This is a genomic window from Rhizobium sp. GR12 (assembly GCF_036596185.1).
Classification (GTDB): domain Bacteria; phylum Pseudomonadota; class Alphaproteobacteria; order Rhizobiales; family Rhizobiaceae; genus Agrobacterium; species Agrobacterium nepotum.
This window is the reverse complement of sequence record NZ_JASXTH010000007.1, coordinates 229402-286338: the sequence shown is the minus strand read 5'-3', so window position 1 is coordinate 286338 and position 56937 is coordinate 229402. Positions and strand designations below refer to the sequence as shown.

The 56937-nt window shown below is 59.5% G+C and carries 54 protein-coding genes and 1 tRNA gene (2 of these 55 cut by a window edge); 34 read left to right on the top strand and 21 right to left on the bottom strand.

Annotated elements, in window-relative coordinates:
• Nucleotides 1-1396, top strand: partial view of a hypothetical protein gene (locus tag QSK43_RS14645; protein ID WP_332304031.1) — the 3' portion only. The gene continues 155 nt to the left of window position 1, outside the view; the window shows 1396 of its 1551 coding nt (coding positions 156-1551); the start codon falls outside the window, past its left edge; its stop codon occupies nt 1394-1396.
• Nucleotides 1397-1492: 96 nt separating this feature from the next.
• On the opposite strand, the gene rpsA is transcribed toward QSK43_RS14645, so the two are convergent.
• Nucleotides 1493-3193 (bottom strand): 30S ribosomal protein S1, encoded by a 1701-nt coding sequence (gene rpsA, locus QSK43_RS14640; protein WP_045016567.1) that lies wholly within the window; start codon nt 3191-3193, stop codon nt 1493-1495.
• A 172-nt stretch (nt 3194-3365) separates the two neighbouring features.
• Nucleotides 3366-4025 carry a (d)CMP kinase gene (cmk, locus tag QSK43_RS14635; protein WP_332304030.1) on the bottom strand — a complete coding sequence of 220 codons (660 nt, stop codon included), beginning with the start codon at nt 4023-4025 and terminating at the stop codon, nt 3366-3368.
• Between the two features lie 197 nt (nt 4026-4222).
• Between cmk and QSK43_RS14630 the strand changes: the two genes are divergently transcribed.
• Both QSK43_RS14630 and QSK43_RS14625 read left to right on the top strand, forming a co-directional pair.
• Nucleotides 4223-4612 (top strand): TIGR02300 family protein, encoded by a 390-nt coding sequence (locus QSK43_RS14630; protein ID WP_045016565.1) that lies wholly within the window; start codon nt 4223-4225, stop codon nt 4610-4612.
• Between the two features lie 152 nt (nt 4613-4764).
• A tRNA-Ala gene (locus QSK43_RS14625) sits at nt 4765-4840 on the top strand.
• 63 nt (nt 4841-4903) lie between these two features.
• Here QSK43_RS14625 and QSK43_RS14620 read toward each other — a convergent pair.
• The 3 genes from QSK43_RS14620 to QSK43_RS14610 all read right to left on the bottom strand — a co-directional run bounded on the left by QSK43_RS14620 (nt 4904) and on the right by QSK43_RS14610 (nt 6081).
• Nucleotides 4904-5404: a thermonuclease family protein gene (locus QSK43_RS14620; protein WP_332304029.1), complete on the bottom strand. Its 501-nt coding sequence runs from the start codon at nt 5402-5404 to the stop codon at nt 4904-4906.
• Nucleotides 5405-5476: 72 nt separating this feature from the next.
• Entirely contained in the window at nt 5477-5851 is a 375-nt protein-coding gene (locus tag QSK43_RS14615) for a PAS domain-containing protein (protein ID WP_045016563.1), read from the bottom strand.
• A 65-nt stretch (nt 5852-5916) separates the two neighbouring features.
• Nucleotides 5917-6081 (bottom strand): hypothetical protein, encoded by a 165-nt coding sequence (locus QSK43_RS14610; RefSeq protein ID WP_332304028.1) that lies wholly within the window; start codon nt 6079-6081, stop codon nt 5917-5919.
• On the opposite strand from QSK43_RS14610, the gene QSK43_RS14605 reads away from it, so the two are divergent.
• The 7 genes from QSK43_RS14605 (at nt 6061) to QSK43_RS14575 (ending at nt 11416) form a co-directional block, all read left to right on the top strand.
• Nucleotides 6061-6963 carry an NUDIX hydrolase gene (locus QSK43_RS14605; protein ID WP_332304027.1) on the top strand — a complete coding sequence of 301 codons (903 nt, stop codon included), beginning with the start codon at nt 6061-6063 and terminating at the stop codon, nt 6961-6963. The two genes, QSK43_RS14610 and QSK43_RS14605, sit on opposite strands and share 21 nt — an antisense overlap.
• Nucleotides 6964-7031: 68 nt before the next feature.
• Entirely contained in the window at nt 7032-8003 is a 972-nt protein-coding gene (gene nadA, locus QSK43_RS14600) for a quinolinate synthase NadA (RefSeq protein ID WP_332304026.1), read from the top strand.
• Nucleotides 8000-9550, top strand: coding sequence for an L-aspartate oxidase (locus QSK43_RS14595; RefSeq protein WP_332304025.1), 1551 nt, complete (start codon nt 8000-8002; stop codon nt 9548-9550). The genes nadA and QSK43_RS14595 overlap by 4 nt, the downstream gene beginning before the upstream one ends.
• Before the next feature lies 1 nt (nt 9551).
• A complete protein-coding gene (nadC, locus tag QSK43_RS14590) occupies nt 9552-10409 on the top strand; it encodes a carboxylating nicotinate-nucleotide diphosphorylase (RefSeq protein WP_332304024.1) in 858 nt (285 codons plus the stop codon).
• A 136-nt stretch (nt 10410-10545) separates the two neighbouring features.
• Nucleotides 10546-10797, top strand: a complete 252-nt coding sequence (locus tag QSK43_RS14585; protein ID WP_045016691.1) for a GlsB/YeaQ/YmgE family stress response membrane protein — start codon at nt 10546-10548, stop codon at nt 10795-10797.
• Between the two features lie 12 nt (nt 10798-10809).
• Nucleotides 10810-11205, top strand: a complete 396-nt coding sequence (locus QSK43_RS14580; RefSeq protein ID WP_332304023.1) for a DUF3597 domain-containing protein — start codon at nt 10810-10812, stop codon at nt 11203-11205.
• A gap of 22 nt (nt 11206-11227) precedes the next feature.
• Nucleotides 11228-11416, top strand: a complete 189-nt coding sequence (locus QSK43_RS14575) for a hypothetical protein (protein ID WP_332304022.1) — start codon at nt 11228-11230, stop codon at nt 11414-11416.
• A gap of 85 nt (nt 11417-11501) precedes the next feature.
• Here the strand turns inward: QSK43_RS14575 and cydX are convergent, their stop codons facing one another.
• From cydX to QSK43_RS14540, 7 genes are all read right to left on the bottom strand, one after another.
• Nucleotides 11502-11624 carry a cytochrome bd-I oxidase subunit CydX gene (cydX, locus tag QSK43_RS14570; RefSeq protein ID WP_045016556.1) on the bottom strand — a complete coding sequence of 41 codons (123 nt, stop codon included), beginning with the start codon at nt 11622-11624 and terminating at the stop codon, nt 11502-11504.
• A 27-nt stretch (nt 11625-11651) separates the two neighbouring features.
• Nucleotides 11652-12809, bottom strand: a complete 1158-nt coding sequence (gene cydB / locus QSK43_RS14565; protein ID WP_332304021.1) for a cytochrome d ubiquinol oxidase subunit II — start codon at nt 12807-12809, stop codon at nt 11652-11654.
• Nucleotides 12810-12815: 6 nt separating this feature from the next.
• The gene (locus QSK43_RS14560) at nt 12816-14393 is read right to left on the bottom strand and encodes a cytochrome ubiquinol oxidase subunit I (protein ID WP_332304020.1); all 1578 of its coding nucleotides are present in this window, start codon (nt 14391-14393) and stop codon (nt 12816-12818) included.
• Nucleotides 14394-14462: 69 nt separating this feature from the next.
• Nucleotides 14463-16154, bottom strand: a complete 1692-nt coding sequence (locus QSK43_RS14555) for an amino acid ABC transporter ATP-binding/permease protein (protein ID WP_332304019.1) — start codon at nt 16152-16154, stop codon at nt 14463-14465.
• On the bottom strand, nt 16151-17932 hold the full coding sequence (gene cydD, locus QSK43_RS14550) for a thiol reductant ABC exporter subunit CydD (protein ID WP_332304018.1): 1782 nt from the start codon (nt 17930-17932) through the stop codon (nt 16151-16153). The genes QSK43_RS14555 and cydD overlap by 4 nt, the downstream gene beginning before the upstream one ends.
• Nucleotides 17933-17949: 17 nt before the next feature.
• A complete protein-coding gene (locus tag QSK43_RS14545; protein WP_332304017.1) occupies nt 17950-18525 on the bottom strand; it encodes a GbsR/MarR family transcriptional regulator in 576 nt (191 codons plus the stop codon).
• Nucleotides 18526-18804: 279 nt separating this feature from the next.
• A complete protein-coding gene (locus QSK43_RS14540; protein WP_332304016.1) occupies nt 18805-19836 on the bottom strand; it encodes an L-idonate 5-dehydrogenase in 1032 nt (343 codons plus the stop codon).
• 221 nt (nt 19837-20057) lie between these two features.
• Between QSK43_RS14540 and QSK43_RS14535 the strand changes: the two genes are divergently transcribed.
• The 3 genes from QSK43_RS14535 to QSK43_RS14525 all read left to right on the top strand — a co-directional run bounded on the left by QSK43_RS14535 (nt 20058) and on the right by QSK43_RS14525 (nt 22849).
• A complete protein-coding gene (locus QSK43_RS14535; RefSeq protein WP_332304015.1) occupies nt 20058-20813 on the top strand; it encodes an SDR family oxidoreductase in 756 nt (251 codons plus the stop codon).
• A gap of 43 nt (nt 20814-20856) precedes the next feature.
• Entirely contained in the window at nt 20857-21750 is an 894-nt protein-coding gene (locus QSK43_RS14530) for an NAD(P)-dependent oxidoreductase (RefSeq protein ID WP_332304014.1), read from the top strand.
• A gap of 112 nt (nt 21751-21862) precedes the next feature.
• A complete protein-coding gene (locus QSK43_RS14525) occupies nt 21863-22849 on the top strand; it encodes an aldose 1-epimerase (RefSeq protein ID WP_332304013.1) in 987 nt (328 codons plus the stop codon).
• A gap of 18 nt (nt 22850-22867) precedes the next feature.
• On the opposite strand, the gene QSK43_RS14520 is transcribed toward QSK43_RS14525, so the two are convergent.
• Nucleotides 22868-23329 carry an Lrp/AsnC family transcriptional regulator gene (locus tag QSK43_RS14520; RefSeq protein ID WP_332304012.1) on the bottom strand — a complete coding sequence of 154 codons (462 nt, stop codon included), beginning with the start codon at nt 23327-23329 and terminating at the stop codon, nt 22868-22870.
• A 168-nt stretch (nt 23330-23497) separates the two neighbouring features.
• Here QSK43_RS14520 and QSK43_RS14515 point away from each other — a divergent pair, with 168 nt between their 5' ends.
• From QSK43_RS14515 to QSK43_RS14470, 10 genes are all read left to right on the top strand, one after another.
• Nucleotides 23498-24211, top strand: a complete 714-nt coding sequence (locus tag QSK43_RS14515; protein ID WP_332304011.1) for an aspartate/glutamate racemase family protein — start codon at nt 23498-23500, stop codon at nt 24209-24211.
• Entirely contained in the window at nt 24212-24982 is a 771-nt protein-coding gene (locus QSK43_RS14510) for a class II glutamine amidotransferase (protein WP_332304010.1), read from the top strand.
• Between the two features lie 440 nt (nt 24983-25422).
• On the top strand, nt 25423-27885 hold the full coding sequence (locus QSK43_RS14505) for a glycogen/starch/alpha-glucan phosphorylase (RefSeq protein WP_332304009.1): 2463 nt from the start codon (nt 25423-25425) through the stop codon (nt 27883-27885).
• On the top strand, nt 27885-30092 hold the full coding sequence (glgB, locus tag QSK43_RS14500) for a 1,4-alpha-glucan branching protein GlgB (RefSeq protein ID WP_332304008.1): 2208 nt from the start codon (nt 27885-27887) through the stop codon (nt 30090-30092). The genes QSK43_RS14505 and glgB overlap by 1 nt, the downstream gene beginning before the upstream one ends.
• Before the next feature lie 21 nt (nt 30093-30113).
• Nucleotides 30114-31376, top strand: coding sequence for a glucose-1-phosphate adenylyltransferase (gene glgC, locus QSK43_RS14495; RefSeq protein ID WP_045016537.1), 1263 nt, complete (start codon nt 30114-30116; stop codon nt 31374-31376).
• Between the two features lie 5 nt (nt 31377-31381).
• Nucleotides 31382-32824 carry a glycogen synthase GlgA gene (gene glgA, locus QSK43_RS14490; RefSeq protein ID WP_332304007.1) on the top strand — a complete coding sequence of 481 codons (1443 nt, stop codon included), beginning with the start codon at nt 31382-31384 and terminating at the stop codon, nt 32822-32824.
• Between the two features lie 4 nt (nt 32825-32828).
• Complete coding sequence (locus QSK43_RS14485) at nt 32829-34457, top strand: alpha-D-glucose phosphate-specific phosphoglucomutase (RefSeq protein ID WP_332304006.1); 1629 nt, start codon at nt 32829-32831, stop codon at nt 34455-34457.
• A gap of 132 nt (nt 34458-34589) precedes the next feature.
• The gene (glgX, locus tag QSK43_RS14480; RefSeq protein ID WP_332304005.1) at nt 34590-36545 is read left to right on the top strand and encodes a glycogen debranching protein GlgX; all 1956 of its coding nucleotides are present in this window, start codon (nt 34590-34592) and stop codon (nt 36543-36545) included.
• 54 nt (nt 36546-36599) lie between these two features.
• Nucleotides 36600-37088, top strand: coding sequence for a MaoC family dehydratase (locus tag QSK43_RS14475; protein ID WP_332304004.1), 489 nt, complete (start codon nt 36600-36602; stop codon nt 37086-37088).
• Between the two features lie 22 nt (nt 37089-37110).
• Nucleotides 37111-38151 carry a DUF2332 domain-containing protein gene (locus QSK43_RS14470; RefSeq protein ID WP_332304003.1) on the top strand — a complete coding sequence of 347 codons (1041 nt, stop codon included), beginning with the start codon at nt 37111-37113 and terminating at the stop codon, nt 38149-38151.
• 27 nt (nt 38152-38178) lie between these two features.
• Here QSK43_RS14470 and QSK43_RS14465 read toward each other — a convergent pair whose 3' ends face one another.
• The 5 genes from QSK43_RS14465 to QSK43_RS14445 are packed head-to-tail and all read right to left on the bottom strand — an operon-like array spanning nt 38179 to nt 43674.
• Complete coding sequence (locus tag QSK43_RS14465; RefSeq protein ID WP_332304002.1) at nt 38179-38733, bottom strand: sarcosine oxidase subunit gamma; 555 nt, start codon at nt 38731-38733, stop codon at nt 38179-38181.
• Nucleotides 38726-41686, bottom strand: a complete 2961-nt coding sequence (locus QSK43_RS14460) for a sarcosine oxidase subunit alpha (RefSeq protein ID WP_332304001.1) — start codon at nt 41684-41686, stop codon at nt 38726-38728. The genes QSK43_RS14465 and QSK43_RS14460 overlap by 8 nt, the downstream gene beginning before the upstream one ends.
• Nucleotides 41683-41997 carry a sarcosine oxidase subunit delta gene (locus QSK43_RS14455; protein WP_045016522.1) on the bottom strand — a complete coding sequence of 105 codons (315 nt, stop codon included), beginning with the start codon at nt 41995-41997 and terminating at the stop codon, nt 41683-41685. The genes QSK43_RS14460 and QSK43_RS14455 overlap by 4 nt, the downstream gene beginning before the upstream one ends.
• A 13-nt stretch (nt 41998-42010) precedes the next feature.
• Nucleotides 42011-42421, bottom strand: coding sequence for a hypothetical protein (locus QSK43_RS14450; protein ID WP_045016520.1), 411 nt, complete (start codon nt 42419-42421; stop codon nt 42011-42013).
• Nucleotides 42421-43674 (bottom strand): sarcosine oxidase subunit beta family protein, encoded by a 1254-nt coding sequence (locus QSK43_RS14445; RefSeq protein ID WP_332304000.1) that lies wholly within the window; start codon nt 43672-43674, stop codon nt 42421-42423. Before QSK43_RS14445 ends, QSK43_RS14450 begins: the two co-directional genes overlap by 1 nt.
• A 318-nt stretch (nt 43675-43992) precedes the next feature.
• Here QSK43_RS14445 and rpsU point away from each other — a divergent pair, with 318 nt between their 5' ends.
• Nucleotides 43993-44220 carry a 30S ribosomal protein S21 gene (rpsU, locus tag QSK43_RS14440; RefSeq protein ID WP_003498359.1) on the top strand — a complete coding sequence of 76 codons (228 nt, stop codon included), beginning with the start codon at nt 43993-43995 and terminating at the stop codon, nt 44218-44220.
• A 133-nt stretch (nt 44221-44353) separates the two neighbouring features.
• Nucleotides 44354-45250 carry a tetratricopeptide repeat protein gene (locus QSK43_RS14435; RefSeq protein ID WP_045016513.1) on the top strand — a complete coding sequence of 299 codons (897 nt, stop codon included), beginning with the start codon at nt 44354-44356 and terminating at the stop codon, nt 45248-45250.
• Between the two features lie 70 nt (nt 45251-45320).
• Here QSK43_RS14435 and QSK43_RS14430 read toward each other — a convergent pair whose 3' ends face one another.
• Complete coding sequence (locus QSK43_RS14430) at nt 45321-45587, bottom strand: DUF6074 family protein (RefSeq protein WP_045015683.1); 267 nt, start codon at nt 45585-45587, stop codon at nt 45321-45323.
• A gap of 339 nt (nt 45588-45926) precedes the next feature.
• Here QSK43_RS14430 and QSK43_RS14425 point away from each other — a divergent pair, with 339 nt between their 5' ends.
• Together QSK43_RS14425 and QSK43_RS14420 are read left to right on the top strand one after the other, a co-directional pair.
• Nucleotides 45927-46205, top strand: coding sequence for an exopolysaccharide production repressor protein (locus tag QSK43_RS14425; RefSeq protein ID WP_045016510.1), 279 nt, complete (start codon nt 45927-45929; stop codon nt 46203-46205).
• 109 nt (nt 46206-46314) lie between these two features.
• Nucleotides 46315-47307, top strand: coding sequence for a glycosyltransferase family 2 protein (locus tag QSK43_RS14420; protein WP_332303999.1), 993 nt, complete (start codon nt 46315-46317; stop codon nt 47305-47307).
• A 208-nt stretch (nt 47308-47515) separates the two neighbouring features.
• On the opposite strand, the gene QSK43_RS14415 is transcribed toward QSK43_RS14420, so the two are convergent.
• Nucleotides 47516-48469, bottom strand: coding sequence for a polysaccharide pyruvyl transferase family protein (locus tag QSK43_RS14415; RefSeq protein WP_332303998.1), 954 nt, complete (start codon nt 48467-48469; stop codon nt 47516-47518).
• Nucleotides 48470-48520: 51 nt separating this feature from the next.
• Nucleotides 48521-49486, bottom strand: coding sequence for a glycosyltransferase family 2 protein (locus QSK43_RS14410; protein ID WP_332303997.1), 966 nt, complete (start codon nt 49484-49486; stop codon nt 48521-48523).
• 119 nt (nt 49487-49605) lie between these two features.
• Between QSK43_RS14410 and QSK43_RS14405 the strand changes: the two genes are divergently transcribed.
• The 7 genes from QSK43_RS14405 to QSK43_RS14375 form a co-directional block, all read left to right on the top strand.
• Nucleotides 49606-51078 (top strand): lipopolysaccharide biosynthesis protein, encoded by a 1473-nt coding sequence (locus tag QSK43_RS14405; RefSeq protein WP_332303996.1) that lies wholly within the window; start codon nt 49606-49608, stop codon nt 51076-51078.
• Nucleotides 51079-51495: 417 nt separating this feature from the next.
• The gene (locus QSK43_RS14400; RefSeq protein ID WP_332304091.1) at nt 51496-52605 is read left to right on the top strand and encodes an acyltransferase family protein; all 1110 of its coding nucleotides are present in this window, start codon (nt 51496-51498) and stop codon (nt 52603-52605) included.
• Nucleotides 52606-52609: 4 nt separating this feature from the next.
• Entirely contained in the window at nt 52610-53401 is a 792-nt protein-coding gene (locus tag QSK43_RS14395; RefSeq protein ID WP_332303995.1) for a glycoside hydrolase family 16 protein, read from the top strand.
• Between the two features lie 66 nt (nt 53402-53467).
• Nucleotides 53468-54649: a glycosyl transferase family 1 gene (locus tag QSK43_RS14390; protein ID WP_332303994.1), complete on the top strand. Its 1182-nt coding sequence runs from the start codon at nt 53468-53470 to the stop codon at nt 54647-54649.
• 17 nt (nt 54650-54666) lie between these two features.
• Nucleotides 54667-55665, top strand: a complete 999-nt coding sequence (locus tag QSK43_RS14385) for a glycosyltransferase family 2 protein (RefSeq protein WP_332303993.1) — start codon at nt 54667-54669, stop codon at nt 55663-55665.
• Nucleotides 55662-56606 carry a glycosyltransferase gene (locus tag QSK43_RS14380; RefSeq protein WP_332303992.1) on the top strand — a complete coding sequence of 315 codons (945 nt, stop codon included), beginning with the start codon at nt 55662-55664 and terminating at the stop codon, nt 56604-56606. Before QSK43_RS14385 ends, QSK43_RS14380 begins: the two co-directional genes overlap by 4 nt.
• Nucleotides 56606-56937 carry the beginning of a glycosyltransferase family 2 protein gene (locus QSK43_RS14375; RefSeq protein WP_332303991.1) on the top strand. 688 nt of this gene lie beyond the right edge of the window, so the window shows 332 of its 1020 coding nt (coding positions 1-332); the start codon lies at nt 56606-56608; the stop codon falls past the right edge of the window. The genes QSK43_RS14380 and QSK43_RS14375 overlap by 1 nt, the downstream gene beginning before the upstream one ends.

Sequence of the window (56937 nt, the reverse complement as noted above, 5' to 3'; positions counted from 1 at the left end):
CGCTTCCCTGACCAGCGAATTTCAACTCTCCCGCAGTACTGCCGTTCTGGCCGAGGCGCTCGGCAAGCTGATGAACCTGCCCCGACGCGAGGGTGAGGCCATCCCAAACTATGTGGTGCGCCTGACGGATGCGCTGCGTACCCTGCCCGCCCCGCAACGTCTTGCGCTGGAGCAACAGATCAGCAAAGCCCTGCAAGGGTTGAGCCTATCGATGCTCGCCGAAATCCTGAAACAGCCTACCGGCCCCGATGCCGCCCGTCTGGCGCTGTTGATCGAGCTTTCCCGCTACAAGGGAACGGATCTTGCGGCAAAGGCGGTGGTGTCTTCCTACCAGCAGAACAATTCCGCCAACCCGCCCCCGGTACAGCCACCACGACAAGGACAGCGGAACGCCCCGAGCCAGAGCGCCGAGAGCCGCCAGAACTCCGCAACGAGCGCAACGGCACAACCGGCAAACATCGCCGCGCCCGGCCGGCTCTTGCCTCTGCTCATCGGCCCGCTTGCCCAGAGCGCCGCCGCAATAAAAGCCATGGTGGCGGTGCAGGTAGCGCCGCAAGACCCGAGGGTCAATCTTGCCAACCCGCCTGCCGACACACCTGATTCTCCGCCCGATGCGGCAAAACCGGATGGAAAAGCCGAAAGCACGGCACGGCCGCCTCAGTCGCAAACGGGCGGCACGATAAAAGAAGCGCCTGTGGAGACCCAACCGGCAATTGCGCCACGGGTCGAGAAAGGTGAAATGCGCCCCGCCCTCGCGGTTCGGGAGATGGTGAAGTCCGAGCAGAAGGAAGCCCGTATGCTCCTGACCCCGCTATCCAGCCAGCCCGCAGGCGACATCAAGGAGATGGAAAACCTGCTGCTTGCCGCCGTGGCGGGCAAACTTCCCGCCACAGTCATGACCGCTGCGCAGACTGCCGCCACATCAACGGGTGCCGCACCGCAACAGCTGGAAGAACAGCCTGCCGAACAAACCGCTTCGACAATGCCCACCGCCCGACCGTCCGGCGAGGAAACCGAAACGATTGCCAACCGACCCGAACCCCAGCCCATCCCCGGCGCCACTCTCGACCCGGAAGCCAGATTGGCAATGCTGGAACAAGCGGCTTCGCAATCGCTGATCGCAGCAGCCCTGGCAAAAGACGGCACGCCGCTGCCGCTTGTCGCCTATCCGCCGGCGGAAGAGGACCACGAATCGGAAAGCCCGCATCGCGGAAGCGGCCCGTTTTCCGAAGAGGAGGCAGAAGGCCAGCCGGAGGATGAAAATCCCGGCGATCAGGATGAGGCCGAAGAACGGGTGGCTGCCAATGACGAGACCCGCGAGCAGGAAAATCCACAGGAAGCTGCTTCCGACGACAGCGCTGAAAACTATTATCTCAGAATGAGCGGCATGCCCTGAATTTGCACCGCGCATTCCCCGCGATACGACACCGCGCCCAATAAAAAACCCGCCGGAAATTCCGGCGGGTTCTTCATTTCGAAAGATCGTTAGCGATTATTCAGTGCGGTTCTTCAGAGCAGCACCGAGGATGTCGCCGAGCGAAGCGCCCGAGTCGGACGAACCGAACTGTGCGACGGCTTCCTTCTCTTCAGCGATTTCCAGAGCCTTGATCGAAAGCATGACCTTGCGGTCCTTCTTCGAGAAGTTGACGACGCGGGCGTCGAAAACCTGGCCAACCGCGAAACGCTCCGGACGCTGATCGTCACGATCGCGTGCGAGGTCGTTGCGACGGATGAAGGAGGTGATGTCCTCGTGGTTGACGAGCTTCACTTCCACGCCACCGTCGTTAACGGCGATGACTTCGCACGAAACGACAGCGTTCTTGCGCAGGTCGCCGGACGTTGCGGCTTCACCGACAGCATCCTTGCCGAGCTGCTTGATGCCGAGCGAAATGCGTTCCTTCTCGACGTCAACATCGAGAACGACGGCCTTGACCACGTCACCCTTGTTGAACTCTTCGATGACCTGTTCGCCCGGACGGTTCCAGTCGAGATCCGACAGGTGAACCATGCCGTCGACATCGCCTTCCAGGCCGATGAACAGGCCGAATTCGGTCTTGTTCTTGACTTCGCCTTCGACTTCAGTGCCGGCCGGATGGCTGTAGGCAAATGCCTGCCACGGGTTTTCCAGCGTCTGCTTGAGGCCGAGCGAGATACGGCGCTTGGACGGATCGACTTCGAGAACGACAACGTCAACTTCCTGGCTCGTGGACAGGATCTTGCCGGGATGTACGTTCTTCTTGGTCCAGGACATTTCGGAAATGTGGATCAGGCCTTCGATGCCCGGCTCCAGCTCAACGAATGCACCATAGTCGGTGATGTTCGTGACCGTACCGGAGATCTTCTTGCCAACCGGGTACTTGGCGGAGATGCCATCCCACGGATCGGACTCGAGCTGCTTCATGCCGAGCGAGATACGATGGGTTTCCTGGTTGATGCGGATGATCTGAACCTTAACCTGCTGGCCAATGTTGAGGATTTCCGAAGGATGGTTGACGCGGCGCCATGCCATGTCGGTAACGTGCAGCAGGCCGTCGATACCGCCGAGATCAACGAACGCACCGTAATCGGTGATGTTCTTGACGACGCCGTCAACAACCTGGCCTTCTTCGAGGTTCTGAACGATTTCAGAACGCTGCTCGGCGCGGGACTCTTCGAGAACCGTGCGGCGCGAAACAACGATGTTGCCGCGACGCTTGTCCATCTTGAGGATTTCGAAGGGCTGCGGGTTGTGCATCAGCGGGGTAACGTCGCGGATCGGACGGATGTCGACCTGCGAACGCGGAAGGAAGGCAACAGCGCCGTCCAGATCGACGGTGAAACCACCCTTGACCTGGTTGAAGATAACGCCTTCGACGCGCTCGCCGGCTTCGAACTTGGCTTCGAGCTTGACCCAGCTTTCTTCGCGGCGAGCCTTCTCGCGCGACAGAACGGCTTCGCCGAGGGCGTTTTCGATGCGCTCGACGTAAACTTCGACTTCGTCGCCGACCTTCAGCGTGCCGTCCTTGGACTTCGCGCCGAATTCCTTCAACGGTACGCGGCCTTCAACCTTGAGGCCGACGTCGACGATGGCAACGTCCTTCTCGATTGCCGTCACGATACCCTTGGCAACATAGCCTTCGGCAAGATCGTTCGAGGCAAAGGATTCTTCGAGAAGCGCTGCGAAATCTTCGCGCGTGGGTGTAGATACTGACATGAAATCTCCTGATTGTATCCGCAAGAGAGCGAATACAAGAGCGCCGGTGGGCTAGCGTTGTTGATACCCGAACCCATGCCCGCCTTTTTAAAAAGGCTTTCCGGCGCAAGGACATGTCTTCAGGCAATTCCTGACTAAACGCGGACCAAATTCAAGCGGTTCCGCGAAAAACCTATTTCTTCAGAGCGGCGTCGATGATCGTCCGCGCGGCCTGAAACGCCGCCTCTATACTCATTTCCGACGTATCTAGCAAGTGCGCGTCTTCAGCTGGTTTCAACGGGCTGTCGGCGCGGCCCATATCGCGCTCGTCGCGTTTCCTCACTTCAGTGAAAATGGCGTCGTAATCGGCATTGCCGCCATTGGCGAGGATTTCATCATAACGACGTCGCGCCCGCACCTCCGGCGAAGCGGTGACGTAAAGTTTCACCGGCGCATCCGGGCAAACCACCGTTCCGATGTCACGGCCGTCCAGAACCGTGCCAGGCTCCTTTGTGGCAAAACGCTGCTGCGCTGTGACCAGCGCGCGTCTCACCGGTGTCATCACCGCTATCCTGGACGCGGCCTCGCCGATATCGTGCCTTGAAAGGACCGCGCGGTCGAGACCGGCAAGGTCGAGTTCCAGCGCCACCTTTTCCGCAATGGTTTCGTCATCGAGCCGCAGGCCCGCGTCTAGAAGGGCCTTGGCTGTGGCTCTATAGGTCAGCCCGGTATCGAGATGATGGAAACCATAGGTCTCCGCAATCCTGCGTGACAGGGTCCCTTTGCCCGCTGCGGCCGGCCCATCTATGGCAATCGTGAAGGTCATGAAGCTTTCTGCCTGTGCGCGCGTCATTAATACAGTAGAGTGCCGTGACCTCCAATCTTTATGAGCGACTTGGTATACAAGGCGCATCACAGAGGGCGACATCCGAAGTTTGTCTTTGACACGAAAGACCGCAACGATTAAGGGGACCGGCTAGAAATTTTACCGTCTATGCCGGTTTTACGGCGTACACACCGAAACTCATCCGACAATTTGAGGCTTAGACAGTGGCAAAAGCGGACCTTGGTACCAAGCGCACAGACCCCGATACCGGCAAGAAGTTCTACGATCTGAACCGCGATCCGGTCGTTTCTCCCTATAGCGGCAAATCCTGGCCGCTGTCCTTCTTCGAGGAAAGCACGGCTCAGGCAAAGCTCGAGCAGGCTGAAGAAGAGGAAGTGGCAGAAGTCGACGCCGAAAACACGGAAGTCGAACTCGTATCGCTGGAAGATGCCGACGGCGACACCAGCGGCGACGAGATCCCTGATCTTGGCGACGACGAAGATGACGTGGAAATCGGTGACGATGACGACACCTTCCTCGAAACCGACGACGAAGATGACGACGACGACATGTCCGGCATCATCGGCGTACCGGGCGACGACGAAGAAGCTTGATCTTATTGGATAAACCGGCCCGGCGACAAAAAAATGAAGCCGGGCTGTTTTTTGTGCTTGCACTCTTCGGTTAGCCGAAGTAGTAAGCCGCCACCGAACGGAACAACAGCCGCTTCGGTTCCCGGAACCGGACGAAATGCCGGAACCCTTATGGGGCTATAGCTCAGCTGGGAGAGCGCTTGCATGGCATGCAAGAGGTCAGCGGTTCGATCCCGCTTAGCTCCACCAAATCTCTATGAACTGAAAACACCTGTTATTAGAACGGCCTTATCGGCTGCTCACGGCGATTGCCTATTGCAATAGCGCCCGCAGATCCTGTCCGTTGATCCGGCATTCCACGGAAAGGACGCCGCCGCCCTCTTCCACCACATGGCATTCGAGATATTTGCCGCGCAACCGGTTTTCCAGCGCCTTGAAGGCATTCAGGCCGCAGGCATAACGGCGGCCGTCAGGGCCGGCACAGACCCGGTTGCGATCGATATCCTCCACGCCGGCAAGGCGGAATTCCTGCCCTTTGAAGGTGAAGCGGTTGTTGGAGACAACGCGCAGACGCTGATCCGCGTATATTTTCAGGGGGTATGGATCGGGCGGGGTCGGAATACGCTCGAAATTCTGGTGGCGGAGGTCAACCCGAACCGGCGAGGTCGTCCACAGCGTCTCCGTGTTTGCGGCAAGTCCAGCTGTCGCACCTGTCGCATCGCCGTTGACGAGCGAAGCAATACGGATGGCGGCTATGCCGAGCCCAATGACCAGCACGATCTGCAACAGCAAAATTAAAACCTGCCGAACCATGTCACCGCAACATCAAAAAATAATCGACAAAAATAGATCGGCGTTTTTAAAAGAGGCCGAACGGAAAAAATATTACATCAATAAGACCTTGCGGGCAGTGATATCACGCACCGTGCCCATTGCCATGATCGGAATCCGGTCAGAGTCCAGAATCACTCTACCCGTTGTCCGCAGCCAGCGGAAATCGCCGGATTTGAGCCGAATGCGGTATTCCTGATCATAAAACACGCCATTCGTCAGCGAGTTGTAAACCGCCTTGGCCACGCCCGCCCGGGAACCGCTTTCGATCTGCGCGATGAAATTCTCCACCGGAATGCCGCAGGCGGCCTCCTCGATGGAAACGTCACGCAATTGCGAAGCCACGGCATCCAGATAAATCAGGTTTTGCCCGATGTTCCAGGTGTAGTAACCAACAAGCGACTCTTCGAGAGATATGTCCTCTAGCATTGGCCTTCTGCGTTATGAAAGATGCTTATGGCGGGTCTGTAACATAACGGATGACGGACGCCTAACTACAAGAATTCATCCTTTTGTCTGATGAAACCCTGTTTTCCGGCGCGCGCATCAGCGACCCTTTCCAGCCCGTCCTTGTTGGCGAACCGGCCTTCCTGTGCCAAAGAAGGTTGGTCTTGCAGCCAAGAACCAGAGGAGTCGCCGTGACCATCGGGCTTGCCCATGCCGAACTCATCGCCGTCGTCACCGCCATCACCAGGGACGAACCACGGGTCATGACCGTTCGAGCGGGCGCCGCACTTCCTTCGGGGCCGTTCGAATTCGGTCACAGAACGCTTCAGAGCGGGTTGCGGGAGTGGATCCACGAGCAGACGCATCACCCCGTCGGTTACCTCGAACAGCTTTACACCTTCGCCGATCGCGACCGCAACAATGACATTCTTGGCGGCAGAACCATCTCAATCGGCTATCTCGGGCTGGTTCGCGAGCAGGAGCCGCCCGGCAACGGCCGCCCGCTCTGGCACGGTTGGTACGAATATTTCCCCTGGGAGGACCATCGGCAGGGCCGCCCAGTGGTTCTCACCACCATTATCGACAGGCTGCGTGCGTGGGCCGATTCCGATCCGGCCTGCAAAAGCCAGCGCCACTTGCGAGCCGATTTCACCTTCGGTCTCGATGGCGGCGGCTGGAACGAGGAACTGACCCTGCAACGCTATGAATTACTGTATGAGGCAGGGCTGGTGGAGGAAGCCCAGAGCGAGCCCCGGATCAATTTCGGCAGGCCGATGTTTGCCGATCACCGCCGCATTCTCGCCACCGGCATCGCCCGCCTGAGGGCCAAGATCAAGTACCGCCCGGTGGTTTTCGAACTGATGGCCGACGCCTTCACCCTGCTGCAATTGCAGCGCGCGGTCGAAGCGCTCGCCGGGCTGACGCTGCACAAACAGAATTTCCGCCGGCTGATCGAACAGCAACAACTGGTGGAAGAGACCGGCGGCATGGCGACCGAAACCGGCGGACGGCCGGCAAAGCTTTTCCGCTTCCGCCAGACCGTTGTCGATGAACGCGCCCTCTCCGGAACAAAACTGCCGCTCTCCCGCAATTGACATATACTCACAATGAGAATATCTCTTTGACCTAGATATGCTCAAATAGAGTATAAATGGGAGAACGCGTGAACGAACAGATTTCTGCCGCAAGCCTTTACGAGCGCGTCAGCCGCGTCATTCCCAAGGCCGAATGGATGGGCTTTCAGGACGATGTGGAGGCGATCCTCGATCTGAAGCGCAGGCGCAACGCCGTCATCCTCGCCCATAATTACCAGACGCCGGAAATCTTCCACGGCGTCGCCGATATCGTCGGCGACAGCCTTACCCTTGCGCGCAAGGCGATGGAAGTGGAGGCGGACATCATCGTTCTCGCCGGCGTGCATTTCATGGCCGAGACGGCAAAGCTGCTCAATCCGGGAAAGACCGTGCTCATTCCGGATATGGCTGCGGGCTGTTCGCTCGCCGATTCCATTACGCCCGAAGACATAGCGCTTTTACGCAAAGCCTATCCCGGCGTTCCAGTCGTCACTTATGTAAATACGTCTGCGGCGGTGAAGGCGGCTTCCGACATATGCTGCACGTCCGGCAATGCCCGCCAGGTGGTGGAATCGCTCGGCGTGCCGCGCGTGCTGATGCTGCCCGACGAATATCTGGCGAAAAACGTGGCGCGGGAAACCAATGTCGAGCTGATCGCGTGGCGTGGCCATTGCGAAGTGCACGAGCTTTTCACCGCCGATGACATCCGTGAATTGAGAGAGAGCCATCCCGGCATCACCGTGCTGGCGCATCCGGAATGTCCGCCTGATGTTGTTGAGGCCGCGGATTTTTCCGGCTCCACCGCCGTCATGTCGGATTATGTCGGCAGGGAACGCCCCGCACGCGTGGTGCTTCTGACGGAATGCTCGATGAGCGACAATGTCGCCGTGCATCACCCCGATGTCGAGTTCATCCGCCCCTGCAATCTTTGCCCGCACATGAAGCGCATCACGCTTGGCAATATCCGCACGGCGCTGGAGGAAAACCGCCATGAGGTGACGATCGATCCGACTATCGCGGTCGCCGCCCGCCGCGCCGTGGAAAGGATGCTGGCGGTATGAGCGAAGGTCTGTCGCGATATGCCGGCGGAACGGTCATCGTCGGCAGCGGCATTGCCGGCCTGATGGCGGCGCTGACGCTTGCGCCGCAACCGGTGCTGCTTTTGACGCGCAGTGCGCTTGGCGGCGAGACGTCCAGCGCCTGGGCGCAGGGCGGCATTGCGGCAAGCCTCGGGGCTGACGATAGCGCGGCGCTTCATCTTGCCGATACGCTTGCCGCAGGCGATGGCCTCTGCGATGCGGATGTGGCCGCGGATATCGTCTCCGCCGCCCCCGCCGTTATAGAAGCGCTGGAGCGGGCCGGAGTGCGTTTCGACCGCGACGCGCAAGGCAAACTTCTGTTCGGGCTGGAAGCCGCCCATAGTCGCCGGCGCATCCTGCATGCCGAAGGCGACGGCTCGGGCGCGGCCATAGTCAAGGCTCTCGCAGCCGCCGTTCTTAACACGCCGTCCATCACGGTTCTGGAGGGCACGGAAGTGCGCCGGCTGTTGACTGGTGACGGCGTGGTGACAGGTCTCATCTGCGCCGGGCAAGGGGGCAGCTTCGTTCTCCCGGCCACCAACGTCATTCTTGCAACCGGCGGGCTTGGCGGGCTTTACGAGGCGACGACCAATCCCTCCGGCAATTACGGGCAGGGCATCGTGCTCGCCGCGCGCGCCGGCGCCATCCTCACCGATATGGAATTCGTCCAGTTCCACCCGACGGCGCTTTCCTCTCCCCGGCGGCCGCTGGCACTGGTCAGCGAGGCGGTGCGGGGCGAAGGTGCACTTCTTCTCAATGAAAACGGTGAGCGTTTCATGGCGGCCGTTCCGGGTGCGGAACTCGCCTCCCGCGATATTGTCGCCCGCGCCATCGACCGGGAAATCCTGCGTGGCGGCAAGGTCTTTCTCGATGCCCGCCAGGCGCTGGGCACCGGTTTTTCGGCGCGTTTCCCGTCAATCGACCTGCTCTGCCGCGAGGCCGGGATAGACCCCGCCCGCGAGCTTGTTCCCGTCCGCCCCGCCGTGCATTACCACATGGGCGGCATCGCCACTGATGGCAATGGCCGCAGTTCGGTGCCGGGCCTCTGGGTTGCCGGCGAAACCGCCTGTACGGGTCTTCACGGGGCCAACCGGCTCGCCAGCAACTCCCTGCTGGAGGCGGCGGCCATGGGCATGCGCGCAGCGGTAGGTATTGCCGCCCAACCGACATCAAAACCGGTGACGGCTGTCACGTCATTCGCCACACCTGTTCTTCCGGTCGCAGACCCCGCCATCGTCCGGCCCATCGTTTCCCGCCATCTCGGCATCGCCAGACATGAAGCCGGGCTGGCCGACGCGATCCACAAACTTCTGCCTTTGGTCGAACAAAACGGCCCGGCATCCGATCCCGCCATCGTCGGCCTCGCAATCGCCGTCTTTGCAGCCTTGCGCACGGAATCACGCGGAGCGCACTTCCGCGATGATTTCCCCGAAAAAGAAGCGGTCGCCGCAAGGCGCAGGCTGCGCCTGTCCGATGTCATCGCCGTTGCCTATGACCTTTCCTCTTCCAGCATTGCGCGGAGCGCCTGACATGATCCTCTCCCCCCTGCCACGCCTCATCGTGGAACCGCTCGTCCGCAACGCCCTTCTGGAAGATCTGGGGCTGGCGGGCGACATAACATCCGCCGCCGTCATTCCTGCCGATCATCGCTCGGTCGTCGTCATGGCCGCACGCGAACCGGGCGTCATTGCCGGTCTCGATGCCGCGGAACTTGCTTTTCAACTGGTGGACCCGACAATCGCGATGAAGCGGCATATTGAGGATGGCGCGACTGTGGCTCCCGGCGACATCATCGCGACGATCGAAGGTCCCTCACGCGGCCTTTTGACCGGGGAACGCACCGCGCTTAATTTTCTCGGTCACCTGTCGGGTATCGCTTCCGTCACCGCAAGCATCGTTGCCGCCATCTCCGGCACCAAAGCCTCGATCGCCTGCACCCGCAAAACGACGCCGGGCCTCAGGGCGCTGGAAAAATATGCCGTGCGCGCCGGCGGCGGCATGAACCACCGCTTCGCCCTCTATGATGCCGTTCTCATCAAGGACAACCACATCGCCGTAGCCGGCGGCGTGCGCCAGGCCATTCGCAGCGCCAAAGCGGGTGTCGGACATCTGGTCAAGATCGAGGTGGAAGTCGACACGCTTACGCAATTGCGCGAGGCAATGGACGAAGGCGTCGATGCGGTTCTCCTCGACAATATGACGCCGGAACACCTGCGCGAGGCGGTGGAAATCGTTGCCGGGCGCGCCATTACCGAAGCCTCCGGCCGCATCAACCCTGAAACCGCCGCTACTATTGCCGCAACCGGGATAGATCTCATTTCCGTCGGCTGGTTGACCCACAGCGCAGCGGTTCTCGATATCGGTCTGGACTTCCAGAGCCAAGGCTGAAGATAGCACCGCTGCGCGGAACAAAATCGTCGCTCGACCGTTAATGATCGCCTGGGGTCAACAAGGCGGGGGGATCAGTGCGCGCAAAAGCCTGTCCATATGCCTGCGGACCTCTTTCAAAAAGGAAAGGGCTGTTATGGAAGACGCACAAATCGGTTGGATTGCAGCAATCATCATAGGCGGTGTGGCCGGTTGGCTCGCCGAACAGTTCATGAAAAGCAACATGGGTGTTTTCATGAACATTATCCTTGGCATCATCGGGGCCATCGTCGCCAATTTCCTGCTTGGGCTCGTGGGCATCTCGCTCGGAGGCTGGATCGGATATCTCATCGCCGGTTTCATCGGCGCATGCATTCTCATCGCCATTGGGCGCGCATTTCGCCGATAAAGGGAGGACAAAATGAGCTTTTTCGACAAGATCAAGGGTGCGATTTTCGGCAGGGCCGAGGCGGCAACACCGACTCCAACCGGGGCACCGACAACCACTGCAAGCCCGGCCGCACCTGCCCCGACAGCTTCGTCTCCGGCATCGACGGGCAGCATCGACGTCGCCTCCATTCTGGATGCGGCGGTCAAAAAGAACGGCCAAAAGCTCGACTGGAAACACTCGATCGTCGACCTTCTGAAGGCGCTCGATCTGGACAGCAGCCTCAGCGCCAGAAAGGAACTGGCGGGCGAACTCGGTTATACCGGCGACACCTCGGATTCGGCGACGATGAACATCTGGCTGCACAAGGCCGTCATCACGAAGCTGTCCGAAAACGGCGGCAAGGTTCCGGCCGATCTTCTGGACTGAACCTGTGACCGGGAGAGACGCGATGGACGACTATTCAAGCTTGCGAGAGCAGATCGGCCTGGACCTCGACACCCTTCATGGGACTGAGAACCCGAAGTCGATTTTTGAGATTGCCGACGACTATCTTCTGGGAAATCCAAACCTCAAGAGAGCGCTGGTCGAAGACATCATCAAGGAAGAAGCGGACAAGCGCGGCATCGCGATCCACTGAAGCCGCGCGTCACAAGCACGGCATTGACCAAAAGGGCGGCGTCCGGACCGGATGCCGCCCTTTTTTTGCCCTGTGCCCCGAGGCGTCATTTTTCCGGCTTTACCTCGGCCTTTTTGGCGTTTTCTTCCATCAATTCATACCACATGGCGTTCATGACGGCGAAGATGGCGGCGAGAGGCAGGCCGAGCAGCCAGGCGAAATACCACATGTTCGCTCTCCTTCTGTTTGTTCGATATTAATAGGCATGGCCGTTGTCGTCGCGGATCGCCTTTTCATCCACCTTGCCCCACAGCACATGATAGACCCATGACGTATAAGCGACGATGATCGGGATGAAGATGAGGGCGACGACCAGCATGATGAACAGCGTCAAGTGGCTAGACGATGCATCCCAGACCGTCAGGCTCGACTTCGGATCGACCGAAGACGGCAGGATGAATGGGAACATCGTAAGCCCGACGGTGGAGATGATGCCGAAAATGGCGAGCGAGCTGGAAAGCAGCGCCAGCACCTCCCGGCCAAGCCTGAACAACAGGAAGGCGACAAGCGGAAAGGCAAGACCGAGCGCTGGCGCCAGCATCATCCACGGGTGGGCCGCATAATTGGAAAACCAGGCGCCGCTTGCGACCTCGACCGTCTTTGACAGCGGGTTGGACGGGCCGTCGGTTACCACTTCCGAAGTGAAGCGATACCCATCGATACCGAGCCACAACAGGACGCCGCCGAGTGCGAAGAGAACGGTGGTGGCTAGTGCGGCAATGCTGCCGAAAGTGCGGGCGCGGGCAGCAACCGGGCCTTCGGTCTTCAGCACCAGCCAGGCCGCGCCGTGCATCACCAGCATGGCCACGGAAACAAGACCGCAGAGAAGGCCGTAGGGGTTCAGAAGCTCGAACAAAGTCGTGCCGTCGTAGAAAATCCTGAGATCGTCATTAAAGTAGAAGGGGACGCCCTGCAGGACATTGCCGATCGCCACGCCGAAGATCAGCGCGGGAACGAACCCGCCGATGAACAACGCCCAATCCCAGGCGCTGCGCCATGCCGTGCTTTCGCGCTTCGAGCGATATTTGAAACCGACTGGCCGAAGAATGAGCGCAAACAGGGTGGCGAACATCGCCAGATAAAAACCTGAAAACGACACCGCATAGAGCGGCGGCCAGGCGGCGAAGATCGCACCGCCGCCAAGGATGAGCCAGACCTGATTGCCTTCCCAGACCGGGCCGATGGAGTTGATGACGACACGCCGCTCAATATCGGTCTTCGCAACGAAAGGCAGCAGCGCCCCTGTGCCAAGATCGAAACCGCCGGTGATGGCAAACCCGATGAGCACCACGCCGAGCAGCAGCCACCAGATGACGCGGAGGATTTCGTAGTCGATGAGTTGATGCAATATCATGATCGTTTACTCCGCAGCGACGAGTTTTTCAGGAACGAGCGGTGCTTCCGGTTCGTGGTCCGGATCAGGACCCTTGCGGATCGCCTTCAGCATCAGCCCCATCTCGACGATGAACAGCACCGTGTAGATGGCGATGAAACACAGAAGCGTAATCAGAACCGTCGAGGCGCTGAGGCTGGAAACGGCCGCGGCCGTCGGCAGCACACCCTCAATGATCCACGGTTGGCGACCGAATTCCGCAACCACCCAGCCCATCTCCGCAGCAATCCACGGCAGTGGAATGGCAAAGACGGCCACCTTCAACAGCAACGGATAGTGATCCAGCCGGCGGCGAGCTGAGAGATAAAAGAAGGTCGCCGTCAGCACGATAAAGAACAGGCCGAGACCGACCATGATGCGGAACGCCCAGAACAGCGTCGGCACATGGGGAATGGTGTCGGCAGCCGCCCTAGCGATCTGCTCTTCAGTTGCCTGGCGCGGATCGTCGACATAGCGTTTCAGCAGCAGGGCATAACCAAGCTCGTGGCCGAGTTCGGCAAAGGTGCCGCTCACCTCTTCGGGCAATTGTGCGCCCTTGCCGTTGGCCCGTATCTGCATCAGCGCATCATAGGCCTTGATGCCGTCGCGGATTCGGGTCTTTGCAAGCTCCACGAGATCGTTGATGCCGGGGATTTCCGTGTCGAGCGAGCGCGTACCGATAAGGCCCATCACCCATGGGATCTTTACCGCAAAATGCGTCTCGCGCGCTTCCTGATCGGGAAAACCAATGGCCGTGAAAGGTGCCGGAGCCGGCTCCGTTTCCCACATGGCCTCGATCGAGGCGAGCTTCATCTTCTGGTGTTCGGTCGAAAGATAACCACTTTCATCGCCGAGCACGACGACCGACAGCGCCGACGCCAGACCGAACGAGGCCGCAACCGTCATCGACCGCTTGGCGAGATCGACATGGCGGCCTTTCAGCACATACCAGGCGGAAACGCCAAGCACGAAGATGGAAGCGGTGACATAACCCGCAGAAACCGTGTGAACGAACTTCGCCTGCGCCACCGGGTTCATCAGAACCGCGAAGAAATCCGTCACTTCCATACGCATGGTCTGGGGGTTGAAGGCCGATCCCGTCGGGTTCTGCATCCAGCCATTGGCGATCAATATCCACAGCGCCGAGAAATTCGAGCCGAGCGCCACACACCATGTCGCGACCAGGTGGCCGAGCTTAGACAGCTTGTCCCAGCCGAAAAAAAACAGACCGACAAAGGTAGCTTCCAGGAAGAAGGCCATCATTCCTTCGATCGCCAGCGGCGCGCCGAAAATATCGCCGACATAATGGCTGTAGTAACTCCAGTTCATGCCGAACTGGAATTCCATGACGATGCCGGTGGAAACGCCCAGCACGAAGTTGATGCCGAATAGCGTGCCCCAGAATTTCGTCATCTGCCGCCAAATGGCGCGGCCAGTCATGACATAGACCGTTTCCATGATGGCGATCACCACCGACAGCCCGATCGTCAGGGGAACGAATAGAAAATGATATAAAGCGGTAACCGCGAATTGCAGGCGCGACAGCGCGACGATGTCGAGTTCCAATGTTTTTACCCCACCTTTACTGGAAGGCCGGCCTTCTGTTGCGACGCAACGCCGGTCTTGAAAAGTCAATCAATCCGGACGCAATGTTTGCAGCATTACGTCGTATTCCGGGGTTCCGCTTTGACATCGATCAAGTTGATGCCCGGCTTTCAGTACGATGATGCGATCCGCAAATTCCGCCTCGCGGCGATTATGGGTGATCATCACGACAGTCTTTCCTTCTGCCCTGGAAAACAGCCGGCCCAGCACGTCGCGGGCAGTGTTGCCATCCAGCCCTTCCGTCACCTCGTCGAGAAGCCAGAGCGGTTTGTCGCGCAGCAGGAAACGGGCAAGGGCGAGCCGCCGCGACTGACCGCCGGAGAGACCCTGCCCCGCCTCGCCAAGCTTAGTGTGTAGCCCGGCCGCCAGGGTTTTGACGTGTTCGCCAAGGCCTGCGGCATGTAAGGCATCCCACAATTCGCGCTCGGTCGCGTCAGGTTTTGCCAGCCGCAGATTGTCGGCGATGCTATCTCGGAAAAGCTGACTTCGCTGCGCCATGAGGCAGGATGGCAAAGCACTGACCGTGCCCGCCGCCGGTTGCAATTCGCCCGCCAGAAGCTGGATGAGGCTGGTCTTGCCCGCGCCGCTCGGCCCGACGATCGCGACCGTTTCTCCGGCGGCAATTGCAAGGTCGATATTTGTCAGGATCGGATTTTCGTTGCCGTCCCGCTTCAGCCGCACGCCATGAAGCTCAGCCGCCATGCCCGAAGCAGGCAAGAGCGGATGGCGGTCCGCAGCCTCGGCAGAAAGACGCGGCGCAATGCGCCTTGCCGAAAAAAGCGTGCGTCCGAGTTCCATTGCACCACGGCGGAGCGCCGTGAAAGGCTCCAGCGCGGCGAAACAGACGAACAGGCCGAGGGCTGCGGCTGGCGCGTCGATCGCTCCCTGTTCCACGAGCCATGCCATGCCGAGAAGGGTCGCACTCAAGAGGACTGCCGCAGAGATACCGAAGGAAAAGCCGGCATTCGTTTCGATGCGGCTCAAGTGATCGTCGCAGGCAAGCAGATAGTCGTCGGCACGCTCCACTGCCGCAACCTGCGCGCAGAGACGGGAGGCCGTCAGCAATTCCACCTGCCCGTTGACGAGATCCGCCGTGCGGGCGCGAAGCGCTTCGAGCCCGATTGCCCGGCGACGTGAGAATTCTTCCGCCCGCAATGCCGATCGCACCGAAATGCCTAGCCCCGCCGCTATAAGAAAGGTCGCCGCCAGAACGCCTGCAAGTGGGTCGAGGAAAGCAAGCCCGATGCCTGTCGCAATCGCAGCGAGGACCGCGACGGCTACGGGAACCAGCACGCGCAGATAAAGCGAGTCCAGCGCGTCGATATCCGCAGTCAGCCGGTTCAGCAGGCGGGCGGGCCTCGCTTCCAGATGTTTCGCCGCTTGTGGCGCGGCAAAGCCACGAAACAGATTTTCCCGGAGCACGACCAGCACTGAAAGCGTCGCCTCATGTGTGCTCATGCGTTCGCCATAACGGGCGGCGGTGCGCGACAGCGCCAGCAGACGTATCGCTGCAGATGGCGCAAAAACATCAAACGCAAACGCCGTTGCGGGCAGAAGACCGGCAATCGCCGTCGCAGTAATGAACCAGCTGGAAATCCCGAGAAGGCCGATGCCCGCCAGCACCGTGGTTGCCGCCAGAGCCGCTCCGGCAAGCAGCATGCCGCGACGCGCCGACCAGAACAGGGCAACGACAGGTTTCAATGCGGCAAAACGCGCGATCATGGCTGGCCTCCTGACGGGACTGCCGTCATTTCCACGATCCTGTCCATGCGCGATGCGAGCACCGGATCGTGGGTTGCGACGATCAATGTCCTGCCTTTTGCCAGCTGCAGCAGGTTTTCCGTGACGAGAGCAGCCGTCTCCCGGTCGAGATGCGCCGTCGGCTCGTCGGCTAGAACAAGCTGCGTTGCGGGATCGGCGAAGGCGCGCGCAATGGCGAGCCGCACCGCTTCACCGCCGGAAATGCCATAACCGTCGTCTCCGATCGGCAGATGCCCGCGTGCATGCGACAATGTGTTGAGCCCGGTGTGACGCAGCGTCTCCTCCACCATGCCGTCGCGGACACCGGCACGGCCAAAGCGAATATTCGCCTTCAGGGAACCGGCAAAAAAGAACGGTTTCTGGCCGACCCAGCCGATGGTACTACGCAGGGCACCGGCAGTTGCGTCATCAAGGATGATGCCGCCGATTTTTATCGTGCCGCTCTTTGCTGAAGCAAGACCCGCGATCAGGGACAGGACGGTGGATTTGCCGCAGCCGGAGGCTCCAAGAAGAGCGATCGTCTCGCCCGATCGGACAACAAGATCGAAATTGCGGATCACCGGCAGCGCATCGGGATAGGCAAAGGACAGCCCCTCGATTTCCAGCATGCCGGACGCAGCTGACGAAGGGTGCCGCGTGACGTCCTTGCCTTCGCCGACGATGGTAACGGTGCCCTCCGTCAATTTACCGAGCGCATGGAGCGCCGCCTCGCCCGCCGCCCGGTCGTGCCACACGGCGGACAATTCCCGCAGCGGTTCGAAAAAAGCCGGGGCCAGAAGCAGGATGAACAGACCTTCGGCCAGCGTCAATTTCTCTCCCCACGCGCCAAAGTCGAGAAAACCGAGCAGATGGAAACCAATATAAACCGCTGTCATGGCAACCCCGAGTGCCGCGAAAAGCTCCAGCACCGCCGAGGATAAAAAGGCGATCCGCAGCACCGCCATCGTCCGCTTCTTCAGGTTTTCGGCATCGGTGCGCAGGCGTCCGGTGGTCAGATCGACGGCCTCCAGCACGCGGATCGTTTCCAGGCCGCGCAGGCGATCGAGCAGAAAGGCATTCATGTTGCCGGTCTCGGCCAGCTGCTTTTCGCTCGCAGCCTTCGCCTGCCAGCCGATCAGCGCCATGAAAAGCGGAATGGTCGGCATGGAAAGCAGCAGCACCAGTGCCGCGATCCAGGTGAACGGCAGGATCGCCAGCACGAAAACCAAGGGGACGACGGTGGCCTTCATCCGCGCTGGCTGAAACCTTGAAAGATAGGGTACCAGCGCTTCCGCGGCTTCCGCGATAACGCTTGCCGCCTCGCCGGACGCCGTACGCGACAGATCGAGTGGCGACACTTTCGCCACGGCATGAAGCGCTTCCAGCCGCCGCCGCGAAAGGGCGGCGCGTGCAGCGCGAAACGACAGTCTCGCCGCAATCTTTTCCAGCCATGCCCTGATGACACCGAGAACGAGGACGGCGACAGCTGCCGGCAGGATCGCCATCATCGGCTCCCCGTCAGCGACTTTACCGACTGAAAATGCAAGCAAACCCGCCTGCGGCAGCCAGAGCAGAGCCGGCAGCATATGCAGTAGCGCAACCGATCTTCCCACCGCCGGTGCCTTTTTCATTTCCGCTTTTCCAGCCCCCTTTTCACCGGAGACGTTCCCGAAGAAATGCCGCCGCGCCGCACCGGACGGGACCGTTTCAGGCGCGGGACAGTCTGCACCTTCGGCCGACTGACGAATTTGTGGGGACATGCTCACGGCCGATCTCCTCATTTGCCCTTCGTGCCACGGGGCCTGCCGAGAGAGACGATCCTGTCCTTGGCCTCCAGAAGTTTCGTGACTTTCGAGCCGAGCGCCAGCAGTGACGCCAGCCTCTCCGTCTCCAGCCTCTTCACATCGTCATACCAGCCGGTGAGCTGCTCGATCAGCGTTTTCATCTCATCGATGCGCTTTTGCGCATGCCGCTCCTCTTCGTTCTCCGGCGTCTCCATCAGGATTTCGCGAAGCACGCTGAGCGTCGGGTCGATCTCGCGCTTCTTGCGCTCCTCGGCAAGGGTGCGGAGAATTTGCCAGACATCCTCCGGTGTCGTGAAAAAATCGCGTCGGTCGCCGGGGAAATGCTTGAGAATTGCAAGGTTCCACGCCTGAAGTTCCTTCAGGCTCATCGACACATTCGAACGGGAAATGCCGAGCACCTCGACGATGTCGTCCGCGCAGAGCGGCTGCGGCGATATGTAAAGCAATGCATAGACCTGACCGACCGTGCGGTTGATGCCCCAGCGGCTGCCCATCTCGCCGAAATGTAGCACGAAGGACTGAACGAGCGGGGAAAGATTAGCCGGCATTTCTGTACTTCCTGTATTTTCAGTAATTTCTGAAATTTCGATAACGCAAAAAACGTTTGACGACAATCACCTTTTTGACCTGCGTCAAAATGTGCAATCGGTTGAGATGCCGTCTAGCGACCGGAGGTCGGACCTGTCCAGCACTCTCTGAAATGAATCATGATATCGATAACATCGCCTGCGAATTGCCATGAGCGGAAAAGTCGCGCATAAAAAATCGGCGGCGGAATAATCCACCACCGATCAAAACATCAGCGCTCTCGCGTTCGGAAATAGCGCTTACGAAAAAGCGATCTGCACTTTCATGGCGCGGCTGCGGTCGGAGGCGAATTCGAAGGCCGAGATGGCGTCGTCGAGATCGACAGTCTGGGTGATCAACGGCTTGACGTCGATCAGCCCCTTGCGCATCAATTCGACGCCGGTCGCGAATTCCTCATGAAAACGGAAAGAGCCGCGCAGATCCAGCTCCTTGGCGGTGATCGCCATCATCGGCAGGCTCATGTCGCCGCCAAGCCCGAGTTGAACGATGATACCGCGTGGCCTGAGCGCCGCAATTCCACCCACAAGTGCAACGGCGGCACCCGAGCATTCGTAGAGAACGTCGAAGGTCCCCTTGTTCGCGCCATAAGCCGCCAGCGCGTCGGGTTCATTCTTGCTGTTGATGACCCGATCCGCGCCCGCCTCTCGCGCCTTGGCGAGTGTGAAATCGGAAAGGTCGGTCGCAACGATTTCAGCGGCGCCAGCGCGGCGCGCGGCAAGAATGGACAGAATGCCGATAGGGCCGCAGCCGGTGACCAGCACACGTTTTCCCAGCAAATCTCCGGCGCGACGCGTGGCATGCAGCGTTACCGCCAACGGTTCCGCCATAGCCGCTTCGCCGGCGCTCAGGCCGTCAGCCGGAACGCATTGCAGGGCATCCGCCACAAGAACCTCGCGGAAAGCGCCCTGAATATGCGGGAACGGCATGGCGCTGCCATAAAAACGCATGTTGAGGCACTGATTGTGCAGGCCTTCCTGGCAAAAGCGGCAGGTTCTGCACGGGCGGGACGGCGAAACCGCGACCAGACTGCCGACCGTCAGTCCCTTAACGCCCTCACCCAGTTCCTCGATGACGGCTGATACCTCGTGCCCCAGCACCATGGGTTCGCGAAGCCGCACCGCACCGAAACCGCCGTGATTGTAATAGTGAAGATCGCTGCCGCAAATTCCACCCCGGGCCAGACGAAGGCGCACTTCTCCCGCCCCCGGCGCTTCCTCGGGCCGCTCCTCGATGCGCACATCCTTTGCCCCATGGGCGACGATCGCTCTCATAAATATCTCCCGTTCGACATCACGCCTGTTCGGCGCGACAAGATAATCCGCATCCCGATCACCGCCGCCGGCCGCGCATTTACGCGCCTTGCGGCCTCCTCGCACGCCCGCTCCGTACCGAAACCAGGTGTTTTAAGCCTTGACATTCACGTCTGAAAGGGATGAATGTTATCGATAACATAGACCGGCATAAAAGCAATGTCGAGAGACTGGAGGAAACAGTGGGCCTTAATTTGTTCGATCTTTCCGGCCGCCGCGCCCTGATCACGGGTTCTTCCCAGGGCATCGGCTTCGCGCTGGCGCAGGGGCTGGTGGAGGCCGGGGCAGAAGTGGTGCTGAACGGCCGCGACGAATCGAAGCTGAAAGCCGCCGCCGCAGGCATCAAGGGCGCCAAGACGCTCGCCTTCGACGCCACCGATCATGAAGCGGTGCGCAAGGCTATCGACAGTTTCGAGGCGGAAGTCGGTCCCATCGATATTCTCGTCAACAATGCCGGCATGCAACACCGCACGCCGCTGGAGGATTTTCCGGCTGATGCGTTCGAGCGCCTGTTGCAGACCAACATCGCCTCGGTGTTCCACGCCGGACAGGCCGTTGCGCGCCACATGATCGGCCGTGGACGCGGCAAGATCATTAACATTGCCAGCGTGCAGACAGCGCTCGCCCGTCCCGGCATCGCGCCCTACACCGCCACTAAGGGTGCTGTCGGCAATCTGACGAAAGGCATGGCGACCGACTGGGCCAAATACGGCCTGCAGTGCAACGCCATTGCGCCGGGTTATTTCGACACGCCGCTCAACGCGGCTCTGGTGGCCGACCCGACCTTTTCGGCCTGGCTTGAAAAACGCACGCCCGCTGGCCGCTGGGGCAAGGTCGAAGAGCTCGTCGGCGCCTGCATTTTCCTGTCGTCCGATGCCTCGTCTTTCGTGAACGGACATATTCTCTACGTCGACGGCGGCATCACCGCCTCGCTTTGAAGACGCCGCAACCACGACGCTTTGGGAGGAGACCGTGAGCACCATGACCGAGAAGAACAAAATCGCGTTGATCGGCGCAGGCGCCATGGGCGGAGCGATCGGCACGCGGCTGATCGAGACCGCCAATGAACTGACGGTTTTCGACCTGGACCCGGAGAAAGTAGCGGCGCTGACCAGCCTCGGTGCCCAGAGCGCCAGCACCGCAGCGGCAGCGGCTTCGATCGCCGATGTGGTGATCCTCAGCCTCAATTCACCGAAGATCGTCCGGCTGGCCGTCTTTGGCAAGGATGGCGTAGCGGCGGGGGCAAGGCCCGGCACGCTGATCATCGACATGTCCTCCATCGATCCAGAGGCGACGAAGGAACTGGCGGTTGACGCTGCCGAAAAGGGGCTACGCTGGGTGGACAGCCCGCTTTCCGGCGGTGCGCCCAAGGCCCTTGTCGGGCAACTGACGCTGATGGCCGGTGGCACGGAAACGGATGTGGCCGATGCCTATCGCGTGCTGCGGCATGTCGCCAGCAACTATACCCATATGGGGCCTAGCGGTGCTGGCCAGACGACGAAACTCATCAATCAGGTTCTCTGCGGGCTGAACTTCCTTGCCGTGGCGGAAGCGACGCAGCTTGCGCTGGACGCCGGCGTCGACGCCGCCAAAATCCCGCAGGCGCTGAAGGGCGGCAGGGCCGACAGTGCTATCCTTCAGGAGTATATGCCAAGGTATGTGGCGAAGGATTATCGCCGCACCGGCCGCATCGATAACATGGTCAAGGACCTGAACGGCGCGCAGGATCTGGCCCGACGCACCAATACCGCCATGCCGCTAACGGCGGTTTGTGCCGAAGTGCACCGCATGCTGATGGCGGCGGGACTGGGCGGTGAGGATCAGGCCGCGCTGATGGAATTTTTCAGCGGCGCGAAGCGGACCTTTCCGGACTGATTTCCGCCACGCTGGCCATTGCGAAATGTTCCCGCAGCGAGGATGATCGGGCGAATCGGCGAGCAGCCGGCCAGATCACCGCAGACATACGCATGCAAAGGACCATTTCCCGATGACCACCTCCACGACAGGCGCGGGAATTTCCGGTTTGACCATTCATGGCCAGGATTTCAGCGCCGAGATCGCTTACGAGGGCGCGACCCTTCTCAACTGGCGACCACTGCTTGCAGATGGCAACGAAGGCGAGAATCTTGTCGACGGATATTCGACGCCTGCGGAATTGCAGTCGCAAAACGGTGTAAGAAACGGCATTCTCGCACCCTTCACCAATCGCATCCCGGATGGCCAGTTCCGCTTCGGCGGAGAAATGCATCGCATCGAGCCGGTGCTTGCCCATGAAGACCTCGTCTTCCACGGATTTGCCCGCGCCCTGCCCTTTATCCTGGACCGGTCTTTCGAGGAAAACGACGCGCATGTCCTCGTCTTTCGGACCGAGATATCGCCCGGCGACTTCAAGGGTTATCCCTACCATCTTGCGATAGAGGTGGAATACCAGTTCTCCGGCCATGCGGTCGCCATCGACACACGCGGCATCAATGGCGATGATCGGCCGCTGCCCTTTGCTGCCGGCTGGCACCCTTATTTCCGGCTGCCTGGTCTGGCGTCCATCGACGATCTCCATCTGACGCTCCCGTCGCGAACGGCAATCGAGATGGACGCAGATTTGATACCGCTGCCCAACGGGGAGGCAGGCATTCTCAAACGCGATGACGCGACGTTTCTTTCCGCCGCGCCGCTTTCCGGCCATGTGCTCGATGTTTGCTTCACCGATTTGATCGCATCTGAAAACGGGCTTTACGAGACGCGGATGGAGAACCGGCAGGACGGATCGAGCCTGACGGTTTGGCAGGAGCGTGGCCACATGCATGTCTTTACCGGCGATACGCTTGCCCGCGACAGACGAAAATCCATCGCGCTCGAACCCGTTGAAACGCCCACCAACGCCTTCAACCAGCCCGGGCTTGCCGCTGCGCTCACCCTCCAGCCGAGTGAGACGCGGAGTTTCCGCTTCGGTTTCCGTTTCGAAGCGGCGCGCTGAAAAGCCAAACGGACCCTGTCAGATATGTGTCGTCGGCAAGGAAGACGACAGCTTCACCGTCTCCATCGAGATATAGGCGGACATGTCGTAAAGCTCGACCCGCCTCAGGATCTGTTTGTAGATCGTGTCGTAATATTCGACATTCGGCAGCACCAGTTTCAGAATATAATCGAAATTCCCGGTCAGCCGATGAACCTCGACGATCTCCGGTATGGTGCTGACGGCGGCATGGAACCGGTCCAGCCAATCCTCGGCATGCAGGCCGGTTCTCACAAGCAGGAAAACCGTGGTCGGCAGGTTGATTTTCCGCCTGTCGAGCAGCGCCATCGTGCCCGTTACATATCCGTCCGAGCGTAGCCGCGTGATGCGGCGCGAACAGGCGGAAAGCGATAGCGACACTTCATCCGCGATATCGGCGAGCGGCGTTTCTGCATTTTCCTGGAGAATCGCAAGGATTCGGCGGTCGCGGTCATCAATCATCCGTCAAGAATGCACCTGTTGCGACAATGACGCAAGAATTTTGCGTATTTTTCATAGATGACGCGGATAATTTGCAAAACTATCTCCAAACGCCCCGAAAAACGCGCGCCGTTTTCATCGTGGCAATGGCATTCTTGTTTTCAATCAAATTTGAAAAAGGGAACTGTGATGAAACGGATCGGTCTGATCGGTGGCATGAGCTGGGAATCCACCGCAACCTATTACCGGATGATCAACGAGGCCGTGCGCGATAGCCGCGGCGGGCTGGTTTCGGCCGACATTGTCATGCATTCGCTCGATTTTTCTGAAGTTGTCGCCCTTCAGAAGGCCGACCGCTGGGATGAGGCTGGCGCGCTTCTGGGTGCTGCCGGCGCACGCCTTGCCACGGCCGGTGCCGATTGCGTGCTGATCTGCACCAACACCATGCACCTTGTTGCAGAAACCGTTGAAAAAATGTCGGGCGTCGCCCTGATCGACATCATCGATGAAACCGCTGCCACATTGAAGGCGGACGGACGCCGCAAGCCGCTTCTGCTCGCCACCCGTTACACGATGGAACACGGCTTCTACACCGATCGCATGCGCCGCCATGGCGTCGATGTGGTTGTGCCGGATGAGGACGACAGGGTCGCCATCCACGATATCATCTTCGGGGAGCTGTGCCAGGGCGAGATCAAGTCGTGCTCGCGCGAGCGCTATCTGTCGGTCATCGAGAAAGCCCGCGCGCTCGGCGTCGATTCCGTCATTCTCGGCTGCACCGAAATTTCCCTGCTGATAGATCCCGACGCCCTACCTTTGCCGGGCTACGATTCGACCGCCATTCATGCGAAGGCCGCTGTCGGCTTCGCGCTCGGAAGCAAAGCCCTGAACAGAGCCGCATGAATGTGCCGCCTCTTTGCCTATTCCGGTGAACCTGTCTGGCTCGACAGTCTTCTGATCGAGCCGGAAGCATCGCTGGTCAGCCAGTCCATGGCCGCGAGGGAAGCGAAAACCGTCGTCAATGGCGACGGCTGCGGCCTTGGATGGTATGGCGAGCGGGGAACGCCCGGCGTTTTTCGCGATACCAGACCCGCTTGGTCCGACGCCAATCTAGCCGCGCTTTGCCATCAGCTTCGCTCGGGCATGTTCATGGCCCATGTCCGCTCCGCCACATCAGGCGAAGTATCCCGCGCCAATTGCCATCCGTTCGCACGCGGGCAATATCTGTTCATGCATAACGGCCAGATCGGCGGTTATGAGCAGATCAGGCGCGATATCGATTCCCTCATTCCCGACGATATCTATGCATCCCGACGCGGCACCGGCGACAGCGAAGCCATCTTCCTGATCGCCGCCGGTCACGGCCTCGATGCAGACCCGGTCCGGGCCATTTCCACCGCGCTGCGCCTCTGCCAGGAAAAAATGGTTTCGGCGGGCGTATCTTCGGCCCTGAGATTCAGCGCCGTGCTGATGGACGGCGATTGCCTGCACGCCTTCCGCTGGTCAAGCGATGACAAGCCACCGACGCTTTACTGGCGCGGACTCGATGAGGGCATCGCGCTCAGTTCGGAACCCTTTTCCTTCGATTGCGCGCCGTGGTGCGCCGTTCTGCCGAATACCCGTGTGATGATACGCGCCGGCGAAATGACGACGGAACCTTTTTTTCCGGCATAACGCGTATTTCATTGTGATCGAGAACCGGTTTCACACCGTAGCCGCCACCGGCTCGCGTAGCGTCAGCACACACCTCGTTTATTTTCATTGAATTTTCTCCGCTGCGAAGGCTAGTGTGTGAGCCGATAGACCGAAACAGTTTTCAGGACCGGTGAACCATTCAGAAGTGTTGCAGCCCCTCTCCCTTTCATGAACGATGTCCAGCATCGCAAGTATCACGCAACCCCGTTCAAGAACGGCGCACGCAGGGCGCGCAATGCCTTCGGCAACCCTTGGGGTGCTGAGGAAAAAGTCTTATTTTTCATTACGCTAAGCTATTCAATTTTCCACGAAAAATGCTGTTGCCACGCCTCCGTATCGATGCATAAACTGGCATCAGCAAAGGCAAACCGGATCGACCTCATCAGACCCTCTCCTCCCACCAAGGTGCTGACCGACCAATGATCAACAATCTAAACGCCGCCGATCTTCCCCGCCCCGCCCCACGCAGTTCCAACCCGGAAATCATGGCGGCGGAAATCATCGAGCGCCTCACCTATCGCATCGGCAAGGACGTCAAGGTCGCCAAGCCGCACGACTGGCTGACCGCGACCATTCTCGTCGTCCGCGACCGTATCATCGACAAGTGGATGGCCTCGACCCGCAAGGCGTATGCCAACAACTCCAAGCGCGTTTACTACCTGTCGCTGGAATTCCTGATTGGCCGCCTGATGCGCGACGCGATCTCCAATATCGGCTTGATGCAGGAAATCAAGGATGCGCTTTCCTCCCTCGGCGTCGATCTTGATGTCATTGCCGGGCTGGAGCCGGATGCGGCACTCGGCAATGGCGGCCTCGGCCGTCTCGCCGCCTGTTTCATGGAATCCATGGCAACGGTCGACATTCCCGCTTATGGCTATGGCATTCGTTATGTACACGGCCTCTTCCGCCAGCAGATGGCGGACGGATGGCAGGTGGAACTGCCGGAAACCTGGCTTGCACACGGCAATCCGTGGGAATTCGAACGCCGCGAAAGCTCCTATGAAATCGGCTTCGGTGGATCGGTCGAAACCATCGGCGGATATGAAGAGCCGCAGCGTTTCGTCTGGAAACCGGCCGAACGCGTGATCGCCATGGCCTACGACACGCCGGTCGTCGGCTGGCGGGGCACCCGGGTCAATACATTGCGCCTGTGGTCAGCCCAGCCAATCGACCCTATTCTGCTGGCAGCCTTCAATGCCGGCGACCACATCGGTGCGCTGAAAGAAAGCAACAAGGCGGAAAGCCTGACGCGCGTACTCTACCCGGCCGATGCGACGCCGGCCGGCCAGGAACTGCGCCTGCGGCAGGAATTCTTCTTCTCCTCCGCCTCCCTGCAGGACATTCTGCGCCGCCACCTGCAGCAATATCCGGATTTCACCTCGCTGCCCGACAAGGTTTCGATCCAGCTCAATGACACGCACCCGGCCATTTCCATCTGCGAAATGATGCGCCTGCTGTGCGATGTCCATGGCCTGGAATTCGATGAAGCCTGGACGATTACGCAAGGCACCTTCTCCTACACCAACCACACGCTTCTGCCCGAAGCGCTGGAAAGCTGGCCGGTGCCGCTGCTCGAGCGTCTTTTGCCGAGGCACATGCAGATCGTCTACGCGATCAACGCCAATACGCTCGTTTACGCCCGCAAGGAAAAGAAGATGCCGGATCAGCAGATCCGCTCCATCTCGCTGATCGACGAAAACGGCGAGCGCCGCGTGCGCATGGGCAACCTTGCCTTCATCGGCTCGCATTCCATCAACGGTGTGTCGGCGCTTCACACCGAACTGATGAAGGAAACGGTCTTCGCCGACTTGCACAGCCTCTATCCCGAACGCATCAACAACAAGACCAACGGCATCACGCCGCGCCGCTGGCTGATGCAGTGCAATTCCGGCCTGACGGGATTGATCCGGGAAGCGATCGGTGACGATTTCCTTGATGACGCGGAAAAGCTCACCCCGCTCGACCGCTTCGCCGAAGATGCCGGTTTCCGCGAGAAATTCGCCGAAGTGAAGCGTCGGAACAAGGTGCGCCTCGCCAATACGGTGGCGCAACGCATGGGCATCCGCATCGACCCATCTGCCATGTTCGACATCCAGATCAAGCGCATCCACGAATACAAGCGCCAGCTTCTGAACCTTATCGAAACGGTGGCGCTGTACGACCAGATCCGCTCCCACCCGGAACTGGAATGGGTACCGCGCGTTAAGTTCTTCGCAGGCAAGGCGGCGCCGAGTTATCACAACGCGAAGCTGATCATAAAGCTTGCCAATGATATTGCCCGGGTCATCAACAACGATCCGGCCGTGCGCGGGCTTCTGAAAGTGGTGTTTATTCCAAACTACAACGTCTCGCTTGCGGAAATCATGGTTCCCGCTGCCGACCTTTCCGAACAGATTTCCACGGCGGGCATGGAAGCCTCGGGCACCGGCAACATGAAGTTCGCGCTGAACGGCGCGCTCACCATCGGCACGCTCGACGGGGCGAATGTTGAAATGCTCGAACATGTCGGTGAGGACAATATCGTCATCTTCGGCATGACGGCGGAAGAGGTGTCAAGGGCGCGGGCCGATGGTCACAATCCCCGCGCGATCATCGAACGGTCCGCGGAACTGTCGCAGGCGCTGTCGTCCATCGCTTCCGGCGTGTTTTCACCGGACGATCGCTCGCGCTTTTCCGGCTTGATCGACGGCATTTACAACAGCGACTGGTTCATGGTCGCCGCAGACTTCGACGCCTATGCCAATGCACAGCGCAAGGTGGACGCGATCTGGAGCGATCCGGAAAGCTGGTATGCGAAAACAGTCCGTAACACGGCGCGCATGGGCTGGTTCTCGTCCGACAGGACGATCCGGCAATATGCCGCCGATATCTGGAGAGCCTGATGAAAAAACCGCTCAATTCGGCCGAAGAGAAAAAGACTGGTGCTGTCACGAAGGCTGAAATCGAGGCGATCAAGAGCGGTTTGCATTCCAACCCCTTTGCCCTTCTCGGCGTTCACGAAACGCCGGAAGGGTTTTCCGCGCGCTGTTTCATCCCCGGGGCCGAAGAAGTGTCCGTCCTCACACTCGACGGAAATTTCATCGGCGAGTTGAAACGGCTCGATCCGGAGGGCTTTTTCGAAGGCCCTGTCGGTTTGGCCTCGCGCCAGCCGGTGCGTTACCGGGCATGCCGTGACGATGCCGAATGGGCGGTGACCGATCCTTACAGTTTCGGTCCGGTTCTCGGTCCGATGGACGATTATTTCGTCCGTGAGGGATCGCATCTGAGGCTGTTCGACAAGATGGGCGCTCACCCGCTCAAGCTTGAGGGCGTCGAAGGTTTCCACTTCGCCGTCTGGGCACCCAATGCGAAGCGCGTCTCCGTCGTCGGCGATTTCAACAATTGGGACGGCCGTCGGCACGTGATGCGCTTCCGCAAGGATACGGGCATCTGGGAAATCTTTGCGCCTGACGTCTATGCCGGCTGCGCCTACAAGTTCGAAATCCTCGGCGCCAACGGCGAGCTTCTGCCGCTGAAGGCCGACCCCTATGCGCGGCGCGGCGAATTGCGGCCGAAGAACGCGTCGGTTACCGCGCCGGAACTGGCGCAGAAATGGGAAGACCAGGCCCACCGGGAACATTGGGCGCAGGTGGACCAGCGCCGCCAGCCGATCAGCATTTACGAGGTCCATGCCGGCTCATGGCAACGCCGCGCGGACGGCACATTCTTAAGCTGGGACGAACTGGCCGCCCAGCTCATTCCCTACTGTACGGATATGGGCTTCACCCATATCGAATTTCTGCCGATCACCGAACATCCCTATGATCCATCCTGGGGCTACCAGACGACCGGCCTTTACGCCCCGACCGCCCGTTTCGGCGATCCGGAAGGCTTTGCGCGTTTCGTCAATGGCGCACACAAGGTCGGCATCGGGGTGATCCTCGACTGGGTTCCGGCGCATTTTCCCACCGACGAGCATGGCCTGCGCTGGTTCGACGGGACAGCGCTTTACGAACATGAAGATCCGCGTCAGGGCTTTCATCCCGACTGGAACACGGCCATCTACAATTTCGGTCGCCTCGAGGTATTGTCCTACCTCGTCAACAACGCGCTTTATTGGGCCGAGAAGTTCCATCTCGATGGATTGCGGGTCGATGCGGTCGCCTCAATGCTCTATCTCGATTATTCCCGCAAGGAAGGCGAGTGGATCCCCAACGAATATGGCGGGCGCGAGAACCTTGAATCCGTCCGCTTCCTGCAGAAGATGAATTCGCTCGTTTACGGCACCCATCCGGGCGTCATGACCATCGCGGAAGAATCCACCTCTTGGCCGAAAGTGTCCCATCCGGTCCATGAGGGTGGTCTCGGTTTCGGCTTCAAATGGAACATGGGTTTCATGCACGACACGCTGAGTTACTTCTCGCGTGAGCCGGTGCATCGCAAGTTCCACCATCAGGAACTGACCTTCGGGCTTCTTTATGCCTTCACCGAAAATTTCGTGCTGCCGCTTTCCCATGACGAGGTGGTGCACGGCAAGGGATCGCTGATCGCCAAAATGTCCGGCGACGACTGGCAGAAATTCGCCAATCTCCGGTCCTATTACGGCTTCATGTGGGGTTATCCCGGCAAGAAGCTGCTGTTCATGGGACAGGAGTTCGCCCAGTGGAGCGAATGGAGCGAAAAGGGATCGCTCGACTGGAACCTTCGCCAATATCCGATGCATGAGGGTATGCGCCGCCTCGTGCGCGATCTGAACCTCACCTACCGTTCGAAAGCGGCATTGCACGCCCGTGACTGCGAACCTGATGGCTTCCAGTGGCTGGTGGTCGACGATCACGAGAATTCCGTCTTTGCCTGGCTGCGCACGGCGCCGGGTGAAAAGCCGGTGGCGGTCATCTGCAATCTGACCCCGGTCTATCGGGAAAACTATTATGTGCCGCTTCCCATTGCGGGGCGGTGGCGGGAGATTCTCAACACCGACGCCGAAATCTATGGCGGCAGCGGCAAGGGAAATGGCGGACGCGTTCAGGCGGTCAACGCCGGCGGGGAGATCGGGGCGATGCTCGTCCTGCCGCCGCTGGCGACGATCATGCTCGAGCCGGAAAACTGACAGACAGAACGGGAGGACAACATGTCGGAAAAAAGAGTTCAGCCGTTGGCGCGTGATGCAATGGCCTATGTCCTCGCAGGTGGAAGAGGAAGCCGCCTGAAGGAATTGACGGATCGCCGGGCAAAACCCGCCGTTTATTTCGGCGGCAAGGCGCGCATCATCGATTTTGCACTCTCGAATGCGCTCAATTCCGGCATTCGCCGCATTGGCGTCGCCACCCAATACAAGGCGCACTCGCTCATTCGCCACCTGCAGCGCGGCTGGGACTTCTTCCGCCCGGAACGTAACGAGAGCTTCGACATTCTGCCGGCCTCGCAGCGCGTGTCCGAAACGCAATGGTACGAAGGCACCGCCGACGCCGTTTACCAGAACATCGACATCATCGAGCCCTATGCGCCGGAATATATGGTCATTCTCGCCGGCGACCACATCTACAAGATGGATTACGAATACATGCTGCAGCAGCATGTCGATTCCGGTGCGGATGTGACGATCGGCTGCCTTGAAGTGCCGCGCATGGAAGCCTCCGGCTTCGGCGTGATGCATGTGAATGAAAAAGACGAGATCATCGACTTCATCGAAAAGCCGGCCGATCCGCCCGGCATTCCCGGTAACGAGGGTTTCGCGCTCGCCTCGATGGGCATCTACGTCTTCCATACGAAATTCCTGATGGAAGCACTGCGCCGAGATGCCGCCGACCCGACCTCCAGCCGCGATTTCGGCAAGGACATCATTCCCTATATCGTCCAGCACGGCAAAGCCGTCGCCCACCGCTTTGCGGATTCCTGCGTACGCTCGGATTTCGAACACGGACCCTACTGGCGCGACGTCGGTACCATCGACGCCTATTGGCAGGCCAATATCGACCTGACGGATGTGGTGCCGGACCTCGACATCTACGACAAGTCCTGGCCGATCTGGACCTATGCGGAAATCACCCCGCCGGCAAAATTCGTGCATGACGATGAGGACCGTCGCGGTTCGGCCGTGTCGTCGGTCGTGTCAGGCGATTGCATCATTTCCGGCGCCGCTCTCAACCGCAGCCTTCTGTTCACCGGCGTGCGGGCCAATTCATACTCCCGCCTTGAGAATGCCGTAGTACTGCCGAGTGTGAAGATCGGGCGTCACGCCCAGCTCAGCAACGTCGTCATCGACCATGGAGTGGTCATTCCGGAAGGACTGATTGTAGGAGAAGACCCCGAACTGGACGCCAAACGTTTCCGCCGCACGGAAAACGGCATTTGCCTTATCACCCAATCGATGATCGACAAGCTGGACCTGTAGAGCCCATGAATGTCCTTTCGGTTTCATCCGAAGTCTATCCCCTGATCAAGACCGGAGGGCTCGCCGACGTTGCCGGCGCGCTCCCAATCGCGCTCGAAGCCTATGGCGTCAGGACGCGCACGTTGATACCCGGATATCCGGCGGTGAAAGCCGCCGTGACGGACCCCGTCAAATGTTTCGAGTTCGCCGACCTGCTTGGCGAAAAAGCCGAGCTGCTGGAAGTCCGGCACGAGGGACTAGACCTTCTGATCCTCGACGCACCGGCCTATTATGAACGTTCCGGCGGTCCCTATCTCGGCCAGACCGGCAAGGATTATCCTGATAACTGGAAGCGCTTTGCGGCGCTGTCGCTGGCCGCAGCGCGCATCGGTGCTGGTGCTCTCCCCGGCTGGCGGCCGGATATGGTGCATGCGCATGACTGGCAGGCCGCCATGACGCCCGTCTACATGCGTTATGCCGAAACGCCGGAAATCCCGAGCCTTCTGACCATCCACAACATCGCCTTTCAGGGGCAGTTCGGCGCCAACATCTTCAGCAGGCTCGAATTGCCTGCCCACGCCTTCGGCATGGACGGCATCGAATATTACAATGATGTGAGCTTCCTCAAGGGCGGCTTGCAGACGGCAACCGCGCTCAGCACGGTCAGCCCCTCCTATGCGGAGGAAATCCTCACCCCGGAATTCGGCATGGGGCTGGAAGGGGTGATCGGCAGCCGCGCCGAAGTGCTGCACGGTATCGTCAACGGCATCGACGCCGATGTCTGGAACCCGGCCACCGACCATCTGATCCACGACAATTATTCCGCCGCCAACCTGAAGAACCGCGCGTTGAACAAGAAGGCGGTCGCCGAACATTTCCGCATCGACCAGGATGACAGCCCGCTTTTCTGCGTCATTTCCCGCCTGACCTGGCAAAAGGGCATCGACCTCATGGCCGAAGCCGTAGACGAGATCGTTTCCCTCGGCGGCCGCCTCGTGGTGCTCGGAGCAGGCGATGTGGCGCTGGAAGGCGCGCTTTTAGCGGCAGCATCCCGCCATCACGGCCGTGTCGGCGTCGCTGTCGGCTACAACGAGCCGCTGTCGCATCTCATGCAGGCAGGTTGTGACGCGATCATTATTCCCTCCCGCTTCGAGCCCTGCGGCCTGACCCAGCTTTACGCGCTGCGTTACGGCTGCATTCCGGTCGTCGCCCGCACGGGTGGACTCAACGACACCGTGATCGATGCCAACCACGCCGCCATCGCCAGCAAATCGGCGACCGGCGTACAATTTTCACCCGACACGCTGGACGGTCTGAAACAGGCAATCCGCCGGACCGTCCGTTATTACAACGACCCGAAACTGTGGACACAAATGCAGAAACTCGGGATGAAATCCGATGTTTCCTGGGAAAAAAGCGCTGGTCTCTATGCCGCGCTCTACAGCCAGCTTATTTCGAAAGGCCATTGAAACAATGATCAAGACCATCAAGACGACGCCCTTCCAGGACCAGAAGCCGGGCACATCCGGCCTGCGCAAGAAGGTGCCAGTCTTCGCCCAGGAACATTATGCCGAGAACTTCATCCAGTCGATCTTCGATGCGCTTGAAGGTTTCGAGGGCCAGACGCTGGTGATCGGCGGCGACGGCCGTTATTACAACCGCGAAGTCATCCAGAAGGCGATCAAGATGGCCGCCGCTGCCGGTTTCGGCAAGGTGCTCGTCGGTCAGGGCGGCATTCTCTCCACCCCCGCCGCCTCCAACATCATCCGCAAATACAAGGCTTTCGGTGGCATCGTGCTTTCTGCCAGCCACAATCCCGGCGGCCCGACCGAAGATTTCGGCATCAAATACAATATCGGCAATGGCGGTCCAGCGCCTGAAAAGATCACCGACGCGATCTATGCCCGCTCCAAGGTCATCGACAGCTACAAAATTTCGGACACCGCCGATATCGATCTCGACCAGGTGGGCAGCTTCAAGGTGGATGGGTTGACGGTCGATGTGATCGACCCGGTCGCCGACTACGCCGCCCTGATGGAAGAGCTGTTCGATTTTGCCGCCATCCGTGCCTTGATCGCCGGCGGCTTCAAGGTCGTGGTCGATTCCATGAGCGCCGTCACCGGCCCCTATGCCGTGGAAATCATCGAAAAGCGCCTCGGCGCACCGAAAGGCTCGGTCCGCAACGCAACGCCGCTGCCCGATTTCGGCGGCCACCATCCCGACCCGAACCTTGTGCACGCCAAGGAGCTTTATGACGACGTCATGAGCCCGGAAGGTCCCGATTTCGGTGCGGCGTCGGATGGCGACGGCGACCGCAACATGGTCGTCGGCAAGGGCATGTTCGTCACCCCGTCCGACAGCCTGGCGATCATCGCCGCCAATGCCAAACTGGCACCCGGTTATGCCGCCGGCATTTCCGGCATCGCCCGCTCGATGCCGACAAGTGCGGCCGCCGACCGCGTTGCCGAAAAGCTCGGGCTTGGCATGTTCGAGACGCCGACCGGCTGGAAATTTTTCGGCAATCTGATGGACGCTGGCAAGGTCACCATCTGCGGTGAGGAAAGCTTCGGCACCGGCTCTAACCATGTGCGTGAAAAGGATGGCCTGTGGGCCGTGCTCTACTGGCTGAACATCGTCGCGGCGCGCAAGGAAAGCGTGAAGGACATCGTTACCAGACACTGGGCCGAATATGGCCGCAACTATTATTCCCGCCACGATTATGAGGAAGTGGATTCGGACGCCGCCAACACACTGGTGGCCACGCTGCGCGAAAAACTCGCGACACTTCCCGGCACCAGCTACGGCAATCTCAAGGTCGCGAGCGCTGATGATTTCGCCTATCTCGACCCGGTCGACCAGTCCGTCAGCAAGAATCAAGGTATCCGCATCCTGTTCGAGGGTGGCTCACGCATTGTGCTGCGCCTTTCCGGCACCGGCACGGCGGGGGCGACGCTCAGGCTCTATGTGGAGCGCTACGAGCCGGATGCCGCCCGTCACGGCATCGAAACGCAGGAAGCGCTCGCCGACCTGATTTCCGTTGCCGATACGATTGCCGGCATCAAGGCCCATACCGGCCGCAACGAACCGAGCGTCATTACCTAAGTTTGCCGCCGCGCTCAACGTCATCCTCGGGCTTGCCACGGGGATGACGGAAGAGAGATTTCAACATCTCTGAGAATTCCGGGGTGACCGAAAGGCTGCCTCATCCGAGAAACGATACCGGAGACACAGACCATGCAGAAACCATCCGTTTTCCCCAAAGGCGCGACCCGGACGGAAAACGGAACGGACTTCACGGTCTATTCCCGGCATGCCTCCCGGATCGACCTTTGCCTCTTCGATGCAACGGGCGAAAAAGAGATGGCCCGTTTGCCGATGACGCGCGGTGAGGACGATATTCACCATTTAACGGTGGCCGAAGCCGGCCCCGGCACGCGATACGGCTATCGCGCCGACGGCATCTATGCCCCCGAACACGGACTGTGGTTCGACCCTTCGAAACTCCTGCTCGACCCTTACGCCACCGAGATAGACCGGCCGTTCCGGCATGATCCGGCATTGTATGTCTTTGGCAAGGAGACGGGTGCGATCATGCCAAAAGCGGTCCTGTCGAAATACGAGCCGGTCGGGCACCAGCCGCCACATTTTGCCGAAGGTGGGCTGATTTATGAACTTTCGATCAAATCCTTCACCAAATTGCATCCTGCGGTACCGGGGAAGCTGAGAGGCACCGTGGCGGCGCTGGCCCATCCCGCCATTGTCGAGCATTTGAAAAAAATCGGCGTCGATGCAGTGGAACTGATGCCGGTTACCGCCTGGATCGACGAACGCCACCTTCCGCCGCTCGGCCTCTCCAATGCATGGGGTTACAATCCCGTTGGCTTCATGGCGCTCGATCCGCGCCTCTGCCCCGGCGGCGTGCGGGAGTTGCGCGATACGGTTGCGGCACTGCATGCGGAAGGCATCGGCGTCATTCTCGATCTGGTCTTCAACCATACGGGCGAAAGCGACAGCGAAGGCTCCATCCTGTCGTTACGCGGGCTGGATAATCTCACCGCCTTCCGCCACCCGCAGGGACAACCGGGTGTGCTCATCAATGACACCGGCACCGGTAACACTGTTGCCTGCGATCACCCCTATGTGCGCCAGCTCATCGTCGATTCACTCAAACATTTTGTTTTGAACGCCGGTATCGATGGCTTCCGTTTCGATCTTGCGCCGGTGCTTGGAAGAACGGCCAACGGCTTCGACACGGCGAGCGAAACGCTTGCCGCCATGCATTCCGATCCCGTACTTTACGATCGCATGCTGATTGCCGAGCCATGGGATATTGGCCCAGGTGGCTATCAGCTCGGCAATTTTCCCGAGAGCTTTCTCGAATGGAACGACCGAACCCGTGATGACATGCGCCGGTTCTGGCGCGGAGATGCGGGAACGACCGGCGCACTGGCCAATGCGCTTTCCGGGTCCTCACCGATCTTTTCCCGCCATGGACGTTCGAAAAGCCGAAGCGTCAATTTCCTTGCTGCCCATGACGGTTTCACACTGTTCGATCTCGTCAGCCACGAACACAAGCACAATGAAAAAAACGGCGAGAACAATCGCGACGGCCACAATGAAAACCATTCCTGGAACAATGGTTTCGAAGGCCTGAGTGACGATCCCGCCATTTTTGCCGCCCGCCTTGCGGATGTGAAGGCGCTGCTTTCCACGCTTTTCGTCAGCCGCGGCGCATTGATGCTGACCGCCGGCGATGAGGGTGGCCGCAGCCAGCACGGCAACAACAATGCCTATTGCCAGGACAACGATATCACCTGGGTAGACTGGTCATCGCTTATCCCCGAACTCATCGACCACACGGCGTTTCTCGCAGCGCTTCGCAAACGGTTCGGCGTCTTTTCGCAAACCGGCTTTTTCTCCGGCAATGGCGACGTGACATGGCTTGCCCCTGGCGGCAAACCAATGACGGTGGAAGAATGGGAAAGACCGGACGGACCAGCATTCGCCATGGTGCTCTCCACTCCGGACCATGAGACCGGGAACGATACCGAACTTGCCGTCCTCATTAATCGCAGCCGGAAAATCGTGCCCTTCACTTTGCCCGGCGATGACTGGCACGCAATCGGCACGGATTTCGGCAACCCCGCATTCCTGCCGGCCCGCTCGGTGGTGTTTTATCTGCGCGGTTGATCGCCTGACCCCCGCAGCTTTATAAGTTCCGCGAGACAACCCAAACGAGGTAACATGGCAAAGGACATTGGACTGGCGGAGATGAAAAATCTCGTCGGCACGGAAATGGGCGTTTCCGACTGGATCACCGTCGACCAGGCGATGATAAACGCCTTCGGAAAAGCGACGCTGGACGAACAGTTCATCCACAGCGACCCGGAGCGGGCCAAGGCGGAAAGCCCCTTCGGTGGCACCATAGCGCACGGGTTCCTGACGCTCTCGCTGCTTTCGGCGCTGAATTACGATGCCCTGCCACGCGTTCGCGAAACGACCATGGGCATCAATTACGGCTTTGACGCCGTCCGCTTCGTGACCCCGGTCAAAAGCGGAGCGCGGGTGCGTGGCCGTTTCACTTTGGCCGAGGCGCGTTTTCGCGGCGCCACCATGCTGGTGACGACCTATGATGTGACGGTGGAGATCGAAAACGAGAAAAAACCGGCGCTCACCGCCCGCTGGACCACCATCACGCAATTCAATCCGGAAGATAGACCGGAAGACGCCTAAGAGCTGGCAAGGAAAAGACCGCATGCATGACGAAGCCGTAAGGAATGCTTTTCTGGTTCAGGCAAGAGCCTGCGACAGCCTCGGTTCGCCCTTTACCGCACGGCTTTGCCGCGCGGTGGCGACGCGGCTGGACCGCGAGGCGGAAGTGGGCAGGAAGATTTTGTCCTGGCCCGGCGATGTCGGCCCATCGGGCGATTCCGTGCCCCTGCGGCTGGCCGGCGCCCTGCACGCGCTTGTCATAGAGGACAAGATCGCGCCGCTGGTCGATATCGCTCCCGAAAACGAAGACGCACTCTGGCAGGTTTGCGCAGACGCCTTGCGTTTCCATTCGGCCTTCATCCTCGAAAGACTGAAATCGCCGCCGCAAACCAACGAAGTCCGCCGTTCCGCTGTGCTGCTGCCGGGCTTTCTTTCCATTGCGGAGCTTTTCGACAAACCGCTGGTCCTTTCAGAGGTCGGCGCCAGCGCCGGGTTGAATCTGCAATTTGACCGTTACCAATATCGTCTCGGCGATCTCGCATGGGGCGAACAATCCGAAGTGTCCATGTCGCCGGAATGGCGCGGAAACACCCCGCCCGACACACAGATTGAGGTCATCGAGCGCGCCGGCTGCGATCTCAACCCGCTCGACCCGTCATCGGCCGAGGACCGGTTGCGGCTGATGTCCTATGTCTGGGCCGATCAGACCGACAGGCTGCAACGCACGGCCGCCGCCCTCAGGATTGCGGTGGAAAACGGCTTGCATGTCGAAAAGGCCGACGCGATCGACTGGCTGAAACGCCGCCTTGCCACGCAACATCCGGGCGCTGCCCATGTCGTCTACCACTCCATCGCCTGGCAATATCTGCCCGATGCGCTGAAACAGGCGGGCGAGGCGTTGATTGCCGAGGCCGGAGCCCACGCCACGCCCGATGCCCCGCTTGCCCGCCTGCAAATGGAGGCGGACACAACGCCGGGCAACGCCGCGATCACCCTGCAAATCTGGCCGACCGGCGAGAAAAAGGAAATTGGCCGCGCCGATTTCCATGGCCGATGGGTGGAATGGCGGGGATGGAAAAACTAGAGTATCCGCTTAATCAAAACGGATACTCTAAACCGCCACGTCCTGCGCCGCTTCCTGCAACAGGCCGCCGACATATTCGGCAAAGGAGCGCCAGCACTCCACCCGGAACGTATCGTCAGCCACGCGCAGTAGCACGACTTCCGCCTTGCCGAAAACCGTGCGCGAGCATGCACCGACCGGGAATTTTTCGAGCGATAGCTCCTGCGGACAACCGGCATTAAGTGCTGCTTCCGCGCCGGGACCGGAGACGATGACGGCCGTGTTGCGGTGGGAGATGTCGGTTGCCGAAAACAGACCGGAAACGCCGGCGAGTGCCGCCATCAGGTCGCTTTCGCCCTGATCGATGACCAGCCATTCGTCCGGGCCGATCCAGAGAGCAGAACGCAGACCCGATGTGACGGAGCTTTTCGGGCTGGTCGGCAGGGTGAAACCAAGCGCCTCCGACAAGGCAGGCAGGGCACTTTCCCTTGCCCGCAGCGACAGTCGCGACGCCGAAGCGGCGGGCTTCAGCGAGACGAAGCGCGAGCCGCCGTGGAAATCCTCAAGTACGGATTTGCGTTTTGCGTGAAGCTTGTCAGCCATTGAGACGGGCTCCTTCCTTGTCGAGGAAGACCATATCGGTCACTTCGACGGCAATAGTTTTATCGGCAAGAGGGATATAGAGCGTTTCGCCCATGCGCGCCCTGCCATCCGCCACCAGCGCAAACGCGATGGAATGGCCGAGATTTTCCGACCAGTAGGCGGAGGTGACATGGCCGAGCATGGTCATCGGTTTCGGCTGGTTCGGATCGACGACGATCTGGCCGCCTTCTTCCGGAACGGTCAGGCGATCCTTCGTCTTCAGGCCCACGAGCTGCTTGCGGCCGGACCGCATCAGATCCGGGCGCTTGAGGCCGCGAATGCCGACGAAATCCGTCTTCTTTTTGGAAACGGCCCAGGCAAGCCCCGCATCATCAGGCGTCACGGTGCCGTCGGTATCCTGCCCGACGATGATGTAACCCTTTTCCGCACGCAGGATATGCATGGTCTCGGTGCCATAGAGGCAACCGCCCACCGCTTCGGCCCTTTCGCGGATCGCGCTCCAGACGGCAGCGCCGTAATCGGCCGGAACGTTGATTTCGAAGCCAAGCTCACCGGTGAAGGACACGCGGAAAAGCCGCGTGGGCACACCGCAGAAGGTGCCTTCTGCCACGGCCATATGGGGGAAAGCTTCGGGAGACAGATCGATGCCCTCGACAAAAGGTGCAATCACCTCACGCGCCTTCGGCCCCTGCACAGCAATCACCGCCCATTGTTCGGTTGCCGACGTCAGCCAGACATTCAGCTCAGGGAATTCGGTCTGGAGATAATCCTCCATGTGCTGGAGAACGCGCGGTGCGCCGCCCGTTGTCGTCGTCACATGAAAACGGTCCTCGGAAAGACGACCGACAACACCGTCGTCGTAAACGAAACCGTCCTCGCGGGTCATGATGCCGTAGCGGCAGCGGCCGGGTTTCAGTGTGTCCCAGGCATTGGTGTAGATGAGGTTCAGGAACTTCGCCGCATCCGGGCCAACGACCTCGATCTTGCCGAGTGTCGAGGCATCGAAAACGCCAACACTTTCGCGCACCGTCTTGCATTCGCGGTTGAGCGCCTCGTGCATATCCTCGCCGCCACGCGGAAAGAACCATGCGCGTTTCCAGTTGCCTACATCCTCGAAGAGGGCGCCTGCTGCCGCCTCTTCATCATGCATCGGCGTCTTGCGGGTGGGATCGAACAGCGCACCGCGCGAATGGTTGATGAGCGTGCCGAAAGTCACCGGCGTATAAGGTTGGCGGAAGGTGGTGAGACCGACCTTCGGCAGGTCCCGCCCAAGCGCTTCCGAGGCAATGGCGAGCCCGTGCATATTGGACATCTTGCCCTGATCGGACGCCATGCCATTGGTGGTGAAGCGCTTGATATGCTCCACCGAATGCATGCCTTCGCGCACGGCAAGGCGAATATCCTTGGCGCAGACATCGTGCTGGAAGTCGATGAAGGCCTTGACCCCGGTGCCCTCGCCCGCCCCTTCGGCAGCACCGATCATGCCGCCGGTCCAGGCCCGCGCATTCTCGCCGGAAAATTCCACGGCACCACCGCCTCCGGCGGCAGCCTCGGCAATCAGCGCGGCCAGATCGTCCGTGCCGTTGCAGGCGCCGACTGACACGCAGTTCTGCACATGGATATCCGGCAGGAAACGCTGGTTATCCGCATCATACTTCAGCTTGCCGCGCGATTGCGAAAAGAGGTGCACCGAAGGCGTCCAGCCCGCCGAAACGACGAGCGCATCGATAGCGATCTTGCGCTTGTTCGAACCACCATTGCGGCCAACGCTCATGGAAGAAACGCGCAGACGTCCCGTCGTGTCGTAAACGCTGTGACCCGCCAGCACCTCGATGCCCAGCGCCCGCGCCTCGTCCAGCAACCGCCGATCGGGGTTCTCACGGCAATCGACAATTGCGGCGATTTTAACGCCCGCCTTTTTCAGATCGAATGCCGTCTCATAGGCGGAATCATGAGCGGTATAGACACCGACATTATTGCCGACTGCCACGCCGTAATGATTGAGATAGATGCGGGCGGCGGAGGCCAGCATGATGCCGGGACGGTCGTTATTGGCAAAGACCATATGGCGCTCGATCGCGCCTGCCGCCAGAATGACCTTCCAGGCGCGAACCTGCCACAGTCTTTCACGTGGCTGGTGTTTAGCAGGCGTGGCGAGATGATCGGTCACGCGCTCGGCCAGCGCCACGAAATTGTGGTTGTAATAACCGAAGGCCGTCGTGCGGGTCAAAACACGCACATTGGGCAGCGATTTCAGTTCAGTGAGAACCTTCTGCGCCCAGTCGTAACCGGGAAGGCCGTCGATGACCGTTCCAGTATCGAAACGCAGCGCGCCGCCGATTTCGGCATTCTCATCAACCAGAATGACACTGGCGCCAGTTTTTGCAGCGGCAAGCGCCGCGGTAAGTCCCGCTACACCGCCGCCGGCCACCAGCACGTCGCAATGGGCATAACGGCCGGAGTAATGATCCGCATCCGGCTCGGTCGGCGCCTTGCCGAGACCGGCGGCGCGACGGATGATCGGTTCATAAATCTTGTGCCACGCGGCCTTCGGCCACATGAAGGTCTTGTAGTAGAAACCGGCCGCAAACATCGGCGAAAGGAAATCGTTGATCGCGCTGATATCAAAAGACAGCGACGGAAAGCGGTTCTGCGAGGCGATGATGGCGCCATCGAACACATCCTGCACCGTGGCGCGCACGTTGGGCTGCTTGCGCATGCTGTCGCGCGAGACGTCGATCAGCGCATTCGGCTCCTCCGGGCCGGCGGACAGAAAACCACGCGGCCGGTGATATTTGAACGAGCGGCCGATCAGATGCACGCCATTCGCCAGAAGCGCCGATGCAACGGTGTCACCTTCCAGCGCCTGATAAATCTTGCCGTCGAAGGTGAAGCGCGCCGTTCTGGCGGGTGTCAGGCGGCCAGCGCCCTTGATACGATAATCACCGCTCATTGCGCAGCTCCCTTTTGCGCGGAAAGGACCGCCTCGGCATCCGGTTTCGGTTCGCCTGCCTTGTAGGTCATCAGGAATTTGTCGCTGACAGAATCGCGGGCGGCGTTGAAGAATCGGCCACAACCGTGAATGTGACGCCAGCGCTCGAAAACGAGGCCCTTGTCATTGTCGCGAATGAAGAAATATTCGGCGAAGGCCTCATCGGAAATATCGGCGATGTTTTGCGGCCGGGCGATATGGGCTTCGCCCGCCCAGCGAAATTCGAGTTCGGAACGGTCTTCCCGGCAATAAGGGCAATGGATCAGAAGCATCGTCGCTCCACTTTCAAAGAGAACTTTCCGGAAGGACGCTTCCGGCGGGTTGGTCACACAGCCGCTTTCCCATCGCAACGAAGGGGGAAAGCCGCTTTAAGAGCTGCTCGAAATTATCGAATGGTTTCAGCGCCGAGGCCCGGCCCATATTGATGATGGCAACCGCCATCATGTCTGTGTCGATCGCGAAGGGTTCGTCTTGTCCGCCATTTTCCTTCTCGCCGACGAAATAGACCAGCTTGTCCGCCAGGCTTGGCGCGCAGAGAAGCAGGCCTTTTTCTGCCACGAACGGCCAGTCGCGCTCACCCTGCATTCTCTGGATTTTCTGGCTGCGAAAATCCCCCACCTCGGGAATGAGATTGCCCGCCGGCACGACCGCCGCCGCAACACCTATCTTTGCCGAAAGCAGAACCGCCGCCAGCATCAGTGCGCCACGGCAGCGGCAGCGGCCTCGTCGATGAGGCGTCCGGTGCGGAAACGGTCGAGCGTCAGCCCGGCCGCCAGGTGGTGCGGTTCGCCGCGCGCGATGAGATGCGCAAACAGGTTGGCAGAGCCCGGCGTCGCCTTGAAACCGCCCGTTCCCCAGCCGCAATTGACGAAGAGGTTCGGCACCGGCGTCACGCTCTGAATGGCGGAACGATCGGGTGTGTTGTCGGTAATGCCGCCCCATTGGCGCATCATCTTGACGCGGCGGAAGATCGGGAACAACTCGCAGATGGCGTCGAGCGTATGCGTGATGATCTGCAGACCGCCGGTCTGGGAATAGGAATTATACTGGTCGGTGCCCGCTCCGATCACGAGCTCACCCTTGTCGGACTGCGATATATAGGCATGCACCGTGTTGGACATGACGACGCAAGGGAAGATCGGCTTCAGTGGTTCCGACACCAGTGCCTGCAACGGGTTGGAATGCAGGGGCACACGCACATCCGCCATCTTCATGAGAACGGAGGAGTGACCGGCGGCGGAAACGCCGATCTTCTTTGCGCCGATGAAACCACGATTGGTCTCGACGCCTGTCACCGCCCCGTCCGGTCCGCGGCGAATGGCCGTAACCTCGCAATTCTGGATGATGTGCACGCCGCGATCGGAGGCCGCCCGCGCATATCCCCAGGCAACCGCATCGTGGCGCGCCGTGCCGCCGCGCCGCTGAAGGGCAGCACCGTTGATCGGATAGCGCGCATTACCGGAAATTTCGAGCGGCGGGCAATAGGCCTTGGCCTGTTCCGGCGTCAGCCACTCATTGTCGATGCCGTAAAGACGGTTGGCGTTGATATGTCGCTTGAAGGACTGCTGGTCGTGAATATTGTGCGACAGCATCATCACGCCGCGCGCCGAATACATGACGTTGTAATTGAGATCCTGGCTGAGGCCTTCCCATAATTTCAGGGAATGCTCATAGATGTCCATGCTCTCTTCATAGAGATAATTGGAGCGGATGATGGTGGTGTTGCGGCCGGTATTGCCGCCGCCGAGCCAGCCCTTTTCCAGCACCGCAATATTGGTGATGCCGTGTTCCTTGGCCAGATAATAGGCGGCACCGAGACCGTGGCCGCCGCCGCCGATGATGATGACGTCATATTCCTTGCGCGGTTCGGGCGACGCCCATTGCGCATCCCACCCTTTATGACCCCGCAACGCCTCGCGCGCCACGGCAAAAACGGAATATTTGCGCATTCGCAATCTGCTCCTCAAGAACCGGCCAGAAGCCGAAAGCATAGCTCCGGCACATGTTATACACATGGCAAATCGGCATCGGAGGCAATATCCATTTTGCGACGCGGCGATGGTTTTGTTTCGACATGACGGGAAGAATGGCGGACCCTCCGCATTTTACCGGTTGTTTGCCGCTTACCGGCTGGACTTGCCGTGAATGATCTGATAATGCACGTCACCAATCGCACGGCCAAAGCGGTCCAGCGAACGATTTTGTGTTTGCCCGCGAATGCCTTTATTCGCGCAGCAAGATAACCGGTTAAAAGGAACGGGATTCACGTGCAGGTACTAGTCCGCGACAACAACGTTGATCAGGCGCTTCGCGCTCTCAAGAAAAAGATGCAGCGCGAAGGCATTTTCCGCGAAATGAAAATGCGCGATTATTACGAGAAGCCCTCCCAGAAGCGCGCCCGCGAAAAGGCTGAAGCTGTTCGCCGCGTTCGCAAGCTGGCACGCAAGCGTGCACAGCGCGAAGGTCTGGTTGCAGCTCCGCGTGCAGGCCGTTAATAGGCCGTCTTTTAGACGTTTTTGAATGGTTGTTGGGCGGGGGCGATCAATTCGCCGCCGCTCTTTGTGTTTGTGGCCGGAGAATGTTCTTGGGAACGATTGTGAGACCGGCCTGCGAGGGAACCCACGCCGAATGACCGCTGTTGATGCCTGTGTTGTGAAAAACTCCGATGCCTCCACGCGCCGGGTCGCCCTGAAGAACAACAAAAGATTTCGTGTTTCTCTCGTCGTCTGCACCGTCCTTGCCGGCCTTTCCGGCTGCGCGACGTCCAACCAGACCGACGATGTCTTCCGGATTGACCGCGCACAGGGCTCGCAGGAAAATATCGCCTCGCTCACCTCGGTCATCAACGCCAATCCGCAGGATCCGGAGGGCTATAATGTCCGGGGTTCCGCCTATGGCCGTGCCGGCGATTCGCGCCGCGCCATCGAGGATTTCAACAAGGCGCTGCAACTGAACCCGCGCTTCTATCAGGCCTATGCCAACCGCGCGCTCGTCTACCGCAATTCCGGCCAGCAGCAGCAGGCCTTGCAGGATTACAACGCCGCCCTGCAGATCAATGCAAGCTATGATGTGGCGCTGATCGGGCGCGGCAATCTTTACCGCCAGTCCGGACGCGTAAACGAGGCTTTCAACGATTTCTCCCGCGCCATCGAACTTGAAACCACCGATGGACGCGCATGGCACAATCGCGGCCTGATCTACCAGCTGCGCAACCAGCATGCCCAGGCCATCGAGGACTTCTCCAAGGCCATCTCGCTGTCCTCGACATCGCCTGAACCCTATAACGGCCGCGGCCTTTCCTATGTCGCGCTGAACGACGACGAAAACGCCTTCGCCGATTTCAACCACGCTATTTCGCTTGATGGCAATATCGCGGAATCCTGGGCCAACCAGGCGCTGGTCTATGAACGACGCGGCGAGATGGCCAAGGCCGCCAAGTCCTATTCGCATGCGGCGCGGCTCGACCCGAAATACAAGCCGGCACTTGACGGTGTTGCCCGTACACGCGGCGCCAGCGCCTCCTGATCAAACAGGCACGAACAAAAAAGCCGGCGGTGTGACACCTGCCGGCTTTTTTATGGGAAACGCCGATGCCTCAATGGCTGTCGCGGCGTGCCTCGGGGGCGGCATCGCCCGTCCACAATTCCGCCTGAACCGCGTTTTGAAACTCCATGACCTCGCGCCGCATGGCGGCGTCCTCATAACCGAGGCCAGTCAGATAGGCGGCCAGCTCACGGCACTCCCTGCGCCAGAAATCATTCGCCTCCACACCATGCAGCCGGTCGAGCATGGTTGCGCACCGTTTTACATTGGCAATACGGTTCTTTGCCGGAAAGGCGATTACTTCCGAATTCGTCGTCACGCGGGCACCTTGCTCTTCGAGGAATCAATACCCACTTTTTAAAGGCTGGATGGTTAACGAAGTCTGCAGAGCGACAGAGAAGGCTGGCAAGGCCTTGGACCAACGGGCTTTTCGGCCCCGTCAGACGCCAAAATCTGCGGTGAAGACTGGCCGGGCCCCGGCAAAACGACAATTACCAAGGAATTTACCATTCAAGATTACCGAAATTTCACGTCACGGGAGATAGAAGAAGTATATGTGTGTTGAAACAACACCAGTCTCATCGTATATTTCTTGCAAAGAAAAAAAATGCCGCAGCGCAGCCAAAAACGGAGAAGTCGTTCTCGGGAGGAGAGCACCATGTATGCACCTCGTGTCTTTTTCAGCATGATCGGTGCGTTGCTTATCTTTGCGGTTGCTACATATTTCATTCAAGGGTCGTTCTATACGGCGTTCATCCAGACGCTCATCTGCGCCGTCATTCTGCAAACCGGTTATTTTATTGCGATTCTGGTTCTGGTCGCCCGGGAAAAACGCCGGATGCGAGAAACCTTCCTGCGTGATCGTACCGCCGAAACCTTGGCGGCGGAAACCGCAAACAGCGCCCCGCCGCATGGCGCGAAACTGACCGATATGTGACTGCCCGCGCACATTCTTTTATTGCGGCGCAAAAAATCGCTTGCATCCACACCCCTGACACTTTCTGCTGGCCAAATCCTGACGGTTCGTCAAAGCAGAAGGACAACACATGGTCAGCGGTTCACAGCCCATTTGCGTCATCATCGCTGCGAAAAACGCATCTGAAACAATAGATATCGCCATTCGCTCCGCCCTTGTGGAACCGGAGGTCGCAGAAGTCGTGGTGATCGACGATGGCTCCACCGACACGACCAGCGATGTGGCACATGCGGCCGACGACGGCACGGGCCGCTTGAGGGTCGTGCGATTCGAGCTCAATCGCGGCCCCTCGGCTGCCCGCAACCATGCGATCTCGATTTCATCCGCACCGCTCATCAGCATTCTCGATGCGGACGACTTCTTCTTCAGGGGTCGTTTCGCCGCCATGCTCGCCGATGATGACTGGGACCTGGTCGCAGATAACATCGCCTTCATCCAGCAATCGGTTCCGGGCGCATCGTCCATGCAGCCGGCCCGCTTCGAACCGCAGGCCCGTTTTCTATCCCTCACGGAATTCGTGGAAGGCAATATTTCCAGGCCAGGCGTGGAGCGCGGGGAAACCGGCTTTCTGAAACCGGTGATCCGCCGCGCCTTTCTGGACAAACATGCGCTGCGTTACGACGAGCGCCTGCGTCTCGGCGAAGACTACGAGCTTTATGCGCGCGCTCTTGCCGCTGGTGCCCGCTATAAGGTTATCCGCCATTGCGGTTACGGGGCGATCGTTCGTGGCAATTCGCTGAGCGGGCGTCACAGCACTGAGGATCTTCGCCGCTTATACGAGGCGGACAAGGCCATTCTTGCCGGCTGCAAGCTTTCCGCTGGCGAGACGGCGATCCTGCGCGAGCACGAAAAACATATCCGCGCCAAGTTCGAGCTTCGCCATTTTCTCGATACGAAAAAACAGAAAGGCATGGGCGGCGCACTGACTCACGCTCTTGCGCGCCTGCCCGCCCTGCCCGCCATCACGCGTGGCATCTGGACCGACAAGACCGCGCGTTTCCGCAAACCGGTACAACCCGTAAAAGACATTCGCTACCTTCTCGATGGCACACCGGTTTCGTGAAGGGAAAAGGCACGCGGCGTTAGGGCAAGCAACCTTGCCCAACACTCCACCACCGTCCTCGGCCTCGTATCGAGGATCTACTCCCGTATTGTAAAATCAGTCGGTTGCAGATGCTCGGGACAGGCCCGAGCACGACGGCAGAAAGTTGGAGGATGTTATCCTCAAGCGAAGGCGGCAGAAAATATCCTGCCGCACCCTGCATTTCACCCTAGAGATAATCGCGTCTGATCGTTTCCAGAACGGCGGAAAAGCGCTCCTTGCGTTCCTCCAGCCTGCCGTCCGGGCTAAGACGCGGCTCGGCACGGCTCGCCTGCCAGAGCGCCAGCGTGGAAGGTGCGGCCAGCACCTGTTTGGCCAGTTTGCGCAGCGACAAGGATTGCGTTTCCTGCGGCCGCACCAGCACGTCCCCCTCATGTGCCGGGACGGGAACGGTCTCTTCAATGACGGGGGCCGGCGGCGGCGGGAAATTCATGCCCCAGAAACGCGACCCCTTTTTTGCCGCCTCGGCGCGGGTCGAAACAGGCACGTAACGCGGCTGATATTCCACGCCGACCGTGCCTGCCCAATCGCTCCATTTGAAGCTGTTGATCGAGGGGGATGTGCTCACCGCCACCCATGGCACGCGAAACGCGTCGGCGAGAATGGCGCCATGCATGGATTCGGCCACGATGAATTCCGATTGGGCGATGGCGCGGATGACGGATTTTGCCTCGCCGCGCGGGTCGAGATAGGTCAGCCCGGCCGGTTCACAGACCGTTTCCCACATGCCGAATTCCGCCGATTCCCAGTGGGGAACGAAGGTCTTCTTATGAAGTTTCGGCAGCCCTTTGAACTCGGGCATCTCGGTTACCATAACGGCGGGATCGACAATGCCTTTTTCCGGCGCAAGCCCCAACTTGGCTGCGGTTTTTTCGCCGCGTACGCAGCGTATGTCCCAAAACTCGGTGCTCGTGTCCGGCACCGCGCCGTAGCCGTAGCCGCTGCCGATCACCAGCTTTCGCTGCTTTGCGGGCAACAGGGTATCGTTGAGAACCGTGCCGACACCCACAAGCATCACGTCGTCATGCACGTCCCGCAGACCGGGGAGCAGAAAATCCCACAGCCACAGATTGAGATCGTCACCGAAATTTCCGTGATGCGATTCCCAGTGGTAAGGTTTCATGAGGTCACTCCTGGGTAAAAAACATATAAATTCTTGCGGGCAAGAATTCGCTTATCTCGTCCGGACGATTTTGCCTGCACCGAGCTCAAAAGCCGCTCGCAGGAGTGCCGGATCGCGCATCGCCCACTTCAGCAGCAGTCCGAATTCGGGCACCTTGCGCCGTTTCAGATTGCCCGCCTGGCTCCAGAGCGCCTGTTTACGCGCCGTGTTTTTATAGGAAGCGATCGATGCCACATCGGCCGGCCGCCGCGAAAAACGCCCCTCCAGCGTATCGAGCGCCACCCAGGTATTGAACTGCTGGCGCAGGAATTCAGGCGAGGTATTGTCGATGCTGTGGAAGATATTGACGCCCATGCCGCGCATGGCGCCCGCATCGTCACACAGAAGCGTGCGCTTCGATGCGAGGATGGAATCGCAAAAAAACAGCACATCTTCCGCCGCAAGCCGGAGCGCCGGATCGAAGCGTATCTTTTCAAACAGGGGACGACCGATCACCATGCAGGAGAGATGCAGGAAGCTCCAGTTGCGCAGCATCACGCTTGCCAGATCCGGCAGTTCGATCACCAGAGGCCGCTCCGAAAGCCGTGCGGCACCCTCGTTCTTCTCCAGTTCGGAAATGGCGAAATGGTAATAAAATTCGTCACTTGCCTGCATGGATGCCCAGTAGCACTCACCACCAAATGTCGTGAGCGCAAAGGTCGCGTTCTGGAGATGATCGGGCGTCCAGATATCGTCCGAATCGAGAAATGCCACGTAGTCGCTGCCGTCAGGAACATGGTCGAGGCCGGTATTGCGTGCGCCACCCGGCCCGCCATTGGCCTGCTTAATGACGATAATCCGGTCTTTCTGCGCTTGCGAAAGTTCTGCAAGCTCATTGTCTATCGGATGTGGCGATTCGTCATCGACGATGACAAGATCGAAATCCTGGTAAGTCTGCGCAAAAACCGATGCGAGCGCACGTCCAAGAATTCCGTGCTGCTTTTGATAATAGGGAATGACGACAGTAAATCTTGCCATTGTTTCGCCCCTTGCGTTGATCAAGAAGTGTCGGGCCCGATCCTAAAAGCGGCCCCGATGGTATCGGCAACTCCCCACCGGCGTTCCTCCCCGCCGGACTCCAGAAACAGGATGCTTGTATGCCCCCAGCTCCAAATGTAAAGACCATCACCACGAATGTCGGCTGGAGCGTCCTGTCAAAGACAGGGACATTCGGGCTTAAATTTGTCACGGTCCCAATTCTTGCGCGACTGCTTTCACCGGAAGAATTCGGTGTGGTTGCAGTCGGCCTTACGGTTGTACAGTTCCTGACCATGATCGCCGGTGCAGGGCTGACCTCGGCGCTGATCGTCGAAAAAGAGGAGGATATGGACACGATCCATACCGTTTTCTGGGCAAATCTGGCGATTTCCTGCATCATGGCCGCCGTTCTCTACGTCTTCGCGGAGTTTTTCGGTGGGCTTCTGGGTGCTGTGGAAAGCGCCTATCTGCTGCGCATCATGGCGTTTCTCATTCCGTTGCAACTTGCGGGTGATGTCGCCTATTCGCTGCTTGCCCGGCGCATGAATTTCAGCCAGGACGCATTGTGGAGCATGGCGTCCGAAAGCATCGCGGCGGTTGTCGCTGTGGCTATGGCCCTTCTCGGCTTTGGTGTCTGGGCCCTCATCATCCAGCTTTTCGCCGCAGCACTCATCAGGCTAGTCGGGCTTTACGCCGTTTCCCGCTATTGCCCGCGTTTCGTCATGAAACCACGCCGTCTGGTGCCGCTTCTCGGTTTCAGTTCCGGCCTGATGGGATCGGAAATCGCCAATTTCGTCACCTTCCAGTCGCCGATGGTGGTAATCGCCCGGCATCTCGGCCTTGCCGATGCGGGCGCTTATTCCGCCTCCAACCGTTTTGCCAGCATTCCCAATCAGGTCGTGCTTTCCGCCGTCATGGGCGTGCTGTTTCCCGCCTTCAGCCGCATGATGGACGATCCGCAGCGCCGGCGGGACGCCCTGATGTTCAGCACGCAGGTGTTGACCGTGCTGCTTGCGCCGATGATGTTCGGCCTCTGGGCCGTGGCCGAACCGGCCATGCTGGTGATCTTCGGACAGAACTGGGCCTATGCCTGGCCGGTCCTCGGTCTTCTGGCCCTGTCGAAGGCCATTCTCACGCCATGCAGCACATTCATTCCCTATCTCAAGGGTGCGGGTTACGGACGCGTGCTGTTCTGGTCGGCGACGATCCGCGCCATCGTCACCACGGTCGCGGTCTGGGGTGCCGCCGTTTATGGCAGCCTGATCGACGCGATGATATGGCTCTGCATCGTCAATGCAGTGACGCTGGTGGCCTATTCCTGGGCCGTATTCAAGGCGAGCGACACACCCTTTTTCCGCGGCCTCTATATCAGCAGCAGGCCGATGATAGCGGCGCTGGCCATGGCCGTTTCGGTACGTTATCTGCTTCATATCCTTGCGGAACGTATTCCCAGTGCAACCCTACAGGTTCTCATCGGGGCAGCAGTCGGGGGCACCATCTATGCGGTGCTGATCCTGCTGACCGAGCGCGCACTGCTCGGAAAAATCCTTGGAATGGTGAAATCGCGGCGAATGCGCGAAACTACAACCTGAGATTATCATATCTTGACCCGAGATGCCTCATTTCGGCCGCTAACCGGCCTTGTCCGCCACGGGCAAGGCCGGTGTGGCAAAGCGCATAAATCATTTTTTTGCGGTGCAGCATCCCGGCCAACGATAATAACGCAGGCTTCCGCCATTTTTAATAGTTGTCGAAATATATAGGAATATCAATAATTTCAGCTACTTGAATAAAATAATCCCCAGGGAAGTCAGGAAAGCCAGACAATCACCCGCAAATTCTAAGCTTGTGTTTTTCCCGCGTCGCCACATTTTACCCTAAAGTCGAAACCAGAATTATGAGTGCGGGCTTAAGTTCGCTCTGGTTGCAACGCGGCGTGGGTGGACGCCGCCCAATTAGGGGTGACTGATGTGACTGTCGATCAGAACCTATCCTCCCGTATCAATTTGATGCGTATATTGCTGATATCTGGAATCGTGTTCGTCCATGTGCCGCACGATGCCGAAACCAGCCCTTTTCTCGGTCTTTACGGCTTCTTCGACTGGCTGCGTATTTTTCTGGGAGATGCGCTGTTCCGTATCGGCGTACCCTGTCTCAGTGCCATTTCCGGATATTTGCTGTTTCGTCGCGGAATGAGCGAATTTGACTATTCGGCGACGATACGGGCGAAGTCGAAGACGGTGCTGCTGCCCTTCCTTATCTGGAATGGCGCCCTGTTTGCCATGGTTTTGCTGATCCAGCTGTTCGATGTCGGCGTGGGTTATTTCCCGGATCTGTGGAACGCCACCCCACGCGAAATCATCAGCCATGGCACCGCGCTTGAAGAACTGCCCTTGAATGTGCCGCTTTATTTCCTGCGCGACCTGTTCGTCTGTATTCTACTGTCGCCGGTGCTCGCCTTTCTCATGCGCCGCTTTGCGCTGCCGACGCTCGCCCTGCTGCTTTTCGTTACCGCCCTGCCGGATCTGACGATCTTCATCGTTCAGAAAAAATCCATCCTTTTCAGCTTTTCGCTCGGCATTGCGCTTGCGTTGCACCGCGTCGACGTCAAGGCGCTCGATCCCTACGCCTTCCCGATCATGACGCTGACCTTTGTCGCTGCGGCCATGCTGGCAACGGGCCTCTATTTCACCGGCCCGGAATTCACCTTCTGGCTGAACATGTCGCGCAATTTGCTCGCTGTTTTCGGGGCGCTCGGCTTCTGGGCATCGTCTGCGCTTTTGATCCGGAGCAGGCTCGGCAAGCGGCTTTCCGAAACTGGAAGCCTCAGCTTCTGGATATTCTGCGCCCACTATCCGCTGCTCGTCATCATGTGGATGGTGTGGAACAAGGGTGGACCCGATTTTTACCCCGCCTTCTATGTCATCGCCACACTGTCCGCCTTTGTCATTCTGGTGGTGAGTAATGCCCAGACCCGCAAATACCTGCCGACCCTCTATGCCGTGCTGACCGGAAGCCGGAACGGCAAACACAAGGCGAGGGTTGATCTTGCGGAAAAACGGACCTCCACGGTTGGAACGCCCAAATCCGAAACACTTTATTCGCAACGACAGAGGTGAACCAATGACAACATTTGTCACCCGCGTTCAGACACGCACTCTTCTAACCGCCGCTCTACTGGCAACATCTTTCACCACGCCAAGTCAGGCGCAGGAAGGCAACGGCACGTCGTTCATCGAGAATTTCGACACAATGGACAGGTCGTTCTGGTACGTCTCCGACGGCTGGAACAACGGTTCGCACCAGAACTGCACCTGGTCGAAAAAACTGGCGACGGTCGAAAACGGCCAGCTGGCGCTCGGTTTTGAAGAAGGAAAAACCGGCGATCGCAACTTCGCCTGCGGTGAAATCCAGACCAAGGGGCGATATCGCTACGGCACCTATGAAGCCCGCATGAAAGCCGCTACCGGCTCCGGGCTGAACTCCGCCTTCTTCACCTATATCGGCCCGACCGACAAAAAGCCCCACGATGAAATCGACTTCGAGGTGCTGGGCAAGAATACGGGCAAGGTACAGCTCAACCAGTATGTTTCCGCCAAGGGCGGCAATGAGAAGCTGGTGCCGGTGGGAGGCGGAGCCGATGCCGGCTTCAACGACTATGCCTTCGTGTGGGAGCCACAACGCCTGCGTTATTACGTCAACGGCAAGCTCGTCCACGAGGTGACGGACGAGACGAAAATCCCGCAGAATGCCCAGAAGATTTTCTTCAGCCTGTGGGGAACCGACACGCTGAAAGACTGGATGGGCGCCTTTTCCTATTCCGGTGCAACCCAGATGACCGTCGACCGGTTTGCCTTCACAGCACTCGGCGACAAATGCCAGTTTTCCGAATCCATTGCCTGCGCCCTCAACTGATGGCCTTCCTGAAGCAAAACATGAGCTGCGGCGTCTTTGACGTATGAAATCAACCGGAACCCATGCATGACCCACGTTCTTTATCTCGCGCATGACCTGTCAGACCCCGCCATTCGCCGGCGGGTGCTGACCCTGCTTGTGGGTGGGGCGCGGGTCACGTTGGCGGGCTTCCGGCGCGGGCAGAACCGGCTTGCGGAAATCGAGGGCGTGGTGCCCGTCATTCTCGGAGAAACCGCCGATGGGCAGTTTCTCCAGCGAATGGCGGCCGTCGCCAAAGCCAGCCTCTCGCTGGGCAAAGCGTTAAGCGGCATCCCGGTCCCTGATGTCATTCTTGCCAGAAACCTGGAAATGCTGGCTCTCGCAAAACGGGCGATGTCGCTCTACAACCGGCAGCCGACACTAGTCTACGAATGTCTCGACATCCACCGCCTGCTTCTCAACAGGGGCAAGGCCGGGCAACTCCTGAATGCGGCACAACGTTATTTCGCCCGCGACGCCAAACTGCTGGTAACGAGTTCTCCGGCTTTCGTGGAGCATTATTTCAAACCGGTCTCCGGCCTTAACCTTCCCGTACTGTTGCAGGAAAACAAGGTGCTGGCGCTCGACGCCACCGTCACAACCACGCCGAAACCGCGTCCACCTGCCCCCGGCGAACCCTGGAAAATCGGCTGGTTCGGCGCGCTTCGCTGCCGCAAGTCGCTCGAGATCCTCGCCGAATTTGCACGGCGTATGGAAGGCAAGGTCGAGATCATCCTGCGCGGACGGCCGGCCTATTCCGAGTTCGCGGATTTCGATGGTTTCGTGGCCGCCGCGCCGCATCTGCATTTCCACGGTGCCTACAGGAACCCCGAGGATCTGGCCGCCATCTATAATGAAGTGCAATTCACCTGGGCAATCGACTTTTTCGAGGAAGGCCAGAATTCGAGCTGGCTACTGCCCAACCGGCTCTACGAAGGCGGCCTTTATGGTACCCTGCCGATTGCACTTGCGGGCACGGAAACCGCCCGCTTCATCGAAAAGCGCAATATCGGTTTTGCCCTGCAAAACGCGGGAGCCGACGATCTGGCTGCTCTTTTCGACAGCATGACGCCGCAAACCTACACGGAAGCCTTCGGCACCCTGTCGGTGCTCGATAAAAAACAATGGCTGACCGACCGCGACGATTGCCGTCAGCTGGTCCAGCAATTGTCCTCTCTCGCTAAATCCGCTTCCGGCCATGCCCGTGAAGCTGCGTTTTCACCCGTGTAATGCGTAGGGGGCACATCATGGAAGGTCTTGGTCAATCCGGCATCAGAACTCTGATCGTCATTCCCTGCCTCAACGAGGCAAAGACGATTGAGGCGCTGCTGCGCAAATTCACGGCTGCAATGGAGGGACGTGTTTTCCGCATCGTCGTTGCCGACGGTGGCAGCACGGACGGCACCCGCGACATCGTTTCCGCCTTCGTCGCGACGGATGATCGCGTTACACTTCTTGCAAATCCCAAACGCATCCAGAGCGCCGGCATCAACCTTGCCGTTTCCACCTTCGGTGAGGATTTCGACTATCTGATCCGCATCGATGCCCATGGCGATTATCCTGATGATTATTGCCAACGGCTGATCGAGGATGCGGATCGCACCGGCGCGGATTCTATCGTGGTCGCCATGGATACGGTCGGCCACGGCCTGTTTCAGAAGGCAACGGCGATCGCCCAGAATTCCAAGCTCGGTAATGGCGGCTCCAAGCATCGTGAAGGCGCCAAAGGCCACTGGATCGACCATGGCCACCATGCGCTGATGCGGATCGCCGCATTCGACGCGGTCGGCGGTTATGACGAAAGCTTCAGCCACAATGAGGATGCCGAACTGGATTTCCGGCTGCGCAAATCCGGTTTTCGCATCTGGATGACCGACAAGACCCGCATGACCTATTATCCGCGCGACAGCGTCATGCCGTTGTTCAGGCAATATCTCGCTTATGGCCGTGGCCGCGCGAAGAATCTTCTGAAACATCGGTCGATCCCGAAAATCCGCCAGATGATTCCGCTCGCCGTCCTGCCGGTCTTTATCTTCGCCCTGCTGTCGCTTGTGCATTGGGCAGCCCTTATTCCGCTCGGCCTCTGGATCGCCGCATGTGTGGGGTATGGCTTGTGGATGGCAATAGGACAGAAAAACCCATACGGCCCCCTCGCCGCCTTTTCAGCAATGGTGATGCACCTGGCGTGGTCCACCGGCTTCTGGCTGGAACTCCTGAAATTCCGGGGAAGAAAGGCTGTCTCATGACCGACCTCACCGTCACCGACCCACACAATTCAAAGACCGTCGATATCGGCATCTGCACCTACAGACGCCCGGCGCTGGTCGCCACACTTCTGTCACTCTTCGAGCTGGAGGTGCCTGAAGGCGTGACGGTTCGCCTGATCGTCGCCGATAATGATGAGGAGCCGAGCGCTAAAGCAAGTGTGGATCGGCTGCGCGAGACTTCACCCTTCGAAATCGCCTATGTCCATTGCCCCAAATCGAATATTTCGATCGCCCGCAATGCCTGCCTGTCGGAATGCAGTGCGGACTATCTGGCCTTCATCGACGATGACGAGACCGCCCCGCCACATTGGCTGGCCGCTCTTCTGGAAAAAGCCCTGGAAACTGGAGCGGAAGCCGTTCTCGGGCCGGTGACGGCGGTTTACCGGGAAAACGCACCGGGCTGGATGAAACGCGGCGATTTTCACTCGACGGTCCCCGTCTGGGTGAACGGCGAGATCATCACAGGGTATACCTGCAACACGCTTCTCAAAATGGATGCGCCATCGGTGAAGGATAGGCGTTTCGCGCTGGCGCTCGGCCAGAGCGGTGGTGAGGACACCCATTTCTTCTCGCATCTTCATGCCGCCGGCGGGCGCATCGTCTTTGCGGAAAAAGCCGTGCTGTCCGAGCCGGTGCCGGAAAGCCGCGCCCGTTTCATGTGGCTTGCCAAACGTCGTTTCCGCTCTGGCCAGACCCATGGCCGTGTGCTGGCTGAAAAGAAACCCGGTGTGAGACGCGTGATACAGGTGGTGAAAGCCGGATCGAAAGCGCTCTACTGCGCTGTCTTCGCCGCGCTGAACGGTTTCAACGCCGTGCGCCGCAACCGCTATGCGCTGCGGGGCGCCTTGCATATGGGCTCGGTCAGCGGCGCCTTCGGCGTGCGCGAAATCCGCCAGTACGGCACGGTGGAGGCAACCTGATGGAGAACCTCACGCCTCAGTCCAGCAACATTTCCGATCCCGATCCGGATATCAGCTTCGTCATCGCCGCCTATAATGCCGCCGATACGATCGAAGCAGCCATTCGAAGCGCGCTTGAGCAGCGGGGCGTTACGCTGGAGGTGATCGTCGTCGACGACTGCTCCGCCGACCAGACGATCCCCCTTGTCGAGACTATTGCCGCCACCGATCCGCGTGTCAGGCTCCTCGCGCTCGAACAGAACCTCGGGCCGGGCGGCGCGCGCAATGCCGGCATCGAAGCCGCGACCGGGCGCTTTATCGCGGTACTCGATTCGGACGATGTCATCCGCCC

Excerpts from the sequence above, each read along its gene's own strand:
- rpsA (WP_045016567.1), bottom strand. The coding sequence starts at position 3,193 with ATGTCAGTATCTACACCCACGCGCGAAGATTTCGCAGCGCTTCTCGAA.
- cmk (WP_332304030.1), bottom strand. The coding sequence starts at position 4,025 with ATGACGCGCGCACAGGCAGAAAGCTTCATGACCTTCACGATTGCCATA.
- QSK43_RS14620 (WP_332304029.1), bottom strand. The coding sequence starts at position 5,404 with ATGGTTCGGCAGGTTTTAATTTTGCTGTTGCAGATCGTGCTGGTCATT.
- QSK43_RS14615 (WP_045016563.1), bottom strand. The coding sequence starts at position 5,851 with ATGCTAGAGGACATATCTCTCGAAGAGTCGCTTGTTGGTTACTACACC.
- QSK43_RS14610 (WP_332304028.1), bottom strand. The coding sequence starts at position 6,081 with ATGGGCAAGCCCGATGGTCACGGCGACTCCTCTGGTTCTTGGCTGCAA.
- QSK43_RS14595 (WP_332304025.1), top strand. The coding sequence starts at position 8,000 with ATGAGCGAAGGTCTGTCGCGATATGCCGGCGGAACGGTCATCGTCGGC.
- nadC (WP_332304024.1), top strand. The coding sequence starts at position 9,552 with ATGATCCTCTCCCCCCTGCCACGCCTCATCGTGGAACCGCTCGTCCGC.
- QSK43_RS14585 (WP_045016691.1), top strand. The coding sequence starts at position 10,546 with ATGGAAGACGCACAAATCGGTTGGATTGCAGCAATCATCATAGGCGGT.
- QSK43_RS14580 (WP_332304023.1), top strand. The coding sequence starts at position 10,810 with ATGAGCTTTTTCGACAAGATCAAGGGTGCGATTTTCGGCAGGGCCGAG.
- QSK43_RS14575 (WP_332304022.1), top strand. The coding sequence starts at position 11,228 with ATGGACGACTATTCAAGCTTGCGAGAGCAGATCGGCCTGGACCTCGAC.
- cydX (WP_045016556.1), bottom strand. The coding sequence starts at position 11,624 with ATGTGGTATTTCGCCTGGCTGCTCGGCCTGCCTCTCGCCGCCATCTTC.
- cydB (WP_332304021.1), bottom strand. The coding sequence starts at position 12,809 with ATGATATTGCATCAACTCATCGACTACGAAATCCTCCGCGTCATCTGG.
- QSK43_RS14555 (WP_332304019.1), bottom strand. The coding sequence starts at position 16,154 with ATGATCGCGCGTTTTGCCGCATTGAAACCTGTCGTTGCCCTGTTCTGG.
- cydD (WP_332304018.1), bottom strand. The coding sequence starts at position 17,932 with ATGTCCCCACAAATTCGTCAGTCGGCCGAAGGTGCAGACTGTCCCGCG.
- QSK43_RS14545 (WP_332304017.1), bottom strand. The coding sequence starts at position 18,525 with ATGCCGGCTAATCTTTCCCCGCTCGTTCAGTCCTTCGTGCTACATTTC.
- QSK43_RS14540 (WP_332304016.1), bottom strand. The coding sequence starts at position 19,836 with ATGAGAGCGATCGTCGCCCATGGGGCAAAGGATGTGCGCATCGAGGAG.
- QSK43_RS14530 (WP_332304014.1), top strand. The coding sequence starts at position 20,857 with ATGACCGAGAAGAACAAAATCGCGTTGATCGGCGCAGGCGCCATGGGC.
- QSK43_RS14525 (WP_332304013.1), top strand. The coding sequence starts at position 21,863 with ATGACCACCTCCACGACAGGCGCGGGAATTTCCGGTTTGACCATTCAT.
- QSK43_RS14520 (WP_332304012.1), bottom strand. The coding sequence starts at position 23,329 with ATGATTGATGACCGCGACCGCCGAATCCTTGCGATTCTCCAGGAAAAT.
- QSK43_RS14515 (WP_332304011.1), top strand. The coding sequence starts at position 23,498 with ATGAAACGGATCGGTCTGATCGGTGGCATGAGCTGGGAATCCACCGCA.
- QSK43_RS14510 (WP_332304010.1), top strand. The coding sequence starts at position 24,212 with ATGTGCCGCCTCTTTGCCTATTCCGGTGAACCTGTCTGGCTCGACAGT.
- QSK43_RS14505 (WP_332304009.1), top strand. The coding sequence starts at position 25,423 with ATGATCAACAATCTAAACGCCGCCGATCTTCCCCGCCCCGCCCCACGC.
- glgB (WP_332304008.1), top strand. The coding sequence starts at position 27,885 with ATGAAAAAACCGCTCAATTCGGCCGAAGAGAAAAAGACTGGTGCTGTC.
- glgC (WP_045016537.1), top strand. The coding sequence starts at position 30,114 with ATGTCGGAAAAAAGAGTTCAGCCGTTGGCGCGTGATGCAATGGCCTAT.
- glgA (WP_332304007.1), top strand. The coding sequence starts at position 31,382 with ATGAATGTCCTTTCGGTTTCATCCGAAGTCTATCCCCTGATCAAGACC.
- QSK43_RS14485 (WP_332304006.1), top strand. The coding sequence starts at position 32,829 with ATGATCAAGACCATCAAGACGACGCCCTTCCAGGACCAGAAGCCGGGC.
- glgX (WP_332304005.1), top strand. The coding sequence starts at position 34,590 with ATGCAGAAACCATCCGTTTTCCCCAAAGGCGCGACCCGGACGGAAAAC.
- QSK43_RS14475 (WP_332304004.1), top strand. The coding sequence starts at position 36,600 with ATGGCAAAGGACATTGGACTGGCGGAGATGAAAAATCTCGTCGGCACG.
- QSK43_RS14470 (WP_332304003.1), top strand. The coding sequence starts at position 37,111 with ATGCATGACGAAGCCGTAAGGAATGCTTTTCTGGTTCAGGCAAGAGCC.
- QSK43_RS14465 (WP_332304002.1), bottom strand. The coding sequence starts at position 38,733 with ATGGCTGACAAGCTTCACGCAAAACGCAAATCCGTACTTGAGGATTTC.
- QSK43_RS14460 (WP_332304001.1), bottom strand. The coding sequence starts at position 41,686 with ATGAGCGGTGATTATCGTATCAAGGGCGCTGGCCGCCTGACACCCGCC.
- QSK43_RS14455 (WP_045016522.1), bottom strand. The coding sequence starts at position 41,997 with ATGCTTCTGATCCATTGCCCTTATTGCCGGGAAGACCGTTCCGAACTC.
- QSK43_RS14450 (WP_045016520.1), bottom strand. The coding sequence starts at position 42,421 with ATGCTGGCGGCGGTTCTGCTTTCGGCAAAGATAGGTGTTGCGGCGGCG.
- QSK43_RS14445 (WP_332304000.1), bottom strand. The coding sequence starts at position 43,674 with ATGCGCAAATATTCCGTTTTTGCCGTGGCGCGCGAGGCGTTGCGGGGT.
- QSK43_RS14435 (WP_045016513.1), top strand. The coding sequence starts at position 44,354 with ATGACCGCTGTTGATGCCTGTGTTGTGAAAAACTCCGATGCCTCCACG.
- QSK43_RS14425 (WP_045016510.1), top strand. The coding sequence starts at position 45,927 with ATGTATGCACCTCGTGTCTTTTTCAGCATGATCGGTGCGTTGCTTATC.
- QSK43_RS14420 (WP_332303999.1), top strand. The coding sequence starts at position 46,315 with ATGGTCAGCGGTTCACAGCCCATTTGCGTCATCATCGCTGCGAAAAAC.
- QSK43_RS14415 (WP_332303998.1), bottom strand. The coding sequence starts at position 48,469 with ATGAAACCTTACCACTGGGAATCGCATCACGGAAATTTCGGTGACGAT.
- QSK43_RS14410 (WP_332303997.1), bottom strand. The coding sequence starts at position 49,486 with ATGGCAAGATTTACTGTCGTCATTCCCTATTATCAAAAGCAGCACGGA.
- QSK43_RS14405 (WP_332303996.1), top strand. The coding sequence starts at position 49,606 with ATGCCCCCAGCTCCAAATGTAAAGACCATCACCACGAATGTCGGCTGG.
- QSK43_RS14400 (WP_332304091.1), top strand. The coding sequence starts at position 51,496 with ATGCGTATATTGCTGATATCTGGAATCGTGTTCGTCCATGTGCCGCAC.
- QSK43_RS14395 (WP_332303995.1), top strand. The coding sequence starts at position 52,610 with ATGACAACATTTGTCACCCGCGTTCAGACACGCACTCTTCTAACCGCC.
- QSK43_RS14390 (WP_332303994.1), top strand. The coding sequence starts at position 53,468 with ATGACCCACGTTCTTTATCTCGCGCATGACCTGTCAGACCCCGCCATT.
- QSK43_RS14385 (WP_332303993.1), top strand. The coding sequence starts at position 54,667 with ATGGAAGGTCTTGGTCAATCCGGCATCAGAACTCTGATCGTCATTCCC.
- QSK43_RS14380 (WP_332303992.1), top strand. The coding sequence starts at position 55,662 with ATGACCGACCTCACCGTCACCGACCCACACAATTCAAAGACCGTCGAT.